The sequence below is a fragment of the Bradyrhizobium liaoningense genome, from assembly GCF_018130785.1.
GTDB lineage: Bacteria > Pseudomonadota > Alphaproteobacteria > Rhizobiales > Xanthobacteraceae > Bradyrhizobium > Bradyrhizobium liaoningense_A.
On record NZ_JAFCJT010000034.1, the window covers coordinates 1 to 56,628 of the forward strand.

Genomic DNA, 56,628 nt, shown 5'->3' on the forward strand with positions numbered 1-56,628 from the left:
AGTGGGAGACACCCAAAGAATCCAGTTCCAACCGCTTCGCAACGCCCATCCGCCGCCATATGCGATTCCCCTACCCCTCCAGGGGAGGGTAAGAGAGATCAATTCGTCGGCAGCGGCACCTGGTCGTCGATCAGGGCATCCAGCGTCGCCTTCACGTCGACCTTGGCGTCGACGACGCCGGCCTGTTGCAGGGCGAGGCCGGCGGCGAGGATCGATTCGCGCTGGGGCGCGCCGATGCGGCTGTGGGTGAGCTCGGTCCGCTCCTTGAGCTGCCTGTCGACCACCGGATCCGGCAGCTTCGTGACGGCGATGAAGGTCTTCTTCAGCTCGTCGTAATTCGCCAGCGAATATTTGCGCGCCTCTTCGTACACCGCGAGCACGCGGCGGGCGGCGTCCGGATAGTCCTTCAGGAACTGCTCGCGCACATTGAGGATGCCCCAGGTGTTGGCATCGGCCTTGCGATAAAACAGTTTCGCACCTTCCTCGACCTCGGCCTGCGCCATCATCGGATCGAGGCCGGCCCAGGCGTCGACGTCGCCGCGGATCAGCGCGGTCTTGCCGTCGGCGTGCTGGAGCAGCACCGGCGTGATGTCCTTTTCGGTGAGGCCCGCACCTAGCAGCGCGCGCACCAGGAAGATGTGCGGATCGGTGCCGCGCGTCACCGCGACGCGCTTGCCCTTGAGATCGGCAACGCTCGCGATCTTGGAATCCTTGCCCGTCACCAGCGCCGTCCATTCGGGACGCGAATAGACGTAGATCGACTTGATGGGGTTGCCGTTGATGCGGGCGACCAGCGCCGCCGAGCCCGCGGTCGAGCCGAAATCGATCGAGCCGGCATTGAGGAATTCGAGCGCCTTGTTCGAGCCGGCCGACTGCACCCAGGTGATGGTGATGCCGTCCTTGGCGAATTCCTTTTCCAGAAGCCCCTTCTGCTTCAGGACCATCGACACCGGGTTATAGGTCGCCCAGTCGATGCGGATTTCTTTCAGCGGATCCGCCGCCCGTGCCGCAGGGGTCAATGCGAGCGCAACAGCTCCCGCCAACAGAATGCGTCGTGTAATCCCGGTCATGCCCAGCCTCCTCAAAAACTTCATTGTTTTTCAATGAGTTATTTCTAGAGGTCAACGAGAAAATCGCTGTCCCGAAAGCCCCTCGGCTGAGAACAATTTTGCCGGAGGCCGGCCTTTTCCAGCATGGAACGACTATTGCCAGAGAATGGCGGGTGACAGCGCCTGTCACCTCTTATATCCGGTGAGACATGGACAGCGTCGCGACTGAGCACAAGCCAGAGGTAGACGATCGCTTCGACACCGCGCGGATCACCGCCGCGGTCGATGCGCTTGCCGAGAAACATCAGGGACGTGAGGACACGTTCCGCACGGCCCTGGCGCAAATGCTCAAGGCCGAGCTGATCGCAGCGCGCGCCGCGGCGCAGGCGATCCTGCTGAAGGATCGTCACGGAAGGCGCTGCGCCGAACGGCTGTGCCACGTGCAGGACGAGATCATCCGCATCCTGTATTCGGCGGCGACCCGGCATCTCTACCGCTCGCCGATCCCGAGCGGCGCGGAGCGCATGGCGGTGGTCGCGACCGGCGGCTATGGCCGCGGCCTGATGGCGCCGGAATCCGACATCGATCTCCTGTTCATCCTGCCCTACAAGCAGACCGCCTGGGGTGAGCAGGTCGCCGAAGCCATTCTCTACTGCCTCTGGGACATGGGGCTGAAGGTCGGGCACGCCACGCGCTCGGTCGATGAATCGATCCGGCAGGCGCGCGGCGACATGACCATCCGCACCGCGATCCTGGAGACGCGCTTCCTCACCGGCGACCAGCCGCTCTATGACGAGCTGGTCGCGCGCTTCGACAAGGACGTGGTGCAGGGCACGGCGTCCGAATTCGTCACCGCAAAGCTCGCCGAGCGCGAGGAGCGCCACCGCCGCGGCGGCCAGTCGCGCTACCTGGTCGAGCCCAACGTCAAGGACGGCAAGGGCGCCTTGCGCGACCTGCACACGCTGTTCTGGATCGCCAAATACGTCTACCGCGTTCGTGATACCGACGAGCTGGTCGAGCGCGGCGTGTTCGACGCGCAGGAATATCGCACCTTTCGCCGCTGCGCCGACTTCCTCTGGTCGGTGCGCTGCAATCTGCACTTCTACTCCGGCCGCGCGGAGGAGCGCCTCTCCTTCGACCTCCAGCGCGAGATCGCGGTCCGGCTCGGCTACACCTCGCATCCCGGCATGCAGGACGTCGAGCGCTTCATGAAGCACTACTTCCTGGTCGCAAAGGAAGTGGGCAATCTCACCGCCATCCTCTGCGCCAAGCTCGAGGACCAGCAGGCCAAGCCCGCGCCGGTGCTCAGCAGGATGATGGCGCGGCTGCGCCCCACTCCCGCGAAGCGCCGCGTCCCCGACAGCGACGACTTCATCGTCGACAACAACCGCATCAACGTCGCCGCGCCCGACGTGTTCAAGCACGATCCGGTCAATTTGATCCGCATCTTCCGCCTGGCGCAGAAGAACAACCTCGCCTTCCATCCGGACGCGATGCGCGACGTGACGCGCTCACTCGGCCTGATCAACGCGCAGCTTCGCGAGAACCCGGAAGCCAACCGGCTGTTCATGGAGATCCTGACCTCCGACAACGCCGAGATCGTGCTGCGTCGGATGAACGAGACCGGTGTGCTCGGCCAATTCATCCGCGCTTTCGGCAAGATCGTCTCGATGATGCAGTTCAACATGTATCATCACTACACCGTTGACGAGCATTTGATCCGCTGTGTCGGCTTCCTGCAGGACATCGAGCGCGGCGGCATCGAGGAATTTACGCTCGCCAGCGATCTCTTCCGCAAGATCCGGCCCGAGCACCGTGCGGTGATCTACATCACGACGCTGCTGCACGACATCGCCAAGGGCCGGCCCGAGGATCATTCGATCGCCGGGGCCAAGGTGGCCCGGCGGCTGTGCCCGCGGCTCGGCTTCAGCGCGGCCGACACCGAGCTCGTGGCCTGGCTGATCGAGGAGCATCTGACGATGTCCACGGTCGCGCAGTCGCGCGATCTGTCGGACCGCAAGACGATCGAGAATTTCGCCGCCGTGGTGCAGTCGGTCGAGCAGATGAAATTGCTCACGATCCTGACCACCGCCGACATCCGCGGCGTCGGCCCGGGCGTGTGGAACGGCTGGAAGGCGCAGCTCCTGCGCTCGCTCTATTATGAGACCGAACCGGTGCTGACCGGCGGCTTCTCGGAAGTCGACCGCGGCAAGCGCCTGACGGCCGCCTACGCCGAATTCCGCATGGCCTTCGCCGAATGGCCGGTGGACGAGCTCGATGCCTATATCGGCCGGCACTATCCCGCATATTGGCTCAAGGTCGAGCTGCCGCGAAAGATCCGCCATGCCCGCTTCGTCCGCTCCAGCGAACAGGCCGGCCACAAGCTCGCGATCAATGTCGGCTTCGACGAGGTGCGCGGCGTCACCGAGCTCACGATCTTCGCCGCCGACCATCCCTGGCTGCTCTCGATCATCGCCGGCGCCTGCGCCTCGGCCGGCGCCAACATCGTCGACGCGCAGATCTACACGACGACCGACGGCCGCGCGCTCGACACGATCTCGATCTCCAGGGAATACGACCGCGACGAGGACGAGGGCCGGCGCGCCACACGCATCGGCGAGATGATCGAGGACGTGCTGGAAGGCAAGCTGCGTCTGCCCGAAGTGGTGGCGCGGCGCACCGTGCGCAGCAAGGCGCGGCCGTTCGTGATCGAGCCGGAAGTGACCATCAACAACCAGTGGTCTGACCGCTACACCGTGATCGAGGTCTCCGGCCTCGACCGCCCCGGCCTGCTCTACGAGCTGACCACCGCGATCTCGAAGCTCAATCTGAACATCGCCTCGGCCCATGTCGCGACCTTCGGCGAGCGCGCCCGCGACGTGTTCTACGTCACCGACCTCCTGGGCGCGCAGATCAACGCGCCGACGCGCCAGTCCGCAATCAAGCGCGCGCTGACCCACGTGATGGCCGCCGACAAGGCGGTTCAGCCGGCGGCGTGAGTGGCGGCGCGCGTCTCTCTCCTCTCGTCATTCCGGGCTCGCGCTTCGCGCGCCCCGGAATGACGACGGAGAGGTTCGCGGACGCTACGCCTCAAACCTCCACGCCCTCATGCCGCAGCAGCCAGCGCTTGCGCTCGAGGCCGCCACCATATTTGACCAGCGAACCATCGGCACCGATCAGGCGATGGCACGGCAGCACCACGCTGATCGGGTTGGAGCCGTTGGCGTGTCCAACGGCGCGAATGGCCTTCGGCATGTCGATCCTAGCGGCCAGCGCGCCGTAGCTCATCGTGGTGCCGGCGGGAATGTGTACAAGCGCGTTCCAGACCTTCTGCTGGAACGGCGTGCCGGCGATGCGCCATGCGACGCGCGAGAGCTGGCCGAGATCGCCTTCGAAATAGCCCGAGAGCGCAGTCCGGATCTCCGCCGGCGCGGGTTGATCGCGGAGATCCACCGTACCGTAATGCAGGCGCAACAGCTCGCGCATGCGGTGCTCGTAATCGTCCCAGTCGAGCGCGCGTAGCGCACCCTCGGCATCGGTGACGAGCAACGCGGTCCCGATCGGCGTCGTCAGACGATCGAGGCCGAAGCTTACTGACGGTTTGGTCGATCGAGCGGGCATTGCGACACCAGGCCATCGAAACACATCATCGCACTTGCCATGCCGGCCGTGCTAACGTCCACCCGAAAGCTGACGCTTTTGGGGGGCTCAACTTGATCTGGATCGCCAACATCCTGGTGGCGCTGGTCGCCGCACTGCACGCCTTCTTCCTGATCCTGGAGATGTTTCTCTGGGACAAGCCGCTGGGCTTGAAGGTTTTTCGCAATACGCCTGAGAAGGCCGAAATCACGAAAGTGCTGGCGGCCAATCAAGGGCTCTATAACGGCTTCCTCGCTGCCGGCCTGATCTGGGGCCTCGCCCACGGCAACCCGGCCTTCGCATTCCAGATCAAGGCATTCTTCCTGCTCTGCGTGGTCGTGGCCGGCGCCTACGGCGCGGCGACCGTCAGCTCGCGCATCCTGATCGTGCAGGCGCTGCCGGCGGCGATCGCGCTGGTTGCGCTGTTTCTGACCTGAGACGCTTCGGCGCAGCGCCGCGATCCTTGCGCGGCACCTCGCCTTCCTCCACACTCTCCGGCAGCGATGGCGACCGTTGCAATCAACGGGAAAAGACCGTCGACCGGAAATTCCGTCAGGAGGAACAACCAAGATGAACAATCGCAGAGCCTTCATAGTTGCCACGGCGGCGCTCGCCTTCGCGTTCTCCGCCAGCCAAGCCCCCTTCAATCAAGCCCTCGCCCAGAAGAAATACGACACCGGCGCGAGCGACACCGAGATCAAGATCGGCCAGACCGTGCCGTTCTCCGGGGCCTATTCCGTCTACGCCAATATCGGCAAGACCCAGGCCGCCTACTTCAAGATGATCAACGATCAGGGCGGCATCAACGGCCGCAAGATCAATCTGATCCAGTATGACGATGCCTATTCGCCGCCGAAGACGGTCGAGCAGGTGCGCAAGCTCGTCGAAGGCGACGAGGTGCTGTTCACCTTCCAGATCATCGGCACGGCCGCGAACGCCGCCGTGCAAAAATATCTCAACGGCAAGAAGATCCCGCAGCTGCTGGCCTCTACCGGCGCCGCACGCTTCAACGATCCGCAGAACTATCCCTGGACCATCGCCTACAATCCCAACTACGTGTCCGAGGGACGCATCTACGCCAAGTACATTCTCGCCAATCACCCCAATGCCAAGATCGGCGTGCTCTACCAGAACGACGACATGGGCCGCGACTATCTCGCCGGTCTCAAGAGCGGCCTCGGCGACAAGGCCGCCAAGATGATCGTCGGCGAGGTGTCCTACGAGGTCACCGACCCGACCGTCGACTCGCAGGTGGTCAAGCTGAAGTCGCTCGGCGCCGATCTCTTCTACGATGCCTCGACGCCGAAGTTCGCGGCGCAGGCCATCAAGAAGGTGGCCGAGCTCGGCTGGACGCCGGTGCACATCCTCGACATCAATGCGAGCCCGATCTCGGCGACGCTGAAGCCGGCCGGCCTCGACATCTCCAAGGGCATCATCTCGACCCAATACGGCAAGGAGCCGAGTGACCCGCAGTGGAAGGACGATCCGGGCGTGAAGGCGTTCTTCGCCTTCATGGACAAGTATTTCCCCGAAGGCGACAAGCTCAACACGGTCAACACCTATGCTTATTCGGTCGCCGAGCTGCTGACGCAGGTGCTGAAACAGTGCGGTGACGACCTGTCGCGTGAGAACGTGATGAAGCAGGTCGCCAACATCAAGGACTTCACCCCGAGCTTCGCGCTGCCCGGCATCAAGATCAACACCGGACCGAACGATTATCGCGTCAACAAGCAGATGCAGATGATGAAGTTCAACGGCGAGCGTTGGGAGCTGTTCGGCCCGATCATCGAGGACAACGGCCCGGCGGGTTAGGGACTACGTAGGGTGGGTTAGCCCTGCAGATGCGCAAAGCGCATCTGCTCGGCGTAACCCACCCTACGAACTGCGCGTGCCCGCCGACCTTGCGTTGCAGCAACGCCTCCTCCACACTCGCCTCAGCGGCGACGTTCGGTGCGCATGAGCGCCCCGGACAGATCGCCGGCAATAACAGCTGAGGAAATTGCGAATGAGGAATGGAATGCTGCATCTGGCCACGGCAACGGCGCTGACCCTGGCGCTGTCGGCCTCTGCGGCCAATGCCCAGAAGAAATATGATCCGGGCGCCAGCGACACCGAGATCAAGGTCGGACAGACCATGCCGTTCTCGGGCCCGGCGTCCGCCTATTCGTCGATCGGCAAGACCCAGGCCGCCTATTTCAAGATGGTCAACGACCAGGGCGGCATCAACGGCCGCAAGATCAACCTCATTCAGTATGACGACGCCTATTCGCCGCCGAAAGCCGTGGAGCAGATTCGCAAGCTCGTCGAGAGCGACGAGGTGCTCCTGACCTTCCAGATCATCGGCACACCCGTGAACGCGGCCGTGCAGAAATATCTCAATTCCAAGAAGGTGCCGCAGCTGTTCGCGGCGACCGGCGCTTCGCGCTTTACCGACCCGAAGAACTTTCCGTGGACGATGGGCTTCAATCCGAACTACTTCGTCGAAGGCCGCATCTACGGGCAGTACATCCTGAAGGAGCATCCGAACGCGAAGATCGGCGTGCTCTATCAGAACGACGACCTTGGCAAGGACTATCTGAACGGCATCAAGGCCGGCCTCGGCGACAAGGCCGCCAAGATGATCGTGACCGAAGCGTCCTACGAGGTCTCAGATCCCACCGTCGACTCCCAGATCCTCAAGATCAAGGACGCCGGCGCAGATCTGTTCTTCAGTGCCACCACGCCGAAGCAGGCCGCGCAGGCGATCAAGAAGATCGCCGAGATGGGCTGGCATCCGGTGCAGATCGTCGACATCAACGCCACCTCGGTCGGCGCGGTGCTGAAGCCCGCTGGCCTCGATGCCGCCAAGGGCCTGATCAGCGTCAACTACGGCAAGGAACCGCTCGATCCGACCTGGAAGGACGACCCGGGCCTGAAGAAGTATTTCGACTTCATGGCCAAGTACTATCCGGACGGCGACAAGGATTCGAACTTCAACACCTACGGCTACAGCACGGCACAGCTCCTGGTCCATGTGCTGAAGCAGTGCGGCGACGACCTGACGCGCGAGAACGTCATGAAGCAGGCCGCGTCGCTGAAGGACGTCGTCAGTGACACTGCGCTTCCCGGCATCAAGGCCAACACCTCGCCGACCGACTACCGCGTCAACAAGCAGCTTCAGATGATGAAGTTCAACGGCGAGCGCTGGGAGCTGTTCGGCCCGATCCTGGAGGATACGGGGCCGGCCGGCTAGTGGTTGAAAACAACTGCCTCAACGACGTCATGCCCGGGCTTGTCCCGGGCATCCACGTTCTTGGAGCGACAACGAAGGCGTGGATGGCCGGGTCAAGCCCGGCCATGACGGCGGAGGGAGATGCGCGCAGAGACGTCTACTCCGGTATCTCCCCAAAATTCTTCCCCACCGGCAGCACCGCGTGCCGGATCAGCCGTGAATCCTCCACCGCGGCCTGCCGATGCTTCACCGCCTCGCGATAGACGGGATCGCGGATCATCTCGACGAAGGCGGCGACGCTTGGATATTCGGCGATGAAGCAATGGTCCCAGCGCTCGGCCTCGGGGCCGATCAGCATCAGCTCGAATTTGCCTTGCCAGACAATGCGGCCGCCGAGGCGCTCGAACACCGGGCCGCTCTCGCGGCCATAGGCCGCATAAGCTTCCGCGCCGCTCGCCTTGCGGCCGTCGGGATAGGCCGCCTCTCGGCGCAAACGCACCAGATTGAGCATGTGGATCGGGCCGGGGCGGTCGTTGTCCCGGAACTGCGCAAAAATCTCCTTGGTCGGATCGATATGGCCCATGCCGGTTCCCTCTTGTTTTATGCGGACAATCCTAGCTCTGCCGCTTCGCCAGCGGAACTGCGGCAGGCGAATGCCGCACCTCCTAATCGCGCGTTAAGCTCTGGGTAACCGGGCCTTAAACAGCGACCGCTAGCGTGCGGCGGGGCGGGATGATCGGGCGTTTTGCGTATGGGGTTGGGAAAGAAAAAAGGTGGGCGGAAGGAGCCGTTGTTCGGCTTGCCCGCGGCGCTCGCCGATCTGCGCCTGACCGCGGCGGATCGCATCCCCAACGCCGAGGACAAGCCGAAGAAATCCACGAAATCATCCGCCAAGCGCAAGAGCGATGATGCCGGCGACGAGCCGCCGCGCGAGCGGAAGACGCAGGCCGGCCGCAGCGGCGCCAAGCGCCGGTCGAAGGCGGGCGGAGGGTTCAGCCTCGGCCGCCTGGCCTATTGGGGCGCGGTGCTGAGCCTGTGGGGCGTGATCGCCGTGATCGGCCTCGTGATCTATGTCGGCGCCCATCTGCCGCCGATCCAGTCGCTGGAGATTCCCAAGCGTCCGCCAACGATCCAGATCGTCGGCATCGACGGCAGCATGCTGGCGCAGCGCGGCGAGATGGCCGGCGCCAATGTCTCACTGAACGATTTGCCGCCCTATCTGCCGAAGGCGTTCATCGCCATCGAGGACCGCCGCTTCTATTCGCATTTCGGCATCGATCCGGTCGGCATCCTGCGCGCGCTGGTCACCAACGTGCTCCACCGCGGCGTCTCGCAGGGCGGCTCGACCTTGACGCAGCAGCTCGCGAAAAACCTGTTCCTGACCCAGGAGCGCACCATGCAGCGCAAGCTGCAGGAGGTGGAACTGGCGATCTGGCTGGAGCGCAAGCACTCCAAGAACGAGATCCTGGAGCTTTATCTCAACCGCGTCTATTTCGGCTCCGGCGCCTACGGCGTCGAAGCTGCCGCGCAGAAGTATTTCGGCAAGTCGGCCAAGAACGTGACGATGGCGGAGGCCGCGATGCTTGCCGGCCTCGTCAAATCGCCCTCGCGTCTTGCGCCAAATCGCAACCCTGAAGGCGCGGAAGCGCGTGCGAAGGTCGTGCTCGCGGCGATGGCGGATGCGAAATTCATTACCGACGCGCAGGCGCAGGCCTCGATCGGCCATCCCTCCTACAATGTGAAGCCGGTCGGCGCCGGCACAGTCAACTACGTCGCCGACTGGATCGGCGAGGTGCTGGACGATCTGGTCGGCCAGATCGACGAGAGCATCAAGGTCGAGACCACGATCGATCCGAAGCTTCAGAGCGTGGCGGAAGCCGCCATCATCGACGAGCTCGCAGCCAAGAGCGTGAAGTTCAATGTCAGCCAGGGCGCGCTGGTGGCGATGACCCCCGACGGCGCCGTGCGCGCCATGGTCGGCGGGCGGAACTATTCCGACAGCCAGTACAACCGCGCGGTCACTGCGAAGCGCCAGCCGGGCTCCTCCTTCAAGCCGTTCGTGTACCTGACCGCGCTCGAGCAGGGGCTGACGCCTGATACCTTGCGTCAGGACGCGCCGATCGAGGTCAAGGGCTGGAAGCCCGAGAACTACACTCACGAATATTTCGGCGCGGTGACGCTGACCCAGGCGCTGGCGATGTCGCTCAACACGGTCGCCATTCGCCTCGGCCTCGAGGTCGGGCCGAAGAACGTGGTGCGCACCGCGCACCGGCTCGGCATCTCCTCGAAACTCGAGCCCAATGCCTCGATCGCGCTCGGCACCTCCGAAGTCTCGGTCGTCGAGCTGGTCGGCGCCTACACACCCTTCGCCAATGGCGGCTTCGCGGTGACGCCGCATGTCGTCACGCGGATCAGGACGCTCGGCGGCAAGCTGCTCTACATGCGCCAGCCGGACGAGCGCAACCAGGTTATCGACCCGCGCTATGTCGGCATGATGAACGCGATGATGCGGGAGACGCTGATATCGGGCACCGCCAAGAAGGCGGAGATCCCCGGCTGGCCCGCCGCCGGCAAGACCGGCACCAGCCAGGATTATCGCGACGCCTGGTTCATCGGCTACACCGCCAACCTCGTCACCGGCGTCTGGCTCGGCAATGACGACAACTCGCCGACCAAGAAGGCGACCGGCGGCGGCCTGCCCGTCGAGGTCTGGTCGCGCTTCATGCGCACGGCGCACGAGGGCGTGCCGGTGGCAGCCTTGCCGAACTCGCAAGCGAATTGGGGCCTGTCGAACCTCGCGCAGGCGGCGTCGCAGGTGTCGCCGCCGACAGCGGCGGCGCCCGGACCGGCACCGGCCAACAACGGCGGTTATCGCCCGCCTCCGACGCGCGCCAATGTGCGGCCGGAAGCCGCCGCAGGGCTCGACGGCTGGCTGATGGACCGGTTGTTCGGCGGAAACCGGTAGCTTTGAGCTGAGGTCCCCAGGGCCTCAAAACAAAAAACGCGAAAACAACCCCATGCACAGTAGCCGGTGATATCAGGCGTAATGCGCGGTGGATTGTAGGAAACGTTTGATGCGGTGGAGCAAATCGGGCCTGCCGCGCAATCATCGCGAGATTGGGCGGGGATCGTGCAAAGCACGCTGACGTCGCTCTCCCCGCCGCCATTCCCCGCCACCGGGTCTCGCCTTCGGCGAGCCCGATGACAGGCTCCAGCGGGGAATCCAGTACACCGCGGCCCATCGGTTTAATCACGACAGCCTCTGGAATACTGGATCGCCCGCCTTCGCGGGCGATGACATCTTTCTAGGCTTCGGCAAGTCCTGCCTATGGCGGCAAGATTTACCGACGCCGGGAAGTTGCTGAACGCCAAAACACCAGTGTCTTCAAGTCTCCGCAATCGGCCCGGGATTTGCTCTCTTAGGTTGAGTCCCGACGATTCGGGTTTAGTGGGAAGGAGCGTTCCATGATTTCGGGCCTGTTCAACGCGGCATCGACCTATCTGCGTCCCGCATCAACGTTCAATTCAAACGCGACATCGGATGGCCTGTCGGAGGTGCCGGCTGCGACCGACGCCCCGACCGGCGACGCCGGAATCAAGGTCTCGGAACTCAAGCCGCTGCAAGGCGCCAAGCCGATATCGGTGGCGGATAATCCTCACCTGCGCGACCTCATGGCAACGAACTGGCTGAGGACCAACGACGCGAGCGCGACTCAACCCGCGGTCTCGGACGATGCACCTGAGAACACCTATGCTCAGGTGAAGGTTGACGGCAAGGTGGTGGCCACTCTGTACAATGGCGGGTCCTCGACGATGACCAACGCGGCAGCCGCAAAGATCGGCAAGCTGGAGGATCCTCCGGGTCTGAGTGGACCGGATCTGGCGCAATGGCGGGCCGACAGCTACGCCAAGCTGCTTGGCGGCACCGTCGAAAAAGCTTCCACCGCGATCACGCAATCGCAATGGACGCCGCGTGAGAGCAGCTCTGCGACCTATAGCCGCGAGCAACTCGACGCGGCCTTCCAGGCCATGCTGGCCGAGGGCCAGAAGGCCGCTGCGCAACTGCAATCGTCCTATCTCGCCTCACGCACGCAGTCGGGGACAAGTGCCGATATCAGCGCCTGACCTGAGAGATGGTTTGAGGACGCGCGGCATCTGGACGAAGAATTTTGTCAAAGCACATCAACCAACGCGGCCGACGTCTCGGACGGCGTCATCAACAGTGGCGTGTCGATCTCCAATTTCTTCCTGGGCGGCAACAATGTCATCGAATACGCCATCGGCAGCGATGGGGCCGGCTATGACCTGACGACGCTGCTTTCCCCGTCGCCTTTGGCGAAGGCGGCAGGACCACAGGCCTTGGCAGACCACGCCCCCGTCTCCTTCGACGGTCATGAGCTCCAGCAGGTACACGCGCTCCCGCTCCAGCACGATCTTCTGGTTTAGCTACGGGACTACGGTGCGAGAAATGCCGGCGACCGGCTGATCGCCCCGATTGCCGGTCGTTCGCGTTTTAGAGCGTTTGGGATCGGATGTGCGCGCGCAGAAATCGCCTCGTTCTCCGCTGTCATTCCCCGCGAAGGCGGGGAATCCAGTACGCCGCGGCCTCTCGATTCAATCACTACGGCCTCTGGAATACTGGATCGCCCGCTTTCGCGGGCGATGACACTTTCCAAGATGGCTGGCAGCGAGGCCTAATCCTCGACCCCATACCGATGCAGGTCGTTGCCGTGCGTATCGAGCCACTTCTTGGCGCGCTCCATCGACGGGCAGACCTTGCCGCAGACGCGCCAGAACCGCGCGGAATGGTTCATCTCGACGAGATGGGCGACCTCGTGGGCGGCGAGGTAGTCGAGCACGAAGGGCGGCGCGAGGATCAGGCGCCAGGAGAACGACAGCGAGCCCGCCGAGGTGCAGGAGCCCCAGCGGCTGGACTGATCGCGGATCGAGAGTCGCTTGACCCTGACACCAAGCTCGGCGGCGTAGGCTTCCGCCGAACGCTGGAGATCGCGGCGCGCCTCGCGCTTGAGGAAGTCGCTGACGCGGCGGTCGACATGGTCGTGTCCGCCGGCGACGCAGAGAATGCGTTCGCCGCTGTCGCGCGTCTCGGTCCACACCGTGCCACGGGTGCCTGCGCGATGAACGATGCGATGCGGCGTGCCGCGAAGCGGTATCACTGTGCCAGGCTGGAACGGCGCAGCCTTCGGCAAACGGCCGAGACGTGCCGCGATCCACGCACCGTGACGCGAAGCGAAGTCTTTCGCTTCGGCGAGCGTGCCGCGCGGCGGGATGGTGAGGATAGCTTCGCGATCGCTCGGATGAATTCTGAGCGTGTACCGGCGCGCCCGGCGGTGCCGGCGCAATCGGATCGCAAAAAACTGCGATCCATGGGTGATGACGAGGGTCTTCGGTTCGTGGGGCCGACGATAGAGGAGTGCGCGGGTGGCCATGTCTGTCAGTCCGGGGGGCAGGAGGGCGCCCGGATTCTGCCATAACCGCCGCCAGGGAAAGCGCTCGGCGCAAAAACAAATCATTTGCCCAATATACAGCGGTCTAGCGTCCGGGAGACCCTACAGACTGGGGTTGGAACCCGGTTTTTTCGCCCCCGCTGGACGCATGCGGCACCCCCAAGGGGTGAGGTGGGACTCACTCCTATAAAGCTACCTAAATACCGCGAATCTGGAGGGAACTCGCCCCTGCCGGAACCTGCGGCAGGGGGGCGATTTTCAGCGGGAAAGCCGAAAAACGCGGTCAGAGCCGTTCCGATGGAATCGGAATGGCTCTGGATTCCTATTTTGACGCGTTTTCTTTACGCGAACCGGTCGCCACTTCGCTCGAAAACGCTCTATTCGGCCGCAAGAGCCTGCAACGAGGTCGGATTCGCAGCCGAGACCATGAAGTCATGGATGCGCGGCACGATTTCCGACTTGAAGCGCGAGCCGTTGAACACGCCGTAATGCCCGACGCCCTTCTGGACGTAATGAACGCGGCGGTGATCGGGGATCGAGCTGCACAATGTGTGCGTTGCTTCGGTCTGACCGAGCCCGGAGATATCGTCGTTCTCGCCTTCGACCGTCATCAGCGCGACGCGCGTGACCTTCGAGGGATCGACGCGTGTTCCGCGATGGGTCATCTCGCCTTTCGGCAGCGAGTGCTTCACGAACACGGTGTCGACCGTCTGCAGGTAATACTCGGCGGAGAGATCCATCACCGCGAGATATTCATCGTAGAAGTCGCGATGCTTGTCGACGAGGTCGCCGTCGCCCTTCACCAGATTGGCGAACAGGCGCTTGTGGGCGTCCATGTGCCGGTCGAGGTTCATGCTGATGAAGCCGTTGAGCTGCAGGAAGCCCGGATAGACGTCGCGCATCATGCCCGGGTGCGGGAACGGCACCTTGGTGATGACGGTGTTGCGGAACCAGTCGATACCGCGCTCCTGGGCGAGCTTGTTCACCCCGGTCGGATTGCGGCGGGTGTCGATCGGGCCGCCCATCAGCGTCATCGAGGTCGGCACGAAGGGGTCGCGCCGCGCTTCCATGATCGAGACGGCGGCGACGACGGGAACGGAGGGCTGGCAGACCGCCATGACATGGGTGTTGCCCCCAAGGACGTGCAGCATCTCGATGACGTAGTCGATGTAGTCGTCGAGATCGAAGCGGCCCTCGCTCAGGGGCACCATGCGGGCGTCGGCCCAATCGGTGATGTAGACCTCATGCGCCGGCAGGAACGCCTCGACCGTGCCGCGCAGGAGCGTCGCGTAGTGGCCGGACATCGGGGCGACAATCAGCACGCGCGGCTGCGGGCTGCGCAAGGGACGGGCGAACTTGCGATCGAAGTAGAGCAGCTTGCAGAACGGCTTTTCCCAGACCGAGCGGACCTCGACGGGGACGCGGATGCCGTTGACCTCGGTGTCGTTGAGGCCCCATTCCGGCTTGCCGTAGCGGCGCGTGGTGCGTTCGAACAATTCACAGGCCGCGGCGACCGACTTGCCGACCTCGGTGCGCGTCCACGGATTGAGAGGATTCTGAAACAGGAGCTTGGTCGCGTCGGTGACCGCACGCGCCGGATTGAGAGAGGCCTGGGCCATCTCGTACATCCAGTACATCGGCGTCGTCAGGACCGGACTGCCTTCAGCCGCCAGGGGCGGCGCGCCGCCAAACTCACCAATAGGCATCGTTATATTCCTCTTCGCATCGCAGCATACTGCCGAATGCGTAATATTGCGTCAATGCATGGTTCCGTACATCTACGTGCCCTGAACGGCCAAACCAGCATGAATCCACGGGAAAGTGAGGTTATTCGCCACTCGAGAGCAGCGAGCCGTGCTTCTTGGCGCTCCGCAAAAGGGCAAGGAATGCCCCAAAAGATGCAACCAGCAACACCACATTGATGGCCAACGCGCTCAACATCAGATCGGTCCTGAGGGTGTGCTCGATCAGGAGCGCCCGCATTCCCTCGAACACATAGGTCGGCGGCAGCGACCAGGCGACGTATTGCAGCCATCCCGGCAGCACGCTGACGGGATAGTAGACGCAGGCGAGCGGCATGATCGCGAACATCAGGGTCCAGACGATGCTCTCGGCGCCAAGGCCGTTGCGCAGCACCAGGCCCGAGACGAAGATGCCGACCGCCCAGCTCGTGAAGATCAGATTGCAGAAGAACGCGATCAGCGGCAGGCCGAGGGCATAGACGTTGAAGTGAAACAGAAACAGCGCGAGCAGCGTCATCGGGATGACGCCGATCGCGAGCCGGATCATGCTCATGATCATCAGCGACAGCAGAAACTCGATCGGCTTCAAGGGGCTCATCATGAGATTGCCGATGTTGCGCGCCCACATCTCCTCCAGGAACGAGATGGAAAAGCCGAGCTGGCCGCGGAACAGGATGTCCCAGAGGATGACGGCGCCGATCAGCGTGCCGCCGGCACGCGCGAAGAAGTTGGCGTTCTCGGCGATATAGAGTTGGAGAAAGCCCCAGGTGACGACCTGGAGCGCGGGCCAATAAAGCAGCTCGAGCAGCCGCGGCCAGGACGACATCAACAGATACCAGTAGCGCAGGATCATCGCGCCGATGCGATGGATGGAAATGCCGCGATGGAGGGTGAGGTCGGTCATTGGGAGAGCCCGTAGCCCGGATGAGCGAAGCGACATCCGGGACTTTGCTTAGCGCGTTCCCGGGTATCGCTACGCTCACCCGGGCTACGACAGCTGTCATCCCGGGGCGCGACGTAGTCGCGAGCCTGGAATCCATAGCCACATGCCGCCGTTGTGGGGCGAGACCGGTAACCCCGCGTCTTCGCAAAATCCAATCCTGTGGTTATGGATTCCGGGCTCGCGCTCCGCGCGCCCCGGCATGACGAGGCTCCATCCGGGCCACGATCCAGACGCGAGAGCCCACTCACCTCGCCGCCTCCTTCGCGCCGTTCACCCGTCCGCGCGCGACGTCCAGGAACACCTCCTCCAGCGTGGTGCGGTTGTAGCGCGCCATGATGGCCCCCGGCGTGTCGTCGTCCTCGATGCGGCCGCGCTTCATGATGATGACGCGGTCGCACAGTCGTTCGACCTCGAGCATGTTGTGCGAGGCCAGAAGGATGGTGGCGTTGTTCTCCCTGCGATAGCGCTCCATATGCGCCCGCACCCAGTCGGCCGTATCCGGGTCGAGCGAGGCGGTGGGCTCGTCCAGCAGGAGCAGCTCGGGCTGGTTGATCAGCGCTTTTGCCAGCGCGACGCGGGTTTTCTGCCCGGCGGAGAGCTTGCCGTTGGCGCGGTCGATGAATTCGGTGAGGTCGAGATCGTCAGCGAGCTTCGCGATGCGGTCAGGAAGGTTCTTCACCGCGTAGAGCTTGCCAAACACGGTGAGATTCTGCCGCACCGTGAGCCGCATCGGCATGTCGACATAGGGGCTCTCGAAATTCATCCGCCCCAGCACCGCCGCGCTCTCATCGGGCATCCGATGTCCGAGCACCCTGACGCGGCCGGAGGTCGGCAGCACCAGGCCCATGATCATCGCGATGGTCGTGGTCTTGCCGGCGCCGTTGCCGCCCAGAAGCCCGGTGATGCTGCCGTGCGGCAGCGAAAATGAGATATCGTCGACGGCGCGGGTCTGCTTGTAGACCTTGACGAGGTGATCGACCGCAATCGCCGCGGAGGAGACGCGATCCGCGACAGTCGGCCGACTTGAAGCCTTGTCATTCTCGGTCATGCTGGGTCGTTCTTCTGCTATTGCAGCGGAGAGCGCAAGGCTTGTATCTCGGGTGGTTCCGCAAGCTCCGCGTTTGTGATCGAGAAGGCACCGCCACATTGGCCGAGATGACCGAGACTGCCGATACCGACTTCCGCCACGCGCAGCGGCATATCCGCCTGGACACGATCCTGCGGCTGCGCTGGCTCGCGGTGCTCGGCCAGCTTGCGGCGATCTTCATCGTGGCGCAGGGGCTGGAGTTCAACGTCGAGATCATCCCCTGCGTCAGCATCATCGCCCTGTCGGCCGCGCTCAATCTGGCGCTCCAGACCGTGTCCAACCCGATGCAGCGGCTGGAGCCGATGCAGGCGGCCGGACTGCTCGCGTTGAACATCGTGGAGCTGGCGGGGCTGTTGTTTTTCACCGGCGGACTGCAAAACCCGTTCTCGTTCCTGTTCCTGGCGCCGGTGCTGATCTCGGCCACCGCGTTGCCGGCCCGCTTCACCTTCGGCCTCGGCCTGCTCGCCGTTGCCTGCGCATCGGTGCTGTTCTTCTACCATCTGCCGCTGCCCTGGGATTCCGACGATCCGCTGGTGCTGCCCCCGATCTATCTCTTCGGCGTCTGGCTCTCGATCGTGCTCGCGATCGGCGTCACCAGTCTCTACTCGTTCCAGGTGACGGAGGAGGCGCGCAAGCTCGCCGACGCGCTGGCTGCGACCGAGCTTGTGCTGACACGCGAGCAGCATCTGACCCAGCTCGACGGCTTGGCTGCCGCAGCCGCGCACGAGCTCGGCACGCCGCTCGCGACCATCTTCCTGATCTCGCGCGAGCTGGAAAAGACGGTGAAGGATCCAGTTTTCGCCGCCGACCTGAAAACCCTGCGCGAGCAGACCCAGCGCTGCCGCGACATATTGAGCAAGATCACCCAGCTTTCGTCCGAAGGCGCGCCGTTCGACCGCATGAAACTGTCGGAGCTGATCGAGGAGGTGGTGGCGCCGCACCGCGATTTCGGCGTCGACATCAAGGTACGGATCGCGATCGCCGCGGTGGCCGAACCGATCGGCTCGCGCAATCCGGCGATCCTCTACGGTATCGGTAACATCGTCGAGAACGCGGTCGATTTCGCCCACACCACGGTCGAGGTGAATGCATGGTGGAACAAGGACACGATCGAGCTCGTGATCTCCGACGACGGCCCGGGCATTCCGCCTGACATCCTGAACCGGATCGGCGAACCCTATCTGTCGCGGCGGCGCAATGTGGATGACGGCGGCGGCGAGCGGCGTGGGCTCGGCCTCGGCGTGTTCATCGCGCGCACCTTGCTGGAACGCACCGGGGCCAAGGTCTCGTTTACCAATCGGACCTTTCCGGAGCACGGTGCAGTGGTCCATATCAATTGGCCGAGAGAGCGTTTTGAGGCTATCGAGACGCTCGAAGAAACAATAGGATAGGCCGCGACCTTGCGTCGCACAGCAGGGCCGATCGACTATTTGCGGCCTTGGCACCGCCTGATTGCGACGCCATATGTAGATGTGCAGAGAGAGGACAACACCTTGAACGCCATCGCCGAACTGAACGAACAGACCGACCGCTCGCTTCTCATCGTGGAGGACGACAAGCCGTTCCTGGAGCGGTTGTCGCGCGCGATGGAGACCCGTGGGTTTGCAGTGACGTCGTGTGACACCGTCTCGGATGGCCTCGCGCAGATCGGCAAGGCCGCGCCCGCATTCGCCGTGGTCGATCTTCGCCTCGGCGACGGTAACGGCCTCGACGTTGTCTCCGCGCTGAAGAAGAAGCGCCCCGAAGCCCGCGCGATCGTGCTGACCGGTTATGGCAACATCGCCACCGCCGTGACGGCCGTGAAGATGGGGGCGATCGATTATCTGTCGAAGCCCGCGGACGCCGACGACGTCGTCGCGGCGCTGCTGTCGACCAGCGCGGAGAAATCCGAGCTGCCGACCAACCCGATGTCCGCCGACCGCGTCCGCTGGGAGCACATCCAGCGCATCTACGAGATGTGCAACCGCAACGTCTCGGAGACGGCGCGCCGGCTCAACATGCACCGCCGCACGTTGCAGCGCATCCTGGCGAAGCGCGCGCCGAGGTAGTTTTCGCGCTCTACACTCTCACCGTCACCCTGAGGTGGCCGCCTCTTCGGCGGCCCTCGAAGGGCGGCGGCTGCATCGCGGCCGTGCATCCTTCGAGCCTCCCCATGGGACGCGTTGCGTCCCATGCCTCGCACCTCAGGATGACGGGATACAGATCTCGTAGGGTGGGCAAAGGCGCAACGCGCCGTGCCCACCATATCTCTCCGATCATGATCGACTAGTTTGGTGGGCACGCTGCGCTTTGCCCACCCTACGGCACCTGCGCTTGGGCTTCGCTATTCCCAAAACTCCGCGTGGCCCTGCGGATCGACCAGGCGGTTGATCCGAAGCGCTGCCGCCATTCCAAACCGCACGGTCATCTGCTTGCGCGTGGCAGCGGCAATCTTGTGCTCCGGCGCCTCGCACTGCATGTGCGCGCCATAGGCGTCCGCAATGATCAGGCCGGTGTCTTGCGGAAAGATCTCGCACGGCAGATCCTGCGTGAAGGCGAAGAACAGCCGGTCGCAATGGGCCCGGTATTCGTGCCATTTCTGGTCGGCCCGCAAATCCTCGACCGAGGACTTGATCTCCACGATCCAGATCTCGCCGCGCTCGTTGAGCGCCACCAGATCGGCGCGCCGGCCCGACGGCAGCGGCAATTCGCTGATGCAGGTAAAGCCGAGCGAGCGTAACAGCCGCGCCGTGCCGCGCGCGATCGCCAGCGCCGTCTCGGACTGGCGGCGGTCGGATGGCGGAACAAGGGCGATGTTGCGGGCGATGCTGTCCATGGGGGGAGATTAGCCGATTCCATTCCACCAGTCATTCCGGGCTCGCGCTTCGCGCGACCTGGGACGACGGCGAGTGTGAGGCACGCACGGAACCTCCCCTCCCCCCGGCACTTATCACGCAGCCGCCGCACCTCGGCGGAGCATCGAGGCGGCTCGCGCATGATCGACGATCTCTGGTACAAGAACGGCGTGTTCTACTGCCTGTCCGTCGGCACCTATATGGATGCCGACGGCGACGGCGTCGGCGACTTCAAGGGCCTGCTGCGACGGCTCGACTATTTGCACGGGCTCGGCATCACCACGATCTGGCTGATGCCGTTCCAGACCTCGCCGGGCCGCGACGACGGCTACGATATCGCCGACTATTACAGCGTCGATGCCCGCTACGGAACGCTCGGCGATTTCGTCGAGTTCACCCATGGCTGCAAGCAGCGCGGCATCCGCGTCATCATCGATCTCGTCGTCAACCACACCTCGGACCAGCATCACTGGTTCAAGGAGGCGCGGCGCGACAAGAACTCGCTCTATCGCGACTGGTATGTGTGGTCGGACAAGAAGCCGGCCGGTGCCAACAAGGGCATGGTGTTTCCCGGCGTGCAGAAATCGACCTGGACGCGCGACAAGGAAGCCGGCGCCTGGTTCTTCCACCGCTTCTACGATTTCCAGCCCGATCTCAACACCTCGAACCCGCATGTGCAGGCCGAGATCCTGAAGATCATGGGCTTCTGGATCCAGCTTGGCGTGTCCGGCTTCCGCATGGACGCCGTACCCTTCGTGATCGCGACCAAGGGTGCGAAGCTGAAGAAGCCGGTCGAGCAATACGACATGCTGCGCGCCTTCCGCGAATTCCTGCAATGGCGGCAGGGCGACGCCATCATCCTCGCCGAAGCCAACGTGCTGCCGGAAACGGACATGGAATATTTCGGCCGCGATGCCGACCGCATGCACATGATGTTCAACTTCCACGTCAATCAGCATCTGTTCTATGCGCTTGCATCCGGCGACTCGCGTCCGCTGGGGAAGGCGCTGAAGGCGACCAGGCCGCGGCCGGCCACCGCGCAATGGGGCCTGTTCCTGCGCAATCACGACGAGCTCGATCTCGGCCGCCTGACCAAGGCGCAGCGTGACATCGTCTTCAAGCGCTTCGGCCCCGACAAGGACATGCAGCTCTACGACCGCGGCATCCGCCGCCGCCTCGCACCGATGCCGGGCGGCGACCGCCGTCGGCTCGAGCTCGCCTACAGCCTGATGTGCACGCTGCCGGGAACGCCCGTGATCCGCTATGGCGACGAGATCGCGATGGGCGAGGATCTCTCCCTGCCGGAGCGCAGTTGCGCACGCACGCCGATGCAATGGTCGACCGAGCCGCATGGCGGCTTCACCAAGAGCAACAAGCCGGCATGCCCGGTCATCGACAAGGGTCCCTACGGCTACGAGCACGTCAATGTAGCAAAGCAGCGACGCGATCCCAATTCCATGCTGAACTGGACCGAGCGCATCGTCCGCATGCGCAAGGAGGTGCCCGAGATCGGCTGGGGCGATTTCGCGATCATTCCGACGCGCGATCCCGCCGTGTTCATCATGCGCTACGACTGGCGCGACAATTCCGTGCTGTTCGTGCACAATCTGGATGAGAAGCCGCGCGAGATCGCGTTCTCGGCGGGACTTCCCGGCGACGCCGGCGCGCGCCTGATCAACCTGCTCGCGGAGGATCACAGCCACGCCGACAAGCGCGGCCAGCATCGCGTCGTGCTGGAGCCTTATGGATATCGCTGGTACCGCGTCGGCGGGCTGGATTATCTGCTGAAGCGGAGTGATATCGAGACGCGCTAGTTTGCTCCGCCATTTCCACAATCGTCATTGCGAGCGCAGCGAAGCAATCCAGAATCCTTCCGCGGGGACAGTCTGGATTGCTTCGCTACGCTCGCAATGACGAGGAGAGAGCGTCGACCCCCCGTAGTCCGGGACGACAGCTAGATATGAGGCGGCATCACCACCACGCCCTCGTTGCCGCGCAGGTCCAGCACGCCTTCCAGCCTCTCGCCCTCGCGATCCAGGAACGTCGACAGCAAGATCTCGCTGCCGAAACGGATCGCGCTGGTGGTCACGGCGATGGGGTCGGGCCCGAGATTGAGCACGACGACCACCGCCGTGCCCTCGGCCTCGCGGCGATAGACCAGCAGATCGCCTTGCGCGGCGATCGGATGATAGTCGCCCGCGACCAGCGCCGGAGAAGCCTTCCGCAAGGCAATCAGCCGCCTGTACAGGTTGAGGATCGAACGCGAATCGGCTTCGAGATTGGCGACGTTCTCGTGGATATGGTCCTCCGGCAGCGGCAGCCACGGCCTTACGCCGGAGAAGCCGCTGGCCGGCGACCCATCCCACTGCATCGGCGTACGACAGCCGTCGCGCCCCACCCCGATGCCGGGCACATTCTTCTCGAAGGGATCGCGCACGTCCTCCGGCGCGATCGCGAGCTGATGCATGCCGATCTCGTCGCCGTAATAGAGCGTCGGCGTGCCGCGCAGCGTCAGCAGCAGCATGGCGGCGACGCGGGCCTGCTCTGGCCCGACACGGCTTGCGACGCGCGGACGATCGTGATTGCCGAGCACCCAGTTTGGCCAGGCGCCCCTCGGCAGTACCTTCTCGTAATCCTCGACGATCTTCTCGATCGAGCGCGCGCTCCAGAACGTCGAGAGCAGCGCGAAGTTGAACGGCATCTGCGCGCCGGTGAGATCGTTGCCGTAATAGGCCATCAGCCGGTGCAGCGGCAGGTAGATTTCGCCGATCAGCACGCGGTCGCGATACGCGTCCGTGACGCGCCGCATCTCGGCGATGACGTCATGCACCTCCGGCTGGTCGGTGGAGTATTGCGTCAGGATCTTCTCGTTCGGCGGCCGGCCCTCGACGTAATGCGGGTTCGGCGGGTTATCGCGGAATTCGGCATCCTTGATCAGGTGCCAGATCACGTCGACGCGGAAGCCGTCGACGCCCTTCTCCAGCCAGAACCGCATCACGTCGTAGATCGCCGCGCGGACGTCCGGATTACGCCAGTTGAGGTCCGGCTGCTGGGCAAGGAAAGCGTGGTAGTAATATTGGCCCGTGGTCTCGTCGAATTGCCACGCGCTGCCGCCAAACTCGGACAGCCAGTTGTTCGGGACTCCCTCGTCGGCGGCCGGATCGCGCCAGACGTACCAGTTCCGTTTGGGATTATCGCGCGAGGACCGGCTCTCGACAAACCAGGGATGCTGGTCGGAGGTGTGGTTGGGCACGAGATCGAGGATCAGCTTCAGGCCGTTGTCATGCGCAGCCGCGAGCAGCGCGTCGAAATCCGCCATCGTGCCGAACAGCGGCTCGATGCCGGTATAGTCGGAGATGTCGTAGCCGAAATCGGCCATCGGCGAGGGAAAGATCGGCGACAGCCAGATCGCGTCGACGCCGAGCGATTTCACATAAGGCAGCCGGCGCAAAATGCCGGCGAGATCGCCGACGCCGTCACCGTCGCTGTCCTGAAAGGAGCGCGGGTAGATCTGATAGAAGATGCCGTCGCGCCACCAATTGTCGCCGCCCTGAGCCATGCCGGAAACCCCACCCGAAAATCTGCGTCTCGCGCCAGTGAACGCGCAAGGAACGCCCCGGTTCAAGTTGGCGAGCCAATTGGGACGCCCGTGTGGCGGCAGGCGCGACTGTTCCCGGACGCGCTCCGGGTCGTTGGCACGAATCTTTTGCTTGGCGGCATGGCAAAAATCGGCATTGTGGCGCCATGACCGAGCAAAATGACACCCAGGATTCACAGCAGGCCAAGGCCGGCGCGATCATCGTCCCCGTGACGCTGTTCGAGCAGAACTGCACCATCATCTGGGACGAGCCCGGCAAGAAAGCCGTGGTGATCGATCCCGGCGGCGACGTGCCGAAGATTCTCGACGCAATCAAGCAGACCGGCGTCACCGTGGAGAAGATCTGGCTGACCCACGGCCATATCGACCATGTCGGCGGTGCCGCCGAATTGCGCGATGCCTTGAAGGTGCCGATCGAGGGGCCGCATGTCGCGGATAAATTCCTGCTCGACAATGTCGTGGAGAGCGGCGCGCGCTTCGGCATGACCGGCGGTCGCAATTTCGAACCGGACCGCTGGCTCGACGAAGGCGACAGCGTGTCGATCGGCGGCTTGACGTTCGACATTCTCCACTGCCCCGGCCACTCGCCGGGCAGCGTGGTGTTCTTCAACAAGGCGTTACGTTTCGCCCATGTCGGCGACGTCCTGTTCGCAGGCTCGGTCGGGCGCACCGACCTGCCCGGCGGCAGTCACGCCACGCTGATCAATTCGATCAAGACCAAGCTCTTGCCGCTCGGCGACGATGTCGGCTTCATCTGCGGCCACGGCGCCGGCTCGAGCATCGGCCAGGAGCGGATGACCAATCCGTTCATCACCGGCGAGATGTAGGCGTTACTCGGCGGCCTCCGCCAACGCCGCCGTCTCACTGAGGTTGCGCTCGCCCCATTCGCGGATGGCCGCAACGACCGGCACAAAACTCTTGCCCTTGCGGGTCAGGCGATACTCGACCTTCGGCGGCACCTCGCCAAAATCCTTGCGGTCGATCAGGCCGCTTTGGGTCAGCGCCTTCAATTCGCGGCTGAGCACCCGCGGGGTGATCTCTGCGCTGCCCTCTGTGCCGCGCAACAGGCCGCTCCTGATCTCGCCATAGCGACGCGGACCGTCCTTGAGGTCCCAGACGATGCGGAGCTTGTACTTGCCGCTGATCATCTTCTGAAAGGCCGCAACCGGACAGGTGCGCGCCGGGTTTGCCCTTGCCATGTCGTCTCCTCCATGTGCGAGATGAAAATAGGAGCGACGCCGAAAAAGTCCATACTATCAATTTTGTCCATACTTGCAGGATCGCACGCAAGCCGCAGATGATGACGCACATGATGAACAGGGAGCGTCACATGAAGCACTTCATGATCAGGTACGAATTCAGGAACGGCACGACGGAAGCCTGGCACCAGGAGATCGGCCGCTTCGTCAAGGCGATCGACGGCGATCCGGAGCTGAAGGGGCGGATCGGCTATCGCGTCCTGAAGAACCGCGACGACGGCAGCTATTTCCACCTCGCCAGCGTCACCGACGATGCCGCGCAAAAAGCGCTGCAATCCCGCGACTTCTTCAAGGCCTATCAGGAGATGACGCGGAAGGTCGCCGGCGGCGAGGTAACGGTGACGCCGATCGAATGGATCGATCAGACGGCGTAGGCACAAACTCCGCTGTCGTCCCGGACAAGCGCAGGCGCAGATCCGGGACCATGGCCACAGGGAGAGGTTTGGCGAAGACTCGTCGTTCGGTACTTCGACCGGCCGCGATCGATAGATTCCGCGGCATGGGTCCCTGCGTTCGCAGGAACGACGGCGAGGCTACTTCATCAAACCCGCGGCGGTCAGCGCGCGCGTGATGATCTGGCCGAGATCGAGGCCGCGAGCCTTCTCGCGCTTCAGCGCGGCCGGCTCTTCGGCGACTGCGGCGCGGATCGAGCGGGCGAGATGCGGTGCGGGTGAAAGCACCGGCTTCGACGTCGCGGGCGTCGACGTGGCAGGCTTCGACGTCGAAGACCCGGCCTCGATCTTCGTCCGGGCCGCGTCTGCAATCCAGCCGGTGAGGCCGAAGAACTTTGCGATGTGGTACGACGAGGAGATACCGGCCTCGATCAGGAACGCGCCTTCCAGGCCGTAGCGCTGATCATTGTCGGCGAGGCCGAGCGGCGTGCCATGCGCCATGTCGGTGATGGCGTAGGATTCGACCAGTGTTTCGCCGTCCTTGTTCCACCAGGCCTGGCGCGGATAGCCATCGACAATGGTCTCCGCCATCGGCGCGGCCGGCAGATCATGCAAATCGAGCCACTGCTTGACGATCTCGCTGGCATTGCCGGGATTGACGGTGCGGTCGGCGCTGCCGTGCCACACCGATATCTTCGGCCACGGCCCGCGATGGTTCGAGGCACGCCGCACGAGATCGCCGAGTTCGCGCTCCGGCCGTGCCGGCGAATGGAACATGCCGTCCAGCGCCTCGCGCAGGTTCGAGGCGATGCCATAGGGCAATCCGGCGATCACCGCGCCGGCCGCGAAGACTTCAGGATAGGTCGCGAGCATCACCGAGGTCATGCCGCCGCCGGCGGACAGACCGGTGATGAAGACGCGCCTGGGATCGATGCGGTGCGCTTCGGCCATATGCGCGATCATCTCGCGAATCGACCGCGCCTCGCCGCCGTCCCGCGCAGTGTCTTCCGGATTGAACCAGTTGAAGCAGGTGTTGCCGTTGTTGATGCGCTGCTGCTCGGGCATCACCAGCGCAAAGCCGTAATGCTGCGCGAGCGTCGACCATCCCGCACCGAGATCGTAGCTTGCTGCGGTCTGGCCGCAGCCATGCAGCACGACGACGAGCGCGCGCGGCTTCTGGAGTTGCGCCGGCACGAACGCGAACATGCGCAAGTTCCCGGGATTGTCGCCGAAGCCGGTGACCTCTTCCAGCGGGCTGGACACGTCCGCGCTCCGGCCGAACTCGGCAAGGCGCAGACCATCCACCTTTGGCAGATGTCTCAAGAGAGCAAGATTTTTAGCAAGCGACACGGCAACTCCTGGCAGGCGACGTTCAACGTTCACCCAAACCAAATAGTTGCTGCGGTGCAAAATAAAAAGCCCGTGTGCTGTCAATCACCCGAAATCACGCAAAAATCCGCAGGAATCCGCATGAATTAACCGCAATGCCTCAACTTCGTGCAGAGACGCGGCGCATCCACGCCAGAAATGCGGCGCAGATCGTGATTAACACCGCAAACGCGGCGAGCGAAACGAAGAAGCCTGCGCGCGCCGATTGCAGCGCTTCGATCGCAAAGAACGCCGCGCCGATTGCGGCCACTCCGGCCGCATTTCCGATCTGCGCTGTCGTGCCGTAGATGCCGGACGCCGAGCCTGCCGCGACAGGCTTCACCGTCGAGAGCACCGCACCTGACAGCGGCGCCATCACCAGCCCCTGGCCGTAGCCGAAGATGATCATGGTCAGCGCGAGCGCGACCGGCGTCGGTGCATCGTCATGGACGACAAGAAGCGCAAGCGCCGCAAGGCCCGCAATCTGCAATGCGCAGCCTTCGATCAACACCTTGGTCCCGCGATGGCGCGCCCGCGCGCCGCTGTGACGCGACGCGACCACGAAGGCCAGCGCGAGCGGAATGAAGGCCATGCCGGCCGCGAGCGGCGGGATCTTCAGGCCGCGCTGCATGAACAGCGTCATGACGAGATAGAATGAGAGATTGGCGACGAAGAAAAAGAACGCCGCGCCGAGCCCGCGCAGGAAAGCGGCGTCGGACAGCAGCGTCAGATCGATCAGCGGCATGCCGCCGGCGCGCGCAACCGCATGCTCGAGCTTCAAGAACGCGACGAGGATCGCGCCGCCGATCGCCATCACGGCCCATAGCCACGGCGCCCAGCCGACATCGTGACCGAACAGCAGCGGACCGATCAGGCACAGCAGCCCCGCGAACAGCACCATGCTGCCCTTGATGTCGAGCCGCGTGCCGGCCCGGCGCGGCGCCGACGGCATGATCCGCCAGGCGGTGGCCGCAATGACGAGGCCGCAGGGCACGTTGACGAAGAACACCGAGCGCCAGCCGGTACCGGCGAGGTCGATCGTGACCAGGAGACCACCGAGCAGAAAGCCCGCGGCGCCCGCAAGCCCGAGCACGATGCCGTAGACGGCGAAAGCGCGGCTGCGCTGTTCGTCGGTGAACAGCAGATGCAGCGTCGCCAGCACCTGCGGCACCATCAGCGCTGCAGTCGCGCCCTGCGCCAGCCGCGCGATGATCAGCTCCGCGCCCGATTGCGCCAACCCGCACCACAGCGAGGTCGCCGTGAAACCGAGCACGCCGACGATGAATACGTTCTTCGTGCCGTGGATGTCGCCAAGGCGACCGCCCGTGACGACCAGCGTCGCATAGGCGATCAGATAGATCGCGATGACGGATTCGATCTGCGCCGGCGTCGCATGCAGGTCGACCGCGATGGTCGGGATGGCGACGTTCACGATGAAGGCATCGACGCCGAACATGAACTGAGCGGCGACGACGATCGCCAGCACTCCCCAGCGGCGCGACGAATCGAGTTGTTTTGTGACGGTTTGATGCATTTTCGCGCGAGCCTTCAGCGATTTATTTGCGCGCAAAGCTCGCAGATCGGCGTCATCGGTGCGATTACCTCCGAGGTAGGACTTGCCGCTTTGGCCCGATTGCTGTTGGTGCCGTGGGGCTTGATGACGCTGTAGCGGCGAGCTTCACCGCTCTGGCCTCTCGTCATGCCAGGGCTTGTCCCGGCCATGACGGCCGAGGGAGCGTGTGCGCACAAAATCGGGAGAAAAAGAAGAGAGCGGTCTTCGCTGCGCATGCCTGCATTCCGCCGCGCGGGACACCGCGCGATTGCGTTCGCTATCGCCAGCACGTAGCCTCATCGCCTCAACAAACAGAAAATTCAGCCGGAGAGAACGCCATGGCGCGCCTGAAGTTCGGAGCCTTCCTTGCCCCGCATCACCCGATCGGGGAGCATCCGATGCTCCAGTTCCGGCGCGATCTCGACCTGGTCGAGCAGCTCGACGCGCTCGGTTATGACGAGTTCTGGTGCGGCGAGCATCATTCCTCCGGCTGGGAGATGATCGCCTCGCCCGAGATGTTTCTGGCCGCGGCCGGCGAGCGCACCAAGCGGATCAAGCTCGGCACCGGCGTGGTGTCGCTGCCCTATCATCATCCCTTCAACGTCGCCCAGCGCATGGTGCAGCTCGACCACATGACCGGCGGCCGCGCCATTTTCGGCTCCGGTCCCGGCGCGCTGGCGTCGGACGCGCACACGCTCGGCATCGACCCGATGACGCAGCGCGACCGCCAGGACGAGGCCATCGGCGTGATCCGCCGCCTGTTCAATGGCGAGCGCGTCACCGCGAAGAGCGACTGGTTCACCATGAACGACGCCGCGCTCCAGATCCTGCCCTTGCAGGAGGAGATGCCGTTCGTGGTGGCCTCGCAGATCTCGCCCTCGGGCATGACGCTCGCCGGCAAATACGGCATCGGCATCATCTCGCTGGGCTCGATGACGACGCAGGGGTTGATGTCCCTGCAACAGCAATGGCAGTTCGCCGAGGACGCCGCCAGGAAACACGGCACCAAGGTGGATCGGGCGAACTGGCGCGTGCTGCTGACCTGGCACCTCGCCGAGACCCGCGAGCAGGCCCGCCGCGAAGCCGGCGCCGGCCTGATGCGCTGGCACAACGAATATAACGTCGGCACGCTGCAGCGGCCGGGCCTGACCGCGTTTGCCTCGCCCGACGAGGCCGTGGACAAGACCGCTTTCGTCGACGGCGCGGCCTCCGTCATCGGCACACCCGACGACCTCGTCAAGATGATCAAGAACGTGATGCAGGTGTCGGGCGGCGTCGGCGCCGTGATCGGCTTCGTGCACGATTGGGCCAATCCCGAGAATACCCGCCGCAGCTGGGACCTGGTGGCGCGCTATGTCGTGCCCGAGATCAACGGCTATATCGATGGACTGCGCAAGTCGCAAAAGTTCGTGATCGAGAATCGCGCGATCTTCGAACGCGCCGGGCAGGCCGTGATGGCGAAGATCATGGAGAACGAGAAGGCTGCAGAGGCCCTGAAGGTGACCGGCGCCGGCCGCGTCGCCATTCCCGCCGTCAACGCCCCGGATTTGCAGAAGGAAGCGGCGAAGCGGTAGGCCCGTCGGAATTACGCTTGTAACGACGTTCACAAGAAAGACATCCCGGCCTGTGCTATGCTGACCCCGGTCAGCTGGCGCGGGCCGTAGTCATCTGTGTTCGCGCGGCTGTTCGGTCGGTCAACCGGAGCAATCGTCATGTCGATGCAGAATGTCGCCCCTGCGCTTCCGTTCATCGCGCCCAAGCGCAACGAGCTGACGCACATTCCCGGCGACGAGGGCTGGCCGATCATCGGCAAGACCTTTCAGGTGCTCGCCGACCCCAAGGGACATATCGAGGCGAACGGCGCCAAATACGGCCCGGTCTACCGCACCCATATTTTCGGCGAGACCAACGTCGTGCTGCTCGGCCCCGAGGCCAACGAGCTCGTGCTGTTCGACCAGCAGAAGCTGTTCTCCTCGACCCACGGCTGGAACAAGGTGCTCGGCCTGTTGTTTCCGCGCGGCCTGATGCTGCTCGATTTCGACGAGCACCGTCTGCATCGCAAGGCGCTGTCGGTCGCGTTCAAGTCGGGGCCGATGAAGTCGTATCTGAGCGATCTCGACCGCGGCATCGCCGCGCGCGTCGCGCAGTGGAAGGCAAAGCCCGGCGAGATGCGGCTCTATCCGGCGATGAAGCAGCTCACGCTCGACCTCGCGGCGGCGTCCTTCCTCGGTGCCGATATCGGGCCGGAGGTCGACGAGATCAACCGCGCCTTCGTCGATATGGTCGCGGCCGCCGTCGCCCCGATCCGCCGGCCGCTGCCGGGCACCCAGATGGCGGCCGGCGTTAAGGGACGCAAGCGCATCGTCGCCTATTTCCGCGAGCAGATTCCGCTGCGACGCGGCAATCACGGCGGCGATGATCTGTTCTCGCAACTCTGCCGCGCCACCCACGAGGATGGCGCCCTGCTCTCCGAGCAGGACATCATCGACCACATGAGCTTCCTGATGATGGCGGCGCACGACACGCTGACCTCGTCGCTGACCTCATTCATCGGCGAGCTCGCCGCCAATCCGGACTGGCAGGATAGATTGCGCGCCGAGGTTCTTGCGCTGGGGCTCGCACCGGGTTCGCCGAGCAGCTTCGACGACCTCGAAAAAATGCCGCTGTCGGAGATGGCGTTCAAGGAAGCGTTGCGGATCAAGCCCCCGGTACCCTCGATGCCGCGCCGGGCAATGCGCGACTTCACCTTCAAGGGCTTTACGATTCCCGCCGGCACCGCCGTCGGCGTCAATCCGCTCTACACCCACCACATGAAGGACATCTGGCCGGAGCCGGATCGCTTCGATCCCTTGCGCTTCACCGAGGAAGCCCAGCGCAACCGGCATCGCTTCGCCTGGGTGCCGTTCGGCGGCGGCGCGCATATGTGCCTCGGCCTGCACTTCGCCTATATGCAGGCAAAATGCTTCGCACGGCACTTCTTGCAGAACATCGAGGTGTCGCTGGAGCCGGGCTACAAGCCGGACTGGCAGATGTGGCCGATCCCCAAGCCGCGGGATGGGTTGAAGGTCAGGGTGAAGGCGGTGTAGCTCACATCTCTCGTGTCCCGGACGCGCTGCAGCGCTTGCGCTGCTGCGCAGAGCCGGGACCCAGAATCTTGCGATACTTTCAGCTCGGAGAGATGGGCCCCGGCTCTGCAGCGCACCGCTGAAGAAGCGCTGCGCTGCGTCCGGGGCACGAGACCTGCCGCGAGCGCTGGTCTCGTAGGGTGGGCAAAGGCGCGCAGCGCCGTGCCCACGATTTGCCGAGATGGAAAGAATTGGTGGGCACGGCAGCCCGCAGCAACTACGCCCCCTGATCGAACGCCTTGCGCATTGCGGCGTAGCCCTGCTGCTGCTGGCTCCAGTTGCGGCCGCCGGTGACGGCGCCGTCGACGACAAGATCGTGTCCGTTGACGAAGCTCGATTCGTCGCTCGCGAGAAACACCGCGGCCTGCGCGATGTCATCGGGAAGGCCCGCGCGCGGGATCGGCTGCGCGGTCTTGAACACCTCGCGCATCACGGCCGGCGTCGCCTCCGCGGCATCGGTCGTGAGCCCCAGCGCCTTGCCGAAAATGCCGGTCGCGATCGCGCCGGGCGAGATCGAGTTGACGCGCACATTGGACTCGCCGAGCTCCATCGCCACGCATTTGGTGAGATGGATCACCGCCGCCTTGGCCGCGCCATAGACGACCGAGGAGGAAAAACCGGCAAGTCGGCCTGCGATGCTGCCATTGTTGATGATGCTGCCAGAACCCTGTTTCTTCATGACGGGCGCGGCGTGCTTCATGCCGAGCATGACGCTGCGTACCAGCGTCGCCATCGCGGCGTCGAAGCGTTCGACCTCGAGGCTCTCGATGCCCCCGGTCTGCGCCGGGCCGCCGGCATTGTTGAACAGGCAGTCGATCCGGCCGAACTTCTCCACCGCGAGCGCGATCAGCGCCTGCATCTGCGCTTCGACCGTCACGTCGGTCTGGCGGAAGATGCAGACGGCCCCGAGCTGCTTCGCCAGCGCCTCGCCTTCCGGTATGCGCCGTCCCGCGATCACAATTTTGGCACCTTCGGCAACGAAGACTTCCGCGGTTCGCAAGCCGATCCCGCTCGTCGCGCCCGTAATCACCGCAACCTTGCCATCCAGCCTGCCCATGGAATGCTCCTGTTCTCGAATGATTGGATGCCAAATGGCGGACGCCGATCGATTTCGGCGCCGCGACAGTCACTATTCCTGCCGGTCCGCGACAAGGCAAGCTTTGCTTGTGCATGCGACATGCGTAACATTCCCGCTCCTTTCTCGATTTACGCGCGCATAGCGCAACCGGGCCGGGCATGGAGAAGCTGATCGACGAATTCCGCAAGGGCTGGCAGGGCGTGGCGGCGCCATCGCTCGCTCTGAGCCTCGCTTTCGCGGTCGCCTGCCTGCTGGTTGCGACGCTGGCGCGCTGGGGTCTCGCGCATGTGCGGCCCGATGTCTACTTCACCCCGTACTTCCCGGCCGTGTTCTTTGCCGCCGCATTCGGCGGCTTGCGGATCGGCATCATCACGGCGCTGGTCGGCGGCGTGCTCGGCGTCGTCGTCAATTTCGGCGACGCTTTTGCCGATCGCTCCAGGTTCACCTTGCTGACCCTCTATTGGGGCGTCTCCGCGCTCACCATCTGGGGCGTCGAGCATTATCGCGCGATGCTGGCGGAGCAGCGCCGAATCTCCAAACGCCTGATCGAGGAAGAAGACTATCGCAAGCTGCTGGTCGACGAGCTCCAGCACCGGCTGAAGAACAAGCTGTCGACGGCGCACGCCGTGCTACACCAGGTGCTGCACGACCAGCCGCAGGTCTGGGCCCGGATCGATCCGCGGCTACGGTCGCTGGCCGCAACCGACGATCTGATCTCGCGGATCGACAAGGGCGGCTGCGATATCCGCGATCTCCTGATCGCGGAGCTCGGACCTTACGGGCATGTCCGCTTCACGCTCAACGGCGACCAGCTGTTCCTGCCGCCGAAGCTCGCGGTCACGCTGTCGCTGATGTTTCATGAGCTCGCCACCAACGCGGGCAAATATGGTGCGTTCTCCGCGCCGCGCGGATTATTGCAGGTGTCATGGACCGTCAGCGGCGACCGTCTGACCGTCACCTGGGATGAAACCGAGGGCCCGAGCATCGATAAGGTCTCCGAGCCCGGCTTCGGCACAAAGCTGCTGAAATCGGCGCTGTCAGCTTTCGACGGCAAGTCCGAGGTCTCGTATCTCAAGACTGGCCTGCATTGCATCATGCAATGCCGCATCCCGCAAAGCGGCTAGACGCAAGCGAACGAGACGCGCGCTCCATGCGCAGTTTCGCCGGGCGCGTTGACGCCCTGTTAATGACGATGGGTCGCACGCGTCGCATCGCCGCAAAACACCCCCGTATTTCTGCTGACCCCTTAACCAAACCTAAGAGGGAACTGCGCAAGATCGCGGGCATTGCAAAGGCGCGCTGAACCAACAAGATTCATGACTTCTATGAACGACAATAGATATTCCGGCGCGAGTGAAGCCGAACTCGGATTTCTCAAGGAAATCGTTAGAATGCTGCCGGCTGGCTTGACCGTGCAGGACGCGCAGGGACAACTTTTGCTGGTTAACGATGTCGCGGCGGCGCAACTCGGCATGGACGGCAGCCGACCCTCGCCCGATCTGACGCCGCGCCGGGAAGCCTGCCAGCGGGCACTGAGGTCCGGCGAGGCGGTCATCTCCGAGGAAGCGCTCCATGAGGGAGCCGCACGCCAGGTGCTGCTGACGACCCATCGCCCCGTTCGCCTGGCCGGACGCGAGCTGCTGATCTCGGCCTCCTCCGACATCACCGAGCAGAAGAATTTCGAGGATCAGCTGTTCCGCTCCGCCTATTTCGACGAGCTGACCGGCCTGCCCTCGCGGCGCGTGATCGAGCATCGTGCCAACAGCCTGCTCGCGAAGGATCGTAGCGGCGAGCGTTTCGCGCTAGCCTTCCTCGACGTCGACAATTTCAAGCACATCAACGACTATTACGGCCACGCCGTCGGCGACGCGCTGCTGGTCGAGCTGTCGAAGCGGCTCGGGCGCGACCTGCGCGATTCCGACATGCTGTCGCGCATTTCCGGCGACGAATTCCTGCTGCTGCTCTCGCCGATCCAGAGCCAGGAGGAAGTCGCCGAGTTCATGCAGTCGACGCTGGAGCGGCTGACTGCGCCGTTCTTCATCGACAGTTCGGAGCTGTTCGCCTCCACCTCGGTCGGCATCAGTCTCTATCCCGATCACGGCCGCAGCTTCGAGACGCTGCGCCAGAATGCCGACATCGCGATGTACCGCATCAAGAATGACGGCAAGGGAATGGCGGCGTTCTTCGACGCCAGCATGGAGCGCGAGGCACAGGCGCGGACCAAGATCGAGCAGTCGCTGCGGCTCGCGATCCTGGAAAAGCGCTTCTGCTGCGCGTTCCAGTCCAAGGTCGACATCCGGACCCAGGCCGTGAAGGGCATCGAAGCGCTGGTGCGCCTGCGCGACGACGAGGGCGTGATCCAGGCGCCGGGCTCGTTCATCAACCTTGCCAGCGAATTGGGACTGATCGACGAACTCACCCATCTCGTGCTCGCCGAGATCGTCAAGTCGATCGACCTGATCAACGACACCTTCGGCGCGGAAGCGACCATCAGCATCAACGTCGCCGCCAAGCAGGCCGGCAATCCCGAATTCATGCGCAATTTCGCCCAGGCGCTCGACGACACCGGCTTTCCGCAGCGCTTCATGATCGAGGTGACGGAAGACGCCTTCGTCGCCAAGAATCACTTCCAGGCCGAGATCCTGCCGATGTTCCGCAAGCTCGGCGTCGGCATCTCGATCGACGATTTCGGCACAGGCTATTCCTCGCTCTCGGCGCTCGCCGACATCACCGCCGACGAGATCAAGATCGACCGCTCCTTCATCACCGACATCCATAAGCGCCCGCGCAGCCAGGGCATCTTGCGCGCGATCGAATCCCTGAGCGAAGCGCTCGGCATGACCGTGATCGCCGAAGGTCTCGAATCCTACGAGGAGCTGGCCTATCTGCAGGCCGCGACCAAGATCCGCTACGCGCAAGGCTATTATTTCGCCCGGCCGATCTTCCTCGAGGAGCTCAAGCTCGCAACCCCCGCTTCCAGCGAGTCCCGCGCCAACGTGGCCAGCCGCCCGATGCAGCAGAACCGCCAGGGCTATTCGCGGGCCAACGGGTATCGGCGTTAACCCCGTCACACCGATTCCCCTTTGAAATTACTGCGCTTTTGGTAAGAAACAGGCGAACCTCCCCGAGGCGCGCCATGTCACCATCCTCTCCCGACGTCACCAATCCCGCCTATGTCCGCGCGCGGGCGATGGTGACGCTGTTCGAGCGGCTGGAGCATCTGTGCGAGGGCGCGATCGCGATCGATCGCGCCGGGCGGGTCATCTACGTCAACGAGAAATACCTGGCCTCGCTCGGCCTCAAGCACACCACCGAAGCAATCGGACGGCCGATCGAGGAGATCATCCCGAACAGCCTGATGCGGAACGTCGCCGAGAGCGGCGAGCCGATCCTGCTCGACATCATGGAGCTCGGCGGCGAACAGCTCGTGGTGACGCGCATGCCGATCGAGGACGAGGACCGCAATGTCATCGGCGCGATCGGCTTCGTGCTCTATGACCACCTCGAGAGCCTCAAGCCGCTGCTCGCCCGCGTCACCCGGCTCGAGAGCGATCTGCGGCTGGCGCGGCGGCAATTGTCCAACGCCCGCGCGGCGCGCTTCACCCTTGCCGATTTCGTCGGCACGACACCGGCGATCGCGCAGGCCAAGGAGTTCGCCAAGCGCGCGGCACGGCAGAGCGTGACCGTGCTGCTCACCGGCGAGACCGGCACCGGCAAGGAACTGCTGGCGCAGGCGATCCACAATGCGTCCTCGCGTGCGGACAAGCCGTTCGTCAGCGTCAATGCCGCGGCGATCCCGGAAACGCTGATCGAGTCCGAATTCTTCGGCACTGCGCCGGGCGCCTACACCGGCGCCGACCGCAGGGGCCGCGAGGGCAAGTTCCGGATCGCCGATGGCGGCACGCTGTTCCTCGACGAGATCGGCGAGATGCCGCTGCAATTGCAGGCCAAGCTGTTGCGCGTGCTGCAGGAGCGCGAGATCGAGCCGCTCGGTTCGGACAGGATCACCAAGGTCGATGTGCGCGTCATTGCCGCGACCAATGTGGACTTGCGCAAGCGCGTCAGCGACGGCGCCTTCCGCGCCGATCTCTACTACCGCCTCAACGTGCTCTCGATCGACCTGCCTCCTCTCAGAAAATGCCTCGACGATCTGCCCGACATCTGCGCGCGGCTGATCGAGGACATCGGCGCCTCCGGCGATTTCCTCAATGCCAGGATCACGCCGAGCGGATTGTCGGCGCTCGCGCGCTACGACTGGCCCGGCAACGTCCGCGAGCTCCGCAACATTCTGGAGCGCGCGCTGATCCTCAGCGATTCCGGGCGCCTGACCGGCGACGATTTCGTTCACATCCTGCCGGTCAGCGCGGATGCCGCCCCGCAACCGGCGCCGCAGATGATCGGCTCGGTCGTCCCCTATGCCGAAGCCGAGGCGGAGTTCGAGAAGCAGACGCTCGAGCATGCGCTCGCCGCCAGCAACGGGCAGATCTCGGAAGCCGCACGGATGCTGCGCATCTCGCGCGCGACGTTCTACAAGAAGCTCGCCAAGTTCGGACTGGCGTCGGGATCGCCGCCTGTCTGAATTTCGAGACAGCGCGTGTCTGGAGTCTCGGATTCCTGACACGGCGACATCGGCGTTCGCCCGCGGCATTTGCAGTGAAGCTGCCGCATTTTCAGCCATAGGGATGCAACACTCCGCATCTGGCGCAGGGCTTGCTCTCAGCCGAGTTGAGGAAACGCATGGGCTGACGTGAAGCCAGGGAATCGTTAACGCGAATTGGTCGCGGCTTGCGACGATCCGGCACGCACGCGTCAAGAGACTGTCACATGCGCCTCGTGCAGGCTCCGCCGGAAGGTGGAATTGCAATGTTTGCACACTTGTGCAAATCGCTGTGGCCAAGGCAGTTCATTTAGGGAGGAACCATCGTGCGTCGATCGCTCATTCTCACAGCAGCCATTCTCGGCCTGGCCGCGGGTGCCTCCGCGCAAGCCGACGACCTCAAGGTCGCACTGATCTACGGCAAGACCGGCCCGCTCGAGGCCTATGCCAAGCAGACCGAAACCGGCCTGCAAATGGGTTTTGAATACGCCACCAAGGGCACCATGACGCTCGACGGTCGCAAGATCGTCGTCATCACCAAGGACGACCAGGGCAAGCCCGACCTGTCGAAGGCCGCGCTCGCGGAAGCCTATCAGGACGACAAGGCCGACATCGCGATCGGCACGACCTCGTCGGCCGCAGCCCTCGCCATTCTCCCCGTCGCCGAGGAGAACAAGAAGATCCTGATCGTCGAGCCCGCGGTCGCGGACCAGATTACCGGCGAGAAGTGGAATCGCTACATCTTCCGCACCGCGCGCAATTCGTCGCAGGACGCGATCTCGAACGCGGTCGCGATCGGCAAGCAGGGCGTCACCGTTGCGACGCTGGCCCAGGACTACGCCTTCGGCCGCGACGGCGTCGCCGCCTTCAAGGAGGCGCTGGCCAAGACCGGCGCGACCCTCGCCGCGGAAGAATATGCTCCGACCAACACCACCGACTTCACCGCGGTCGGCCAGCGCCTGTTCGACGCGCTGAAGGACAAGCCCGGCCGCAAGGTGATCTGGGTGATCTGGGCCGGCGCCGGCAATCCGCTGGCCAAGCTTCAGGACATGGACCCGAAGCGCTACGGCATCGAGCTCTCGACCGGCGGCAACATCCTGCCGGCGCTCGCCGCCTATAAGGGCCTGCCCGGCATGGAAGGCGCGACCTATTATTTCTATGAGATCCCGAAGAACCCGGTGAACGACTGGTTCGTCGCCGAGCACCAAAAGCGCTTCAACGCGCCGCCGGACTTCTTCACCGCGGGTGGCTTTGCGGCCGCGATGTCCGTCGTCGCCGCCGTCACCAAGGCGAAGTCGACCGACACCGAGAAGCTGATCACGGCGATGGAAGGGCTGGAGTTCGACACGCCGAAGGGCAAGATGGTGTTCCGCAAGGAAGACCATCAGGCGCTCCAGAGCATGTATCACTTCAAGGTCAAGGTCGATCCGAACGTCGCCTGGGCCGTGCTCGAGCCGGTGCGCGAGCTGAAGATCGAGGACATGGACGTTCCGGTCCGCAACAAGCGCTGAGATCAAATCTCCTCTCCCCGCACGCGCGGGGAGAGGACCCCGTTCAAATCCTCCAGAGTTATCCCGATGGCCCTGACGCTAGAGACGCGCGACCTCACCATCCGCTTCGGCGGCCATGTCGCGGTCAACAGCGTCACCTGCACGTTCCGCCCGGGCGAACTCACCGCGATCGTCGGGCCGAACGGCGCCGGCAAGACCACCTATTTCAACCTGATCTCGGGCCAGCTGCGCGCCTCACGCGGCAGCATCCTGTTTGACGGCGCCGACATCACCCAGCATTCCGCACCGCTGCGCACCCGCGCGGGCCTCGGGCGCGCCTTCCAGCTCACCAACCTGTTCCCGAACCTCACCGTGGAGGAGAACGTCCGCCTCGCGGTGCAGGCGGCCAGCGGCACCCATTACGACATGCTGCGGCCCTGGATGGTCCGCCGCGACCTGATCGCCCGCGCCGATGCCATCCTCGAACAGGTCGCACTCGGCAACCGCCGCGGCGTCGCCGCGACCGCGCTGTCGCATGGCGACCAGCGCAAGCTCGAGGTGGCGCTGATGATCGCGCTGGAGCCGAAAGTGTTCATGTTCGACGAGCCGACCGCCGGCATGAGCATCGACGAGGTGCCTGTCGTCCTCAACCTGATCGCGCAACTGAAGCAGGACAAGAGCAAGATCATCCTCCTGGTCGAGCACAAGATGGACGTGGTGCGCTCGCTCGCCGACCGTATCATCGTGCTGCATAACGGGCAGCTCGTCGCCGATGGCCCGCCGGCCGAGGTGATCGCCTCGCCGATCGTGCAGGAAGCCTATCTCGGCGTTGCTCCAAAGAGTGCAGCATGACCGATCTCCTAAAGCTCTCCGGCGTGCACACGCATATCGGCCGCTACCACATCCTCCAGGGCATCGACCTCGCAGTGCCGCAGGGCCAGACCACCATGCTGCTCGGCCGCAACGGCGCCGGCAAGACCACGACGCTGCGGACCATCATGGGCCTGTGGCAGGCCTCCAGCGGCGAGATCAGCCTTGCCGGCGAGCGCATCGAGAGCCGCGCCACGCCCGACATCGCGCGGCTCGGCGTCGGCTACGTGCCAGAGAGCATGGCGGTGTTCTCCGACCTCACGGTGAAGGAAAATCTGGTGCTGGCGGCGCGCGACGGGCCGCTCGACGATACCCAGCTCGACTGGATCTTCGGCTTCTTCCCCGCGCTGCGTCGGTTCTGGCTGTCGCGCGCCGGAAGCCTCTCGGGCGGGCAGAAGCAGATGTTGTCGATCGCGCGCGCCATCGTCGAGCCGCGCAAGCTGCTTCTGATCGACGAGCCGACCAAGGGGCTGGCGCCCGCGATCGTCATGGCACTGATCGAGTGCCTGAAGGAGATCAAGCGCAAGGGCGCGACGATCCTGCTGGTCGAACAGAATTTCTTTGCCGCGCGCGAGCTCGGCGACAACGTGCTGGTCATGGATAACGGCACCATCGTCCATCGCGGCGAGATGGCGGCGCTGGCCGCCGACGTGCCGCTGCAGGAGCGGCTGCTCGGCCTGAGCCTGGAGGCGCATCAGTGACTGAACTCGCCGCAAATGATCCGCTGCCGAAGCCGAAGCGCGATCTTGCGCCGATCCTGCTGCCGGTCGCACTGGCGCTTGCGATGATTCCCCTGGTCGGGTCACCCAGCACCTGGCTGACATTGACCGCCGCGAGCCTCGCCATGGGCATGATGATCTTCATCATGGCCTCCGGCCTGACGCTGGTGTTCGGCCTGATGGACGTGCTCAATTTCGGCCACGGCGCCTTCATCGCTGTTGGCGCCTATGTCGCGACGCTCGTGCTGGCACCATTCGCGGCCTCGATGCAGGCGGATTCGCTGTGGATGAACCTTGCGGTGCTGGCGCCGGCGGCGCTGCTGTCGATGGCGGTGTCCGGCGCGCTCGGCCTGGTCGTCGAGCGCGTGCTGATCCTGCCCGTCTACGGCCAGCATCTGAAGCAGATCCTGATGACGACGGGCGGCCTGATCGTCGCCGAGCAGACGCTCTATGCGCTGTGGGGACCGCAGATCATCCCGATGCCGCTGCCGACATCGCTGCGGGGCTCCTTCATCCTCGGCGACGTCGCGATCGCCAAATACCGCGTGCTGGCGATGCTGATCGGCCTCGCGGTCTTCATCGCGATCCAGCTCGTGCTCAACCGCACCAAGCTCGGCCTTCTGATCCGCGCCGGTGTCGAGAACCGCGAGATGGTCGAGGCGCTCGGCTATCGCATCCGCCGCCTGTTTCTCGGCGTGTTCATGACGGGCTCGGCGCTCGCCGGCCTCGGGGGCGTGATGTGGGCGCTCTATCGCGAGCAGGTCCACGCCTCCATGAGCGACGACCTCACCGTCCTGATCTTCATCGTCGTCATCATCGGCGGCTTAGGGTCGATCGGCGGCTGCTTCATCGGTGCCATCCTGGTCGCGATGGTCGCCAATTACGGCGGCTTCCTGGTGCCGAAACTCGCCCTCGTCTCCAACATCCTGCTGATGGTCGCCATTCTGATGTGGCGGCCGCGCGGCCTCTATGCGGTGACCAGCCGATGATGCTTCTCTCCGGCGATCCGCCGCGCAGCCGCGTCCTTACACTCCTGCTTGTCGTCATCATCCTGGCGCTGGCGGCGACGCCGTTCCTGTTTCCGGGCGCCAAGGCGCTGAACGTCGCCGCCAAGATCTGCGTCTTCGCCGCGCTGGTCGCCTCCTACGACCTCCTGCTCGGTTATACCGGCTCGGTGTCGTTCGCCCACACCATGTTCTACGGCATCGGCAGCTACGCCATCGCGATCGCGCTGTACGGCATGGGCCCGAACTGGGCCGCGGTCGCAACCGGCATCGTCGTCGGCCTGCCGCTCGCGGCGCTGCTCGCGCTCGCAATCGGCTTGTTCTCGTTGCGGGTCGCCGCGATCTTCTTTGCCATGATCACGCTCGCGGTCGCTTCCGCCTTCCAGGTGCTGGCTTCGCAATTGTCCTGGCTGACCGGCGGCGAGGACGGGCGCAGCTTCCAGCTGCCGGAGCTGTTGCGGCCCGGCACCGTGCTGATCTCCAAAAACCTGTTCGGATTCGAGATCAACGGCCGCATCCTGACCTTCTACCTGGTGTTCGCGATCTCCGCCCTGATGATCCTCGCTTTGTTGCGTGTCGTGAACTCGCCGTTCGGGCGCGTGCTCCAGGCGATCCGCGAGAACCGTTTTCGCGCCGAGGCGCTCGGCTTTCGCACTGTCTTCCATCTGACCTACGCCAACTGCCTCGCCGCGCTGGTCGCCGCCAGCGCCGGCATTTTGAACGCGCTGTGGCTGCGCTACGCCGGACCCGACACCTCGCTCAGCTTCTCGATCATGCTCGACATTCTCCTGATGGTGGTGATCGGCGGCATGGGCACGATCTATGGTGCGATCATCGGCGCCACCATCTTCATCCTCGCCCAGAACTATCTTCAGTCGTTGATGGGCGTTGCCTCGAAGGCGGCGAGCGAAGCAGGCCTGCCGCTGCTGCCGGGGTTGTTGCATCCCGATCGCTGGCTGCTGTGGCTCGGGCTGCTGTTCATCGCCAGCGTCTATTTCTTCCCTACCGGCGTAGTCGGACGGCTGCGCCATGGCGGCGGCGACAAGAGTGCGGGCGCCTCGCATTAAGCATCGGTTAACGATGCAGCGCAGCGATTGCTGTGCGCGACGCACAACCGCGGCGCGATTCTCGTTTCGCTGCACAAGGGCCAGCTCGCGCAACCGGATTAATGCTTAGGTAACTGGCTTTCCTAAGGTTTGCGCCATTTGTGCGGTGTATTCCTGTCCCTCCAGGGAGGGGGGTAATGCACCAGGTCTTTGCAGGGATCGCAGCCGGAATATCCCTAGCCGCGAGAGGCGGTTGGGAGGCCGCGACGCGGCGTGGTCCCGTCCTGTGGCTGACCCTGTGCGGCGTGTTGCTGGTCGCGGGGATCTTTGCCGTGACCGCCATGGCCGTCGGCGAATTCCGCGAGCGCACCCTGGCCAATCGCGAGCGCGAGCTGGAAAACACAGTGCAGCTGATCGCACGGCATTTCGATCAGCAATTCCAGGATTCCGACATCGTCGCGGCCGACCTGATCGGGCAGATGAACCTGCCGGAGATCGCCTCGCCCGCGATGTTCCGCGAGCGCATGTCCGGAGCGGCCACGAACCAGATGCTGCGGAGCAAGATCAGCTCCGTGTCCTATCTCGGCGACATCGCGATCTACGATGCCGACGGCGAGCTGATCAACTGGTCGCGGGCCGAGCCGCTGCCCAAGATCAACGTTTCCTCGCGCGCCTACTTCCAGACGTTCAAATCCGATCCGATGGCCGAACCGGTCATCCTGGAATCCGTCCGCAGCTTCATCATCGGCAAATGGACCACGGTCGTCGCGCGGCGGCTGAACGGCGCAGATGGCACCTTCCTCGGCACAATGGTCCGGAGGATCGATCCGGACAGCTACCGCGAGTATTTCGCATCTGTCGCGCTTGCCGAGGGTACGGCAATCTCGCTGTTCGATCGCGAAGGCAAGATGCTGGCGCGCTATCCGCACGTCGAAGAGCTGATCGGCAGGAATTTCAAGGACGCGCCGCTGATGCGCAAGATGCTGGCCGAGGGCGGCCGGCACACGCTGCGCGTCAAGGGTCCGATCGACGGCGAGGACCGCCTTGGCTCGGGGGCCTCGCTGTCGCATTTCCCGCTGGTCATCGTCGCGACCAACACCACGAGCGCCGCGCTGGCCGACTGGCGCCAGCAGACCGGCTTCATGGTCACCACGGCAACGCTTTCGGCGATCGTGATCGCGTTGATCCTCTTCCTGATCATCCGCCAGATCAGCCGGCAGAACCGGGAAGCCCAGGAGCGGATCGAAGCGGAACGGCTGCGGCTCGACACCGCCCTGAACAACATGTCGCAAGGGCTGATCCTGTACGACGCCGCCGGATTCATCGTCACCTGCAACCGCCGCTACTCCGAGATGTTCGGCCTGTCCCACGACGTCATCAAGCCCGGCTGTCACATCCGCGAGGCGATGCAGCATCGCAAGGAGCGTGGCGCGTTCGGCGGCGACGTCGAGGCATTTTGCACCGATGTGATGCGGGTCGTCGCCGAAGGCAAGGTTTCCAACAGGATCCACGAACTGCCCAACGGCCGCGCCTTCCAGGTCATCAACACCCCGCTGGCGCAGGGCGGATGGGTCGCCACGATCGAGGAAATCACCGACCGGCGCAATCTGGAGCAGGAACGCGACCGCAACTACATGTTCCTGCGCGAGATCATCGATCACATCCCCTCGCAGATCACGGTGAAGGATGCCCGGACGCGGCAATATCTGCTGATCAACCGGACTGCCGTGGAGCAATTCGGCCAATCGAGTGAAGCCATCGTCGGCAAAACTCCCTTCGACATATATCCGGATGACGCTGCCCGGGTCGTCACTGACGACGACAGCAAGGCGCTGGAGGCGGCCGACGGATTGTTCAAGGACGAGCACGCCTGGCAAAGCCAGACCAAGGGACCGCGCTACATCACCTCGACCCGAATCGGCATTCGCGACAAGTCCGGCGAGCCGCGCTACCTCATCAGCGTCGTCGATGACGTCACCGAGCGGCGGCGCGCCGACGAGAAGATCGCGCATATGGCGCATTACGACGCGCTGACCGACCTGCCGAACCGCACGCTGTTCCGCGACCAGATCGAGCGCGAGCTGACGAAGGTCGCCGGCGGCGAGCAGTTCGCGCTGCTGTATATCGACGTCGACGAATTCAAGGGCATCAACGATTCGCTCGGCCATCACGTCGGCGATGAGCTGTTGAAGGCGATCGCGACCCGGCTGCGCGGCTGCCTCAAGAGAAACGATTTGATCGCACGGCTCGGCGGCGACGAGTTCGCGGTGATCCAGACCGGCATCCAGTCCTCTGCGGACGTGCTGTCGTTCGTGACGCGGATCTACGAGGCGATCCGCCAGCCCTATCACTGCCTCGGCCATCAGCTCTCCACCGACGCCAGCATCGGCATCGCGCTGGCGCCGCAGGACGGTAGCGATCTCGACCAGCTCATCAAGCACGCCGATCTGGCGATGTACGGCGCCAAGGCCGAAGGACGCCGCACCCATCGCTTCTTCGAGCCGGAGATGGATGCGAGCGCCAAGGCGCGCCTGACCATGGAGCAGGATTTGCGCCAGGCGCTGGTGAATGGCGGCTTCGAGATCCACTACCAGCCGCTGGTCGATTTGCGCACCAACGACGTGTCGGGCTGCGAGGCGCTGCTGCGCTGGCGGCATCCCGAACGCGGCTGGGTGTCGCCGGCGGAGTTCATTCCGATCGCCGAGGATACCGGCCTGATCAACGAGCTCGGCGACTGGGTGCTGCGCATGGCCTGCAACGAGGCCGCGACCTGGCCGGCGGATGTGCGGATTGCGGTCAACGTCTCGCCGGTGCAGTTGAAATGCGACACGCTGGCGCTGCGGATTGCGGGCGCCCTCGCCGCCTCCGGGCTCGCTCCCTCCCGGCTCGAGCTCGAAATCACCGAGGCTGTGCTGATCCGCGACGACGAGGCCGCGCTCTCGATCCTGCATCAGCTCCGTTCCATCGGCGTGCGCATCGCGCTCGACGATTTCGGCACCGGCTATTCCTCGCTGAGCTATCTGAAGCGCTTCCCGTTCGACAAGATCAAGATCGACCGCTGCTTCGTCGCCGACATCGCGGACGAGAGCGGCGCGCCGGTGATCGTGCAGGCGGTGGTGAACATCGCCGCGGCCAGCAACATGACCACGGTTGCCGAAGGCGTGGAGACCGAGGCGCAGCGCGAGATGCTGCGCGCGCTCGGCTGCACGGAGATGCAGGGTTATCTTTTCAGCAAACCGAAGCCGGCGACCGAGGTGCGAAGGCTGTTCGGCCCGACCGATGCCGCGCCGGTGGCGGCGGTGGCCTGAGATGGCGAAGCCCAGGAAAGCGTCAGCGAAAGCCGTCGACGTCGCGGATTCCTATGCCGTGCGGCTGATGCAGCATCTGGTGGTGCCGACCTTCGTGATCGACCCCAGGCGCCGCGTCGTGATCTGGAACAGAGCCTGCGAGCGGCTGACCGGCGTCCCCGCCTCGGAGGTGATCGGCACGACGAAGCACTGGCAGGCCTTCTACGAGACCAGGCGCCCTTGCCTCGCCGACCTGGTCGCGCTCGACCGTCCCGAGCAGCTCCCGGAGTTTTATTCGGAATATGCCGCACGCGGCCACAACGGGCTCGGCTTTTCCGCGGAGAACTGGTGCGTGATGCCCAAGCTCGGCAGCCAGCTCTATCTCGCGATCGACGCCGGCCCCATCCACGACGAGGCCGGCCATCTGATCGCCGTGGTGGAGACGCTGCGCGACCTCACCGATCAGAAGCGCGCCGAGACGGCGCTCAAGGAGCTCGCGACCAGGGACGGGCTGACCGGCCTGTCGAACCGCCGCTCCTTCGACCAGATGCTGATGAGCGAATGGGCCCGCGCCCAGCGGACGCAGAAGCCGATGGCGCTGCTGTTCGTCGACGTCGACCATTTCAAGCTGTTCAACGACCGGCATGGCCACCAGAGCGGCGACGAATGCCTGCGCGCGGTCGCGGATGTCGTCAGCCGCCACGCCCTGCGCCCGCTCGACCTCGCCAGCCGCTATGGCGGGGAAGAGTTCGCGCTGATCCTGCCGGACATGGATTGCGATGCCGCCTGCGCCAGCGCCGAGGAGATCCGCCGTGCCGTGATGGCCTTGGGGATCGCGCACGGCGCCGAGGGCGCCGGCGACCACGTCACCCTCCGCGTCGGCGTCGCCAGCCATATCCCCGGCGAGGCCGACGGCAATCCCGACCGCCTGCTGGGCGCGGCCGACGAGGCGCTCTATGCCGCCAAACGGCTCAGCCGCAACCGCGTCATCTGCGCCGAACGCGCGCTCGCCGAATTCGCAGGCCTCGGCCGGGAGCCGGTTCCTGGCCGCGCCGCCCGCAAATCGGCATGAAATCTCCCGGCGAGAAGCGGTTGCCCGCCCCCCGCCAATCGGCTAAATGAACCTCGACTAGCACCCGTAGCTCAGCTGGATAGAGCGTTGCCCTCCGAAGGCAAAGGTCACACGTTCGAATCGTGTCGGGTGCGCCATCCTGTGGCGCAGTTTTCCCAATCAACTCCTGCCCGGCGCGCGGCCGCCAACGGTTAGTGCCTCGCGTGCACTAACGCGAGACGTCTGCTCGACCCGGAGCACGCGCTCACGTCAGCATCGAGATGATCGACTGGATCTGGTCGGAGGCGGACGTCACCAGACCGTCGTATGACGTCTGGCCGTGCGCGGCAGCCTTCAGGATGCATTCGGCTACGGCCGCTTTCAGACCGAACACCGACTGATGGGCCGGCACGCTCGCCATCACGGTCTCGAGGGCCTGGCGCATGGTCCGAATGAGCTCGGAGCTGTATTGCATTGGCTGTCCTCCGCGCTCCCATATAGGAACGCGCGCCTAGGCTCGCCACTCACAAGCCTGAGATTGCTCTTTGATGAACCTTGGACAGATCGCCTCAATTCAAGCGCCAGATGGCCGCATTGAGCATGCTGGCAAAGGCGACCCAGGCTGCGTAAGGCACGAACAACGCGGCGGCCAGCCTGTCCCGTGACATCTCGAGACTGATGTAGGTCACGATCGCGACGAACAGGCAAATGAGTATGACGAGCGCGGCTCCGATCTGGTGCATCGTGAACATCACCGGGGACCAGACGAAATTGAGCGCCAGCTGCGCGGCCCAGACCTGCATCGCTCGACCCGATGGCTCACGGCGAAAAGTCCGCCAGCCCGCAGCCGCGATCATGATGTAAAGGATAGTCCACGCCACCGGGAACGCCCAGTTCGGCGGCACGAAACCCGGCTTGGCAAGGGCCGCATACCATTCTCCTGGAAGATTGGTCGCACCGATCAACCAGCCGATGCCGACCACAGCGACGACGAAGACCAATAACTGAAGCATCCATCACCTCGCGCTTCGCTCTGCGCAATTGTATCATCCTTCCATGAGCGAATCCGGCACGGAGACCGGCGAGGCCCCGCCCGTCCGCAAGATCATCCATATCGACATGGATGCCTTCTATGCGTCCGTGGAACAGCGCGACAATCCGGACCTGCGCGGGAAGCCGGTCGCAGTCGGCGGCTCCGCCGAACGCGGCGTCGTCGCGGCCGCCAGCTATGAGGCCCGCAAGTTCGGCGTTCGCTCGGCCATGCCGTCGGTGACCGCGAAGCGACAGTGCCCCGATCTGATCTTCGTCAGGCCGCGCTTCGAGGTCTACAAGGCGATCAGCAGGCAGATCCGCGACATCTTTGCCGAGCACACGCCTGTCATCGAACCGTTGTCGCTCGACGAAGCCTATCTCGACGTGACGGAAAACCTGCAAGGCATCCCGCTGGCGCGGGACATCGCGCTGCGGATTCGCGAGAAGATCAAAGCCGAGACGGGCCTCAATGCTTCGGCGGGCATCTCCTACAACAAGTTTCTGGCCAAGCTCGCCTCCGACCATCGCAAGCCCAACGGTCAGTTCGTGATCTCGCCGGAGATGGGGCCCGCCTTCGTCGAAGCGCTTCCCGTCGGCAAGTTCCACGGGATAGGCCCGGCGACCAGTGCGAAGATGAATGCGTTCGGCATGTTCACCGGTCTCGACATCCGCAACCAGACGCTGGAGTTCATGAATGCGAATTTCGGCAAGTCGGGCGCGTATTACTACTGGATCTCCCGCGGTGTCGACGAACGGCCGGTCCGGGCCAACCGGATCCGCAAGTCCATCGGGGCGGAGAACACGTTCTCGACCGACCTCACCGAATTCGACGCGCTGGTCGCCGAGCTCAGACCTCTCGTCGACAAGGTCTGGCGCCATTGCGAGGCGACCGGCAACCGGGGCCGCACCGTCACCTTGAAGATAAAGTTTGCCGACTTCGAGATCATCACGCGCAGCAGGTCCGTCACAACGCCGGTTGCAGGCCGGGACGAGCTGGAACGGCTGGCGTGCGGCCTGCTCGAAGTCGAGATGCCGCTGCCCAACTCCGTCAGGTTGCTGGGGGTATCGCTGTCTTCCCTCCAGGACGGGGACGATCCGGAGCCGCAGCTGACTTTCGGCATTTGAACCAGGCTGGAAGAGCCCCCGGCGGACGCGACATCTTTATCCGGGACGCGGCTCCAAACCTGTCGTAGAGACATCCAATACGCTTTTTCGCGATTGATGTTGGAATGCTTGCTCTATTGATACGCCTGGGATTGCGCTTTGAAGATCGCATCGAGGAGCGGCGGTTCGTCGACCAATACGTCCGCGGCAGTCTCGGGTGGACGCAGATCGCGATGCTGCTCGGCGCCGCCACCTATGCCGGCTATACCATCTGGGATTGGGTGCTCTACCCCGAAGTCGTTCCGACCACGCTCGCCATCCGCGGCGGCACTGCACTGTTCGTGCTGCTGCCTTTGACCGCGCTGCTGTCACGGCGATGGATGAAGCCGTGGGCGGAGACGATCTTCCTCGTCTATTGCGTCATTCCCGGCTGCATCCTGCCGAGCATCTATCTTGTGCTGCCGTCAGGCTTCACGTTTGCCGCGCCCGGGATGATGATGATCATCCTGTTCGTCTCGACCATGCTGCCATTGCGGATCGGCTCGCTGGCGATTTTCTGCGCGCTGTCGTGGGTGGCGCTGATCGTCGCCGAGACGTTCGCGCCGACGCTGCCGACGGGCCTGAGATTCATCAATCATTCCCTTGTCGGGAACGCTTACGCATTATCGCTCTACGCCGTGGCTGCGCGCGAGTATCGCGCGCGGAAGCAGTTCCGAACGTCCGAGGCACTGCAACGGGAAAAGGAGCGGTCGGAGGCATCGCTACGCGATCTGCGCGCGACCCAGGAGCACCTCGTGCAGGCGGAAAAGCTCGCCTCGCTCGGGCAATTGGTGGCAGGTGTCGCGCACGAGGTCAGCACGCCGCTCGGGCTGGCCCTGACGACATCGACCACCATGCAGACTGATCTACAGACCATGGCGGATGCGTTGGGCGGAACGTCGGTCCGGCGGTCCGATCTGACCAAGGGAATTGACCGGCTCAAGCAGGGCCTCGATCTGACCTTCGACAATTTGCACCGGGCATCTGAAATGGTGCATAGCTTCAGGCAGGTCGCAGTCAATCAGGCCGACGAGGACCGGCGCACGTTCGAGCTTCGGGATTGGTTGTCCGAATTGATGTCCAAGCTTGGTCCGCTGCTGTCGCACCATGCTTTGGCGGTCGACGTAAAGTGCCCGGCGGGGATCAGGCTCAACAGCTACCCCGGAGCGCTTGCCCAGGTGATCAGCAATCTTGCTCTGAATGCTGCCGGGCACGCCTACCCCGACAAAAAAGGCGGCAGGTTTGCAATCACAGTCAGCCAACCGGAGCCGAAATCGGTCCGCCTCGTCTGCGCCGATGAAGGCGTCGGGATCCCCGATCGACTCCAGGCGCACGTCTTCGATCCGTTCGTCACAACGAGTCGCGAAAGCGGCAATGCAGGCCTGGGGCTCCACATCGCTTTCAATCTGGTGGCGTCCTCGCTTAACGGGCGCCTGCGACTTGAGAGCAAGGCAGGTCCGGGGACCCAGATCGCCATCGAGATCCCGGTCGAAGCATGAGGGTGACGGGATTTTTCAAACCCGCCACCGATGAGAGTGTCGATCCGCTTGGGCCGATCAATGCCTCACGTGCTCGAACACGACGATCACGCCGGTCGGCTCGGGCTCGTGGGCCATCAGGCGTGTCAGGTCGGCGTCGCTCCAGTCGGCGAGGCTGACGACTTCGCCGGTCTGGCGTTCGGCGTTGAGTGACGGCGTGGGCTCGAGGACCTTCAAGCCCCTCTCATCGACGAAGAAGGTGTGCTCGCCGAACATGCTGTTGAGCTGAGGCATCGCGGGATGCTCGTCGGGCAGCACCTGGGCGCCGAGTTGGTTGACAGTCTGCTTCACCTGTTCGGATGTGAGCTTCATGGGCTGCTCCGTTTCTGTCGCGTCGGGTTTCATGGGTGTGAGCCAGAACGGGCGTTCCCTGCTCCGCTGTTCGCCTGGCTCAAATTCCCGAACGGGTGCTGCACACAAATGTTCCGGAAAAATGTATTTCGTGATTGCGCGTTGCACCTGCCGCGCTCACGGCACGAGATCGCCACACGATCTTCACGATCCAGCGTTCAGCAGCGCTAATCGACGGCTTCGACGATCCGGATGTCGCGGTCGGCGCCGTCTCCGAGCAGGTCATGAGCGACCTTGTAGGCGGGACTTTCATACGCCGCCCTGGCGCGCTCGACGCTGTCGAACTCAATGAGAACGACGCGTTCCATCTGACCATGCTCAAAAGCCGCAACCGGCATCCCGCGCGCAAGCACGCGTCCACCGGCGGCCTCGATGGCCGGACGTGACAGTTTGGCGTAGGCCGCCATGGCGTCGGGATTCCTGATCGCGCGGTAGGTGGCAACCCAATAGGCTTTTGCCATTCTTGTTCTCCTTGCTTCTCGTGACTTATTGCTCGCTCCTGACCTCGCCGATCGACAGCGCGCAGATGCGTGACAGATATGTGTAGGGCAGACCCGTCTCCTCGGCCCAGGCGTTGAACTGCGCCTGCACCTTGGCGAGATCGCCCTTGGACTTGACCTCTTCGGCGATGTCGAGGCCGGCATCGCGCAAGCAGGCGACGACGTCCTTGGAGGTGACAAAGCCGTCCCAGCCGACGAAGCGCAGCAGCATCTGGCCGGTGTTGCCACCCAGGCGGCTGCCGCGCCTGGTGAGGAGGTCGAGCAGGCCGATCTCGTTGGATGGCGGCCATTTCGCCAGAAACTTGCCGAAGCTGCCGTGCTCTTTCGCGATCTCCTGGACGAAGCTGGCGTTGTCGCGCACCGACATGATCTTGGCGCCGTTGCGCACGATGCGCGTGTCGCGCAAGAGGCCTTCCCAATAGTCCTCGGGCTGGAAGGTGAGCTTGGCCGGCTGGAAATCCAGGAACGCCTCTTCAAAGCCGTCCCATTTCGCATCGATCACGCTCCAGGCGAAGCCTGCGCAAAACACCCGCCTGGTCATCTCGGCGAGGATGCGATCGTCGCCGAGCTTGGCCAACCCCTTCAGGTCGGGCTTGTCAGGCATCAGCTTGTCGAGCGCCTTGGGGCCGCCCTTGCGCTTCTCGGCGCGGGCACGAATGGTCTTGAAGGAGGTCATGCGGACACCGCGTTGGGGGCAGGCCACGACATCAGAATTCGACAAACTGGTCCAGCCCCCCGCGATTGACGATAGACGCGGCCATTCTGGTCCGCTTCTTGCTTCGTAGCGACCTGGAATTCCCTGGACATTTCGATCTCGAATGGATTTTCAATGCGCTGCCTGGTCGTGGCCGACCTGCACTACTCGCTGCCTCAGCTCGACTGGCTGGTCAGCGCGGCGCCGCAATTCGACCTCGTGATCTTTGCCGGCGATGCGCTCGACATCGGCTCGATGGTGGATTTTCGCGCGCAGATCGTAGTGGTGAAAAAATACCTCGCGCTGCTCGCGACGCGGACCCGCGTGATCCTCTGCTCCGGCAATCACGACCTCGATGAGCGCAATGCGGAGGGCGAGAAGATCTCGCGCTGGATCTCCGAGGTGCGAGAGCTCGGTATTGCCTGTGACGGCGACAGTCTCACCATCGGCGACACGCTGTTCACGGTGTGCCCATGGTGGGACGGCCCGCTGGTCAAGCAGCGCATTGTCGAGCAGTTGCGCGACGCCGCGGCCAGTCGCCCGCAACGCTGGATCTGGGCGCACCATGCACCGCCGGCGAACTCGCCGACGAGCTGGGGCGGCAAGCGCTTCTTCGGCGATGTCGAGCTGGTGCAGTGGATCATGCAGTACCAGCCGTCGATGGTGATCTCGGGCCATGTGCATCAGTCGCCCTTCATCACGGATGGCTCGTGGTTCGACCGGCTGGGGCAGACCTGGGTGTTCAATGCCGGCCTGCAACCGGGCCGGCCGCCGACGTATATCGTGCTGGATCTCGATGCGAGCAGGGCGTTCTGGCTCGCGGCGGGCGAGGCGCAGTGGATCGACCTCGACGCGCCGCTGAAACGGCCGGCCTCTTATATCGAGGAACCGCCCGACTGGCTCACGTCCTTGGATCGGATTGCCGATCCGAGCCTGGCGAGACATCAAGCGGCGGCAGGTTGATCATGCTCTGGAGCACCTCGCCAACCATGGCGAGATGCGTGCCGTGGCCGGCATATTGCCGCTTGAGATCGGCCAAATAGGTGTTGGCTACGTTGAGCCGCTGCGCCAGCGTGCGCGCGAGCAGCAGCGCCACGTCCGGTTTCTGCAAGAGGAATGACGCCGCGTCCTCGAACTCATAGACGACCGAATCAGAGCAGGCCCGCACCGTTGCGGTATGCGGCAGTCCAAGAAGCACGGACATCTCGCCGAACACGGCACCGGGCTCGGCGATGATGGCGACCACCGTATCGCTCTTGAGCACCTCAAGCTTGCCCTCTAGGAGCACGTAGAGGTGACCGCTGCTGGTGCCGCCCTCGGTGACGACGGACGTGCCGGCCGCAACCTGCCGCTCCGTTCCGCCGGTGCAATGATCCAGAACTGCGCGCATCGCCGAAGCTCCCATCTCTGGGGATACCCATCGGGCGATACTAGAGCACGATCCGTGCCACGCGGCAAATCACTGCGCGTCCGGCTGGCGCGACAGGCGCTTTGCGAAATGAACGGACTGCCAGCCTCCGAGGCCGGTCACCTCGAAGCCGGCCTTCTTCGCAAGGCCACGCATTTCGGCGTTGGCCCGCGCGGTCTCGGCCGCGATCATCTCATGACCGAGATGGCTCGCGTGCTTCTCCATCGCTGTCATCATCTGCAGGCCCACGCCTTTACGCTGAAAGATATCGGCGACGGAGATGGCGAAATCGCCATGACGTGCGATCGCATCATAGGCGTATCGCGTTTCGCCGATGATCGTGCTCCGCCCTTCCTGCCTGAACTCGGCGAGCAGGGTGAAATGATCGGGATGGCTAACCTTGGCCACGCACTCAGCCGCGACCACTGCGAAATCGGCGCGCGCCCCCATGAAGCGCTTGTTGCGCGTCGTCGTGGAAAGCCTCGTGAAATAGATCGAGAGGCTCTCGACGTCCGATGCATCAGCGGCCCTGATACAGATTGTGTCCTTTGCTTCGGTTGGTTCGACAACGGCATCCAGCAATAACTGCGACATGTGCGGGGCTCTCGGCAGGTTGCGCGGGTTGCACACCTAACCGAGGCCGCGCATTGCCGCTTGGACATTGCTGCCAATCTTGCGGCCGGAAACGAACAGCTCGTTGCCCTGTGCCGTGCCTCACACACCGGCCGCGTTCATGCGGCCTCGCGCGATCCGACGCGCCGTTCAGGCCTCGTCGCGGTCATCGACTGCTCCTCGGCGTCCTGCGGCGCGCCCCAGAACTCCCGCACCGTTGGCCCCCATTTCAACCGACGCGCCCGCAGGAATTCCAGGATCTCGTGCGGCCAGACCCTGCGGCCCATCTGCGTGTACCAGCGCATGGCATGACGCAATCCCGCGTCACGCTGAAACAGCACCCGCCAGATCGCCTTGGGACGACACTGCAACACCATTTCCGTGAACTTGAACCAGACCAACACCCGCCACGGCGCCATGTAACGTGTGGCGAGCACCTGATGCTTGTAGTCCCAGCGGCGACGGTCGGGCTGGATCACGCGGCGGTCGGCGGCCAGCCGGAAGTACGGCGTCCAGCGATGCGGCGTGACGTAGAGCAGCTGAACCTGATCGGGATCGTAGGCAAGCAGCTGCTTCAGGCCATGCCAGTGATCGCGATCGGTCTCCTCCTCGAACCCGACCACCCAGGTCGCCATCGACAGGATGCCATGCTGCCGCAGCAGGCGAATGGCCTCGCGGTCGGTCGCGGCGGTCGCGCCCTTGCGGATCAGCTCCAGCGTCTTCTCGTCGGTGTTCTCAAGCCCGAGCAGGAAGCGCTGCCAGCCGGCCTTCTTGTAGAGATGCAGGATGTCGGCATCGCGCACGATATCGTCGGCGCGGGTCGAGCCGACCAGGATGAGGTCGACATTCTCGGCGATCAGCGCTTCGAGGAAGGCGCGCCACGCCTTCTTCGACACGGTCGGGTTTTCGTCGGCGAAGTTGATGACTTTCACGCCGTGCTCGCGGTGCAGGCGCGCTAGCTCCTTGGCGAAGCGAACGGGATCACGATGGCGCCAGCGTGTCCAGAAGCCGCGCTGGCCGCAATAATTGCACAGATGCGGGCAGCCGCGGGAGAACTGCACGACCACGGCACGCAGGCCGCCCCAATAGCTGTAGCGCGCGTGATCAATCAATTCCCATCCGACGCGGTAGGCATCGAGGTCCGCGATGACGGGCGCCGGCGGCGTCGCGCGGGGGCCGGTGGCATCGCGAAACGCGATGCCGGCGATGCCGCCGAGATCGTGGCCATATTCCAGCGCGCGCATCAGGCGGCGCGCGGTCTCCTCGCCTTCGCCGCGCACGATCGCGCTGACATAGGGTTCATCACGCAGGATGTCGCGCCAGTGATAGGTCGGAAAGACGCCGCCATAGACGACCAGTATGCGCGGCCTGGCCTTGACCAGGGCCTGCGCAATCTCCGCGATGACGGGATGTCCGGAGGTCGAGCCGGAATGGCCGAACAGCACGGCGTCCGGCGCGAAGCGGTTCGCCTGGCTGATGATTTCCGCGATCGGCATCGGGCCGAACTCGGCATCGATCAGCCGCACGGTATGACCGTCGTCGATCAGCGGACCGCCGATCGCGAGCAGGCCGAGTGGCGGCAGATGATCGTCGGGGATCCTGCTGCCGATCGAGGGATGAGGCACGTTGACGAGAAGAACACGCATGGACTTTCGCTCCCGCTTTGGTTGGCGTGATCGTCCGTCCCACTTCTATGAAGAAGCCCAATCCCCCGACTGAACCCGAAGACATCGCACGTGACTGCCGCGGAGACTCTTGCTCTGCTCCGCCTCGGCATCACGCGCGGGAAAGTGAAGGCACCTCCTCCGGCATGATGGCCTGGAGGCCGCCGAAGCGACGCTCACGGCCATGGAAGGAGGCTAGGGCCGCGGCGAGATCGCCCGAATCGAATTCAGGCCACATCCGCTCGGTGAAGTGCAGCTCGGCATAGGCGCCTTCCCAGAGCAGGAAGTCCGACAACCGCTTCTCGCCGGAGGTGCGGATGATGAGATCGACGTCGCGAAGGCCGGCCTCGCCGGTGACGAGCTGCGAGAAGGCTTCGCGGGTGAGGCTCGTCAGCGCCGCCGCCTTCGCTGCGGCGTTGAGGATGGCGTCGCGCGCGGAATAGTCGACCGCGATGCGCAGGTGCAGCGTGCTGCCCTGCGCGGTGGCGTCTTCCGCGCGCGCGATCGCATTGGCGATGCCGTCGGGCAGACGGTCGCGACGGCCGATCACGGTGAGACGCACGCCGTTCCTGGCGAGGCTCTGCACCTCGTTGGCGAGATAGAAGCGCAGCAATGTCATCAGCGCGGCGACTTCGGTTTTCGGCCTGCGCCAATTGTCGGTGGAGAAGGCGTAGAGTGTCAGCGTCCCGATACCCTGCTTGGGCGCGGCCTCGACGATGCGCCGGATGGCCTCGACCCCGGCCTCGTGGCCGCGCACGCGCGACAGGCCGCGGCGCGTCGCCCACCGCCCGTTGCCGTCCATGATGATGCCGACGTGAAGCTTCTCGTTGCGAGAGGTCATGTCACTTTGCATTGCAAAGTCTCCAGTCAAAAAAGGGGGATCAGGTCGAGACGATACCGAGACGGCCAAGCGGCGGCGCCTCGCGGCCAGCGGCCTTGGCAGCGTCGCGCACCAGCCGCTCGAGCACGGCGAGATAGTCGAGGAAGCGGCGGCGGCCGGCCCTGGTCAAGCGGCAGGTGGTGTGCGGGCGGTTGCCCTCATAGCCTTTGGTCACCTCGACGAGGCCGGCCTCCTGCAGCACCGCGAGATGCCGGCTGAGATTGCCGTCGGTGAGGCCGCAGAGCTGCTTGAGGTCGGCGAACGCCAGGCCCTTCGGATGCGCCATCAGCGAGGTCAAAAGCCCGAGCCTCGCCTTCTCGTGGATGACGCGGTCGAGCCCTTCATAGGAAAAGGGTGCGCTGTCAGTCTTCGACATCATGGTCTCCGGACGCGAAAT

General features: G+C 64.2%; 52 protein-coding genes and 1 tRNA gene (1 of these 53 only partly in view). 29 read left to right on the forward strand and 24 right to left on the reverse strand.

Annotated elements, in window-relative coordinates; translation table 11 throughout:
- Window positions 1–98 precede the first annotated feature (98 nt).
- Window positions 99–1,070: an aliphatic sulfonate ABC transporter substrate-binding protein gene (locus tag JQ627_RS35810; protein WP_212489045.1), complete on the reverse strand. Its 972-nt coding sequence runs from the start codon at window positions 1,068–1,070 to the stop codon at window positions 99–101.
- Window positions 1,071–1,258: 188 nt separating this feature from the next.
- Here JQ627_RS35810 and JQ627_RS35815 point away from each other — a divergent pair, with 188 nt between their 5' ends.
- A complete protein-coding gene (locus JQ627_RS35815) occupies window positions 1,259–4,048 on the forward strand; it encodes a [protein-PII] uridylyltransferase (protein WP_212489046.1) in 2,790 nt (929 codons plus the stop codon).
- Window positions 4,049–4,139: 91 nt separating this feature from the next.
- On the opposite strand, the gene JQ627_RS35820 is transcribed toward JQ627_RS35815, so the two are convergent.
- Window positions 4,140–4,670, reverse strand: a complete 531-nt coding sequence (locus JQ627_RS35820; protein ID WP_212489047.1) for a methylated-DNA--[protein]-cysteine S-methyltransferase — start codon at window positions 4,668–4,670, stop codon at window positions 4,140–4,142.
- A gap of 92 nt (window positions 4,671–4,762) precedes the next feature.
- Here JQ627_RS35820 and JQ627_RS35825 point away from each other — a divergent pair, with 92 nt between their 5' ends.
- The 3 genes from JQ627_RS35825 (at window position 4,763) to JQ627_RS35835 (ending at window position 7,920) form a co-directional block, all read left to right on the forward strand.
- Window positions 4,763–5,125, forward strand: a complete 363-nt coding sequence (locus JQ627_RS35825) for a DUF1304 domain-containing protein (RefSeq protein ID WP_212489048.1) — start codon at window positions 4,763–4,765, stop codon at window positions 5,123–5,125.
- Window positions 5,126–5,258: 133 nt separating this feature from the next.
- Window positions 5,259–6,500, forward strand: coding sequence for an ABC transporter substrate-binding protein (locus JQ627_RS35830; protein WP_212489049.1), 1,242 nt, complete (start codon window positions 5,259–5,261; stop codon window positions 6,498–6,500).
- A 193-nt stretch (window positions 6,501–6,693) separates the two neighbouring features.
- Window positions 6,694–7,920, forward strand: coding sequence for an ABC transporter substrate-binding protein (locus JQ627_RS35835; RefSeq protein ID WP_212489050.1), 1,227 nt, complete (start codon window positions 6,694–6,696; stop codon window positions 7,918–7,920).
- A gap of 136 nt (window positions 7,921–8,056) precedes the next feature.
- Here JQ627_RS35835 and JQ627_RS35840 read toward each other — a convergent pair whose 3' ends face one another.
- Window positions 8,057–8,482, reverse strand: a complete 426-nt coding sequence (locus JQ627_RS35840) for a DUF1330 domain-containing protein (RefSeq protein ID WP_212489051.1) — start codon at window positions 8,480–8,482, stop codon at window positions 8,057–8,059.
- A 168-nt stretch (window positions 8,483–8,650) separates the two neighbouring features.
- Here JQ627_RS35840 and JQ627_RS35845 point away from each other — a divergent pair, with 168 nt between their 5' ends.
- The 3 genes from JQ627_RS35845 (at window position 8,651) to JQ627_RS35855 (ending at window position 12,345) form a co-directional block, all read left to right on the forward strand.
- Window positions 8,651–10,864 (forward strand): transglycosylase domain-containing protein, encoded by a 2,214-nt coding sequence (locus JQ627_RS35845; RefSeq protein ID WP_212489052.1) that lies wholly within the window; start codon window positions 8,651–8,653, stop codon window positions 10,862–10,864.
- A gap of 500 nt (window positions 10,865–11,364) precedes the next feature.
- Window positions 11,365–12,024, forward strand: coding sequence for a hypothetical protein (locus JQ627_RS35850; protein WP_212489053.1), 660 nt, complete (start codon window positions 11,365–11,367; stop codon window positions 12,022–12,024).
- 102 nt (window positions 12,025–12,126) lie between these two features.
- Complete coding sequence (locus tag JQ627_RS35855) at window positions 12,127–12,345, forward strand: hypothetical protein (protein WP_212489054.1); 219 nt, start codon at window positions 12,127–12,129, stop codon at window positions 12,343–12,345.
- Window positions 12,346–12,593: 248 nt separating this feature from the next.
- On the opposite strand, the gene JQ627_RS35860 is transcribed toward JQ627_RS35855, so the two are convergent.
- From JQ627_RS35860 to JQ627_RS35875, 4 genes are all read right to left on the reverse strand, one after another.
- Window positions 12,594–13,433 (reverse strand): M48 family metallopeptidase, encoded by an 840-nt coding sequence (locus JQ627_RS35860; protein ID WP_212489055.1) that lies wholly within the window; start codon window positions 13,431–13,433, stop codon window positions 12,594–12,596.
- A gap of 311 nt (window positions 13,434–13,744) precedes the next feature.
- Window positions 13,745–15,073, reverse strand: a complete 1,329-nt coding sequence (locus JQ627_RS35865) for a polyhydroxyalkanoate depolymerase (RefSeq protein WP_212489056.1) — start codon at window positions 15,071–15,073, stop codon at window positions 13,745–13,747.
- A 121-nt stretch (window positions 15,074–15,194) separates the two neighbouring features.
- Window positions 15,195–16,013, reverse strand: coding sequence for an ABC transporter permease (locus tag JQ627_RS35870; RefSeq protein ID WP_212489057.1), 819 nt, complete (start codon window positions 16,011–16,013; stop codon window positions 15,195–15,197).
- Window positions 16,014–16,296: 283 nt separating this feature from the next.
- The gene (locus tag JQ627_RS35875) at window positions 16,297–17,100 is read right to left on the reverse strand and encodes an ABC transporter ATP-binding protein (RefSeq protein WP_212489058.1); all 804 of its coding nucleotides are present in this window, start codon (window positions 17,098–17,100) and stop codon (window positions 16,297–16,299) included.
- A 107-nt stretch (window positions 17,101–17,207) separates the two neighbouring features.
- Here JQ627_RS35875 and JQ627_RS35880 point away from each other — a divergent pair, with 107 nt between their 5' ends.
- Together JQ627_RS35880 and JQ627_RS35885 are read left to right on the forward strand one after the other, a co-directional pair.
- On the forward strand, window positions 17,208–18,530 hold the full coding sequence (locus tag JQ627_RS35880) for an ActS/PrrB/RegB family redox-sensitive histidine kinase (protein ID WP_212489111.1): 1,323 nt from the start codon (window positions 17,208–17,210) through the stop codon (window positions 18,528–18,530).
- A gap of 102 nt (window positions 18,531–18,632) precedes the next feature.
- Window positions 18,633–19,187, forward strand: coding sequence for an ActR/PrrA/RegA family redox response regulator transcription factor (locus JQ627_RS35885; RefSeq protein ID WP_074122131.1), 555 nt, complete (start codon window positions 18,633–18,635; stop codon window positions 19,185–19,187).
- Window positions 19,188–19,462: 275 nt separating this feature from the next.
- Here JQ627_RS35885 and JQ627_RS35890 read toward each other — a convergent pair whose 3' ends face one another.
- On the reverse strand, window positions 19,463–19,954 hold the full coding sequence (locus tag JQ627_RS35890) for an MmcB family DNA repair protein (protein ID WP_212489059.1): 492 nt from the start codon (window positions 19,952–19,954) through the stop codon (window positions 19,463–19,465).
- A 159-nt stretch (window positions 19,955–20,113) separates the two neighbouring features.
- On the opposite strand from JQ627_RS35890, the gene JQ627_RS35895 reads away from it, so the two are divergent.
- The gene (locus JQ627_RS35895) at window positions 20,114–21,787 is read left to right on the forward strand and encodes an alpha-amylase family protein (RefSeq protein WP_212489060.1); all 1,674 of its coding nucleotides are present in this window, start codon (window positions 20,114–20,116) and stop codon (window positions 21,785–21,787) included.
- 140 nt (window positions 21,788–21,927) lie between these two features.
- On the opposite strand, the gene JQ627_RS35900 is transcribed toward JQ627_RS35895, so the two are convergent.
- The gene (locus tag JQ627_RS35900; protein ID WP_212489061.1) at window positions 21,928–23,532 is read right to left on the reverse strand and encodes an alpha-amylase family glycosyl hydrolase; all 1,605 of its coding nucleotides are present in this window, start codon (window positions 23,530–23,532) and stop codon (window positions 21,928–21,930) included.
- Window positions 23,533–23,717: 185 nt separating this feature from the next.
- Here JQ627_RS35900 and JQ627_RS35905 point away from each other — a divergent pair, with 185 nt between their 5' ends.
- Complete coding sequence (locus tag JQ627_RS35905; RefSeq protein ID WP_212489062.1) at window positions 23,718–24,398, forward strand: MBL fold metallo-hydrolase; 681 nt, start codon at window positions 23,718–23,720, stop codon at window positions 24,396–24,398.
- Window positions 24,399–24,401: 3 nt separating this feature from the next.
- Here the strand turns inward: JQ627_RS35905 and JQ627_RS35910 are convergent, their stop codons facing one another.
- Window positions 24,402–24,770 carry a helix-turn-helix domain-containing protein gene (locus JQ627_RS35910; protein WP_212489063.1) on the reverse strand — a complete coding sequence of 123 codons (369 nt, stop codon included), beginning with the start codon at window positions 24,768–24,770 and terminating at the stop codon, window positions 24,402–24,404.
- 131 nt (window positions 24,771–24,901) lie between these two features.
- Between JQ627_RS35910 and JQ627_RS35915 the strand changes: the two genes are divergently transcribed.
- The gene (locus JQ627_RS35915; RefSeq protein WP_249143674.1) at window positions 24,902–25,204 is read left to right on the forward strand and encodes a hypothetical protein; all 303 of its coding nucleotides are present in this window, start codon (window positions 24,902–24,904) and stop codon (window positions 25,202–25,204) included.
- A gap of 159 nt (window positions 25,205–25,363) precedes the next feature.
- On the opposite strand, the gene JQ627_RS35920 is transcribed toward JQ627_RS35915, so the two are convergent.
- Entirely contained in the window at window positions 25,364–26,572 is a 1,209-nt protein-coding gene (locus tag JQ627_RS35920) for a PHB depolymerase family esterase (protein ID WP_212489065.1), read from the reverse strand.
- A 139-nt stretch (window positions 26,573–26,711) separates the two neighbouring features.
- Window positions 26,712–28,124, reverse strand: a complete 1,413-nt coding sequence (locus JQ627_RS35925) for an MFS transporter (protein WP_212489066.1) — start codon at window positions 28,122–28,124, stop codon at window positions 26,712–26,714.
- A 356-nt stretch (window positions 28,125–28,480) separates the two neighbouring features.
- Here JQ627_RS35925 and JQ627_RS35930 point away from each other — a divergent pair, with 356 nt between their 5' ends.
- Complete coding sequence (locus JQ627_RS35930) at window positions 28,481–29,716, forward strand: LLM class flavin-dependent oxidoreductase (protein ID WP_212489067.1); 1,236 nt, start codon at window positions 28,481–28,483, stop codon at window positions 29,714–29,716.
- A gap of 138 nt (window positions 29,717–29,854) precedes the next feature.
- Window positions 29,855–31,228, forward strand: a complete 1,374-nt coding sequence (locus JQ627_RS35935; RefSeq protein WP_212489068.1) for a cytochrome P450 — start codon at window positions 29,855–29,857, stop codon at window positions 31,226–31,228.
- A 256-nt stretch (window positions 31,229–31,484) separates the two neighbouring features.
- Here JQ627_RS35935 and JQ627_RS35940 read toward each other — a convergent pair whose 3' ends face one another.
- Window positions 31,485–32,324, reverse strand: coding sequence for an SDR family NAD(P)-dependent oxidoreductase (locus JQ627_RS35940; protein WP_212489069.1), 840 nt, complete (start codon window positions 32,322–32,324; stop codon window positions 31,485–31,487).
- A gap of 179 nt (window positions 32,325–32,503) precedes the next feature.
- Here JQ627_RS35940 and JQ627_RS35945 point away from each other — a divergent pair, with 179 nt between their 5' ends.
- From JQ627_RS35945 to JQ627_RS36000, 12 genes are all read left to right on the forward strand, one after another.
- Window positions 32,504–33,469 (forward strand): sensor histidine kinase, encoded by a 966-nt coding sequence (locus JQ627_RS35945; protein WP_212489070.1) that lies wholly within the window; start codon window positions 32,504–32,506, stop codon window positions 33,467–33,469.
- 26 nt (window positions 33,470–33,495) lie between these two features.
- Window positions 33,496–33,648 carry a hypothetical protein gene (locus JQ627_RS35950; RefSeq protein WP_212489071.1) on the forward strand — a complete coding sequence of 51 codons (153 nt, stop codon included), beginning with the start codon at window positions 33,496–33,498 and terminating at the stop codon, window positions 33,646–33,648.
- A gap of 22 nt (window positions 33,649–33,670) precedes the next feature.
- Window positions 33,671–35,407: a bifunctional diguanylate cyclase/phosphodiesterase gene (locus JQ627_RS35955; RefSeq protein WP_212489072.1), complete on the forward strand. Its 1,737-nt coding sequence runs from the start codon at window positions 33,671–33,673 to the stop codon at window positions 35,405–35,407.
- A 74-nt stretch (window positions 35,408–35,481) separates the two neighbouring features.
- Window positions 35,482–36,924 (forward strand): sigma-54-dependent Fis family transcriptional regulator, encoded by a 1,443-nt coding sequence (locus JQ627_RS35960; RefSeq protein WP_212489073.1) that lies wholly within the window; start codon window positions 35,482–35,484, stop codon window positions 36,922–36,924.
- Window positions 36,925–37,268: 344 nt separating this feature from the next.
- Window positions 37,269–38,453 carry a substrate-binding domain-containing protein gene (locus JQ627_RS35965; RefSeq protein ID WP_212489074.1) on the forward strand — a complete coding sequence of 395 codons (1,185 nt, stop codon included), beginning with the start codon at window positions 37,269–37,271 and terminating at the stop codon, window positions 38,451–38,453.
- A 66-nt stretch (window positions 38,454–38,519) separates the two neighbouring features.
- Window positions 38,520–39,284: an ABC transporter ATP-binding protein gene (locus JQ627_RS35970; protein ID WP_212489075.1), complete on the forward strand. Its 765-nt coding sequence runs from the start codon at window positions 38,520–38,522 to the stop codon at window positions 39,282–39,284.
- Window positions 39,281–40,003, forward strand: coding sequence for an ABC transporter ATP-binding protein (locus tag JQ627_RS35975; RefSeq protein WP_212489076.1), 723 nt, complete (start codon window positions 39,281–39,283; stop codon window positions 40,001–40,003). The genes JQ627_RS35970 and JQ627_RS35975 overlap by 4 nt, the downstream gene beginning before the upstream one ends.
- Entirely contained in the window at window positions 40,000–41,010 is a 1,011-nt protein-coding gene (locus tag JQ627_RS35980) for a branched-chain amino acid ABC transporter permease (RefSeq protein WP_212489077.1), read from the forward strand. Before JQ627_RS35975 ends, JQ627_RS35980 begins: the two co-directional genes overlap by 4 nt.
- Window positions 41,007–42,092: a branched-chain amino acid ABC transporter permease gene (locus tag JQ627_RS35985; RefSeq protein WP_212489078.1), complete on the forward strand. Its 1,086-nt coding sequence runs from the start codon at window positions 41,007–41,009 to the stop codon at window positions 42,090–42,092. Before JQ627_RS35980 ends, JQ627_RS35985 begins: the two co-directional genes overlap by 4 nt.
- A gap of 176 nt (window positions 42,093–42,268) precedes the next feature.
- On the forward strand, window positions 42,269–45,379 hold the full coding sequence (locus JQ627_RS35990; RefSeq protein WP_212489079.1) for an EAL domain-containing protein: 3,111 nt from the start codon (window positions 42,269–42,271) through the stop codon (window positions 45,377–45,379).
- A gap of 1 nt (window position 45,380) precedes the next feature.
- Entirely contained in the window at window positions 45,381–46,430 is a 1,050-nt protein-coding gene (locus JQ627_RS35995; RefSeq protein ID WP_212489080.1) for a diguanylate cyclase, read from the forward strand.
- Between the two features lie 60 nt (window positions 46,431–46,490).
- Window positions 46,491–46,567, forward strand: a tRNA-Arg gene (locus JQ627_RS36000).
- Between the two features lie 107 nt (window positions 46,568–46,674).
- Here the strand turns inward: JQ627_RS36000 and JQ627_RS36005 are convergent.
- Both JQ627_RS36005 and JQ627_RS36010 read right to left on the reverse strand, forming a co-directional pair.
- Entirely contained in the window at window positions 46,675–46,884 is a 210-nt protein-coding gene (locus JQ627_RS36005; RefSeq protein ID WP_212489081.1) for a hypothetical protein, read from the reverse strand.
- Window positions 46,885–46,978: 94 nt separating this feature from the next.
- Complete coding sequence (locus tag JQ627_RS36010; protein WP_212489082.1) at window positions 46,979–47,422, reverse strand: TspO/MBR family protein; 444 nt, start codon at window positions 47,420–47,422, stop codon at window positions 46,979–46,981.
- A 43-nt stretch (window positions 47,423–47,465) separates the two neighbouring features.
- Between JQ627_RS36010 and dinB the strand changes: the two genes are divergently transcribed.
- The gene (gene dinB, locus JQ627_RS36015; RefSeq protein WP_212489083.1) at window positions 47,466–48,566 is read left to right on the forward strand and encodes a DNA polymerase IV; all 1,101 of its coding nucleotides are present in this window, start codon (window positions 47,466–47,468) and stop codon (window positions 48,564–48,566) included.
- Between the two features lie 104 nt (window positions 48,567–48,670).
- The gene (locus JQ627_RS36020) at window positions 48,671–50,083 is read left to right on the forward strand and encodes a sensor histidine kinase (protein ID WP_212489084.1); all 1,413 of its coding nucleotides are present in this window, start codon (window positions 48,671–48,673) and stop codon (window positions 50,081–50,083) included.
- Between the two features lie 57 nt (window positions 50,084–50,140).
- On the opposite strand, the gene JQ627_RS36025 is transcribed toward JQ627_RS36020, so the two are convergent.
- The 3 genes from JQ627_RS36025 to JQ627_RS36035 form a co-directional block, all read right to left on the reverse strand.
- A complete protein-coding gene (locus JQ627_RS36025; protein WP_212489085.1) occupies window positions 50,141–50,434 on the reverse strand; it encodes a hypothetical protein in 294 nt (97 codons plus the stop codon).
- A 206-nt stretch (window positions 50,435–50,640) separates the two neighbouring features.
- The gene (locus JQ627_RS36030; protein ID WP_212489086.1) at window positions 50,641–50,934 is read right to left on the reverse strand and encodes a DUF1330 domain-containing protein; all 294 of its coding nucleotides are present in this window, start codon (window positions 50,932–50,934) and stop codon (window positions 50,641–50,643) included.
- Window positions 50,935–50,959: 25 nt separating this feature from the next.
- Window positions 50,960–51,649, reverse strand: a complete 690-nt coding sequence (locus tag JQ627_RS36035) for a DNA-3-methyladenine glycosylase I (protein WP_212489087.1) — start codon at window positions 51,647–51,649, stop codon at window positions 50,960–50,962.
- 153 nt (window positions 51,650–51,802) lie between these two features.
- Between JQ627_RS36035 and JQ627_RS36040 the strand changes: the two genes are divergently transcribed.
- Window positions 51,803–52,630: a metallophosphoesterase gene (locus JQ627_RS36040; protein WP_212489088.1), complete on the forward strand. Its 828-nt coding sequence runs from the start codon at window positions 51,803–51,805 to the stop codon at window positions 52,628–52,630.
- Here the strand turns inward: JQ627_RS36040 and JQ627_RS36045 are convergent.
- The 6 genes from JQ627_RS36045 to JQ627_RS36070 all read right to left on the reverse strand — a co-directional run.
- The gene (locus JQ627_RS36045) at window positions 52,569–53,057 is read right to left on the reverse strand and encodes a Crp/Fnr family transcriptional regulator (RefSeq protein ID WP_212489089.1); all 489 of its coding nucleotides are present in this window, start codon (window positions 53,055–53,057) and stop codon (window positions 52,569–52,571) included. The genes JQ627_RS36040 and JQ627_RS36045 overlap by 62 nt on opposite strands.
- A gap of 69 nt (window positions 53,058–53,126) precedes the next feature.
- Complete coding sequence (locus tag JQ627_RS36050) at window positions 53,127–53,669, reverse strand: GNAT family N-acetyltransferase (RefSeq protein WP_212489090.1); 543 nt, start codon at window positions 53,667–53,669, stop codon at window positions 53,127–53,129.
- Between the two features lie 137 nt (window positions 53,670–53,806).
- Window positions 53,807–55,333, reverse strand: coding sequence for a magnesium-protoporphyrin IX monomethyl ester anaerobic oxidative cyclase (gene bchE, locus JQ627_RS36055; RefSeq protein WP_212489091.1), 1,527 nt, complete (start codon window positions 55,331–55,333; stop codon window positions 53,807–53,809).
- A gap of 130 nt (window positions 55,334–55,463) precedes the next feature.
- The gene (locus tag JQ627_RS36060; protein WP_212489092.1) at window positions 55,464–56,204 is read right to left on the reverse strand and encodes a di-trans,poly-cis-decaprenylcistransferase; all 741 of its coding nucleotides are present in this window, start codon (window positions 56,202–56,204) and stop codon (window positions 55,464–55,466) included.
- A gap of 28 nt (window positions 56,205–56,232) precedes the next feature.
- On the reverse strand, window positions 56,233–56,607 hold the full coding sequence (locus JQ627_RS36065; RefSeq protein ID WP_177234870.1) for a transcriptional regulator: 375 nt from the start codon (window positions 56,605–56,607) through the stop codon (window positions 56,233–56,235).
- Window positions 56,594–56,628, reverse strand: partial view of a hypothetical protein gene (locus JQ627_RS36070; protein ID WP_212489093.1) — the final stretch only. 583 nt of this gene lie beyond the right edge of the window; only the last 35 of its 618 coding nucleotides appear in the window; its start codon lies off the right edge, out of view; its stop codon occupies window positions 56,594–56,596. The genes JQ627_RS36065 and JQ627_RS36070 overlap by 14 nt, the downstream gene beginning before the upstream one ends.

Bases quoted from the DNA above. Each gene is read 5' to 3' on its own strand.
- JQ627_RS36020 (WP_212489084.1), top strand. From the start codon at position 48,671: ATGCTTGCTCTATTGATACGCCTGGGATTGCGCTTTGAAGATCGCATC.
- JQ627_RS36065 (WP_177234870.1), bottom strand. From the start codon at position 56,607: ATGTCGAAGACTGACAGCGCACCCTTTTCCTATGAAGGGCTCGACCGC.
- JQ627_RS35830 (WP_212489049.1), top strand. From the start codon at position 5,259: ATGAACAATCGCAGAGCCTTCATAGTTGCCACGGCGGCGCTCGCCTTC.
- JQ627_RS35820 (WP_212489047.1), bottom strand. From the start codon at position 4,670: ATGCCCGCTCGATCGACCAAACCGTCAGTAAGCTTCGGCCTCGATCGT.
- JQ627_RS36030 (WP_212489086.1), bottom strand. From the start codon at position 50,934: ATGGCAAAAGCCTATTGGGTTGCCACCTACCGCGCGATCAGGAATCCC.
- JQ627_RS35835 (WP_212489050.1), top strand. From the start codon at position 6,694: ATGAGGAATGGAATGCTGCATCTGGCCACGGCAACGGCGCTGACCCTG.
- JQ627_RS35870 (WP_212489057.1), bottom strand. From the start codon at position 16,013: ATGACCGACCTCACCCTCCATCGCGGCATTTCCATCCATCGCATCGGC.
- JQ627_RS35845 (WP_212489052.1), top strand. From the start codon at position 8,651: ATGGGGTTGGGAAAGAAAAAAGGTGGGCGGAAGGAGCCGTTGTTCGGC.
- bchE (WP_212489091.1), bottom strand. From the start codon at position 55,333: ATGCGTGTTCTTCTCGTCAACGTGCCTCATCCCTCGATCGGCAGCAGG.
- JQ627_RS35960 (WP_212489073.1), top strand. From the start codon at position 35,482: ATGTCACCATCCTCTCCCGACGTCACCAATCCCGCCTATGTCCGCGCG.
- JQ627_RS36050 (WP_212489090.1), bottom strand. From the start codon at position 53,669: ATGTCGCAGTTATTGCTGGATGCCGTTGTCGAACCAACCGAAGCAAAG.
- JQ627_RS35985 (WP_212489078.1), top strand. From the start codon at position 41,007: ATGATGCTTCTCTCCGGCGATCCGCCGCGCAGCCGCGTCCTTACACTC.
- JQ627_RS35880 (WP_212489111.1), top strand. From the start codon at position 17,208: ATGACCGAGACTGCCGATACCGACTTCCGCCACGCGCAGCGGCATATC.
- JQ627_RS35970 (WP_212489075.1), top strand. From the start codon at position 38,520: ATGGCCCTGACGCTAGAGACGCGCGACCTCACCATCCGCTTCGGCGGC.
- JQ627_RS35940 (WP_212489069.1), bottom strand. From the start codon at position 32,324: ATGGGCAGGCTGGATGGCAAGGTTGCGGTGATTACGGGCGCGACGAGC.
- JQ627_RS35815 (WP_212489046.1), top strand. From the start codon at position 1,259: ATGGACAGCGTCGCGACTGAGCACAAGCCAGAGGTAGACGATCGCTTC.
- JQ627_RS35910 (WP_212489063.1), bottom strand. From the start codon at position 24,770: ATGGCAAGGGCAAACCCGGCGCGCACCTGTCCGGTTGCGGCCTTTCAG.
- JQ627_RS35905 (WP_212489062.1), top strand. From the start codon at position 23,718: ATGACCGAGCAAAATGACACCCAGGATTCACAGCAGGCCAAGGCCGGC.
- JQ627_RS35865 (WP_212489056.1), bottom strand. From the start codon at position 15,073: ATGCCTATTGGTGAGTTTGGCGGCGCGCCGCCCCTGGCGGCTGAAGGC.
- JQ627_RS35895 (WP_212489060.1), top strand. From the start codon at position 20,114: ATGATCGACGATCTCTGGTACAAGAACGGCGTGTTCTACTGCCTGTCC.
- JQ627_RS35975 (WP_212489076.1), top strand. From the start codon at position 39,281: ATGACCGATCTCCTAAAGCTCTCCGGCGTGCACACGCATATCGGCCGC.
- JQ627_RS36045 (WP_212489089.1), bottom strand. From the start codon at position 53,057: ATGCGCGCAGTTCTGGATCATTGCACCGGCGGAACGGAGCGGCAGGTT.
- JQ627_RS35810 (WP_212489045.1), bottom strand. From the start codon at position 1,070: ATGACCGGGATTACACGACGCATTCTGTTGGCGGGAGCTGTTGCGCTC.
- JQ627_RS36025 (WP_212489085.1), bottom strand. From the start codon at position 50,434: ATGAAGCTCACATCCGAACAGGTGAAGCAGACTGTCAACCAACTCGGC.
- JQ627_RS35935 (WP_212489068.1), top strand. From the start codon at position 29,855: ATGTCGATGCAGAATGTCGCCCCTGCGCTTCCGTTCATCGCGCCCAAG.
- JQ627_RS36040 (WP_212489088.1), top strand. From the start codon at position 51,803: ATGCGCTGCCTGGTCGTGGCCGACCTGCACTACTCGCTGCCTCAGCTC.
- JQ627_RS35860 (WP_212489055.1), bottom strand. From the start codon at position 13,433: ATGATTTGTTTTTGCGCCGAGCGCTTTCCCTGGCGGCGGTTATGGCAG.
- JQ627_RS36005 (WP_212489081.1), bottom strand. From the start codon at position 46,884: ATGCAATACAGCTCCGAGCTCATTCGGACCATGCGCCAGGCCCTCGAG.
- dinB (WP_212489083.1), top strand. From the start codon at position 47,466: ATGAGCGAATCCGGCACGGAGACCGGCGAGGCCCCGCCCGTCCGCAAG.
- JQ627_RS35995 (WP_212489080.1), top strand. From the start codon at position 45,381: ATGGCGAAGCCCAGGAAAGCGTCAGCGAAAGCCGTCGACGTCGCGGAT.
- JQ627_RS35915 (WP_249143674.1), top strand. From the start codon at position 24,902: ATGAAGCACTTCATGATCAGGTACGAATTCAGGAACGGCACGACGGAA.
- JQ627_RS35925 (WP_212489066.1), bottom strand. From the start codon at position 28,124: ATGCATCAAACCGTCACAAAACAACTCGATTCGTCGCGCCGCTGGGGA.
- JQ627_RS35900 (WP_212489061.1), bottom strand. From the start codon at position 23,532: ATGGCTCAGGGCGGCGACAATTGGTGGCGCGACGGCATCTTCTATCAG.
- JQ627_RS36035 (WP_212489087.1), bottom strand. From the start codon at position 51,649: ATGACCTCCTTCAAGACCATTCGTGCCCGCGCCGAGAAGCGCAAGGGC.
- JQ627_RS35930 (WP_212489067.1), top strand. From the start codon at position 28,481: ATGGCGCGCCTGAAGTTCGGAGCCTTCCTTGCCCCGCATCACCCGATC.
- JQ627_RS35990 (WP_212489079.1), top strand. From the start codon at position 42,269: ATGCACCAGGTCTTTGCAGGGATCGCAGCCGGAATATCCCTAGCCGCG.
- JQ627_RS35955 (WP_212489072.1), top strand. From the start codon at position 33,671: ATGAACGACAATAGATATTCCGGCGCGAGTGAAGCCGAACTCGGATTT.
- JQ627_RS35850 (WP_212489053.1), top strand. From the start codon at position 11,365: ATGATTTCGGGCCTGTTCAACGCGGCATCGACCTATCTGCGTCCCGCA.
- JQ627_RS35950 (WP_212489071.1), top strand. From the start codon at position 33,496: ATGCGCAGTTTCGCCGGGCGCGTTGACGCCCTGTTAATGACGATGGGT.
- JQ627_RS35945 (WP_212489070.1), top strand. From the start codon at position 32,504: ATGGAGAAGCTGATCGACGAATTCCGCAAGGGCTGGCAGGGCGTGGCG.
- JQ627_RS35840 (WP_212489051.1), bottom strand. From the start codon at position 8,482: ATGGGCCATATCGATCCGACCAAGGAGATTTTTGCGCAGTTCCGGGAC.
- JQ627_RS36010 (WP_212489082.1), bottom strand. From the start codon at position 47,422: ATGCTTCAGTTATTGGTCTTCGTCGTCGCTGTGGTCGGCATCGGCTGG.
- JQ627_RS36060 (WP_212489092.1), bottom strand. From the start codon at position 56,204: ATGCAAAGTGACATGACCTCTCGCAACGAGAAGCTTCACGTCGGCATC.
- JQ627_RS35875 (WP_212489058.1), bottom strand. From the start codon at position 17,100: ATGACCGAGAATGACAAGGCTTCAAGTCGGCCGACTGTCGCGGATCGC.
- JQ627_RS35890 (WP_212489059.1), bottom strand. From the start codon at position 19,954: ATGGACAGCATCGCCCGCAACATCGCCCTTGTTCCGCCATCCGACCGC.